The organism is Haloarcula sp. CBA1115 (genome assembly GCF_000827835.1).
GTDB classification, from domain to species: domain Archaea; phylum Halobacteriota; class Halobacteria; order Halobacteriales; family Haloarculaceae; genus Haloarcula; species Haloarcula hispanica.
The window spans coordinates 286,195-343,865 of sequence record NZ_CP010530.1 but is presented as its reverse complement, the minus strand read 5'-3'; the positions used below and the strand labels follow the sequence as shown (position 1 = coordinate 343,865).

At 62.8% G+C, this 57,671-nt stretch carries 48 protein-coding genes and 2 pseudogenes (2 of these 50 only partly in view); 23 read left to right on the top strand and 27 right to left on the bottom strand.

Features of this window, described 5'->3' with window-relative positions; genetic code table 11:
• The 3 genes from SG26_RS18500 to SG26_RS18490 all read right to left on the bottom strand — a co-directional run.
• Positions 1 to 201: the start of a DMT family transporter gene (locus SG26_RS18500; protein ID WP_050006949.1), read on the bottom strand. Its footprint begins 798 nt before the window's first position; the window shows 201 of its 999 coding nt (coding positions 1-201); its start codon is at positions 199 to 201; its stop codon lies off the left edge, out of view.
• A gap of 146 nt (positions 202 to 347) precedes the next feature.
• Positions 348 to 1,139 carry an aldo/keto reductase gene (locus SG26_RS18495; protein ID WP_050038429.1) on the bottom strand — a complete coding sequence of 264 codons (792 nt, stop codon included), beginning with the start codon at positions 1,137 to 1,139 and terminating at the stop codon, positions 348 to 350.
• A 156-nt stretch (positions 1,140 to 1,295) separates the two neighbouring features.
• Positions 1,296 to 1,916: a hypothetical protein gene (locus SG26_RS18490; protein ID WP_228841601.1), complete on the bottom strand. Its 621-nt coding sequence runs from the start codon at positions 1,914 to 1,916 to the stop codon at positions 1,296 to 1,298.
• A gap of 433 nt (positions 1,917 to 2,349) precedes the next feature.
• On the opposite strand from SG26_RS18490, the gene SG26_RS18485 reads away from it, so the two are divergent.
• The 6 genes from SG26_RS18485 to SG26_RS18460 all read left to right on the top strand — a co-directional run bounded on the left by SG26_RS18485 (position 2,350) and on the right by SG26_RS18460 (position 8,880).
• Positions 2,350 to 3,174 (top strand): M48 family metallopeptidase, encoded by an 825-nt coding sequence (locus tag SG26_RS18485; protein WP_050038428.1) that lies wholly within the window; start codon positions 2,350 to 2,352, stop codon positions 3,172 to 3,174.
• A 260-nt stretch (positions 3,175 to 3,434) separates the two neighbouring features.
• Positions 3,435 to 4,439, top strand: coding sequence for an alcohol dehydrogenase catalytic domain-containing protein (locus SG26_RS18480; protein WP_050038465.1), 1,005 nt, complete (start codon positions 3,435 to 3,437; stop codon positions 4,437 to 4,439).
• A gap of 124 nt (positions 4,440 to 4,563) precedes the next feature.
• The gene (locus SG26_RS18475; protein ID WP_050038427.1) at positions 4,564 to 5,898 is read left to right on the top strand and encodes a metallophosphoesterase; all 1,335 of its coding nucleotides are present in this window, start codon (positions 4,564 to 4,566) and stop codon (positions 5,896 to 5,898) included.
• Positions 5,899 to 6,113: 215 nt separating this feature from the next.
• Positions 6,114 to 6,683: a helix-turn-helix transcriptional regulator gene (locus tag SG26_RS18470; RefSeq protein ID WP_014031253.1), complete on the top strand. Its 570-nt coding sequence runs from the start codon at positions 6,114 to 6,116 to the stop codon at positions 6,681 to 6,683.
• Between the two features lie 8 nt (positions 6,684 to 6,691).
• Complete coding sequence (locus tag SG26_RS18465) at positions 6,692 to 8,446, top strand: Nramp family divalent metal transporter (protein WP_050038426.1); 1,755 nt, start codon at positions 6,692 to 6,694, stop codon at positions 8,444 to 8,446.
• A complete protein-coding gene (locus tag SG26_RS18460) occupies positions 8,434 to 8,880 on the top strand; it encodes a hypothetical protein (RefSeq protein ID WP_050038425.1) in 447 nt (148 codons plus the stop codon). The genes SG26_RS18465 and SG26_RS18460 overlap by 13 nt, the downstream gene beginning before the upstream one ends.
• Before the next feature lie 35 nt (positions 8,881 to 8,915).
• Here SG26_RS18460 and SG26_RS18455 read toward each other — a convergent pair whose 3' ends face one another.
• Both SG26_RS18455 and SG26_RS18450 read right to left on the bottom strand, forming a co-directional pair.
• Entirely contained in the window at positions 8,916 to 11,960 is a 3,045-nt protein-coding gene (locus SG26_RS18455) for an FAD-binding and (Fe-S)-binding domain-containing protein (protein WP_050038424.1), read from the bottom strand.
• A gap of 27 nt (positions 11,961 to 11,987) precedes the next feature.
• Complete coding sequence (locus tag SG26_RS18450) at positions 11,988 to 13,766, bottom strand: L-lactate permease (protein WP_050038423.1); 1,779 nt, start codon at positions 13,764 to 13,766, stop codon at positions 11,988 to 11,990.
• Between the two features lie 677 nt (positions 13,767 to 14,443).
• On the opposite strand from SG26_RS18450, the gene SG26_RS18445 reads away from it, so the two are divergent.
• On the top strand, positions 14,444 to 15,184 hold the full coding sequence (locus SG26_RS18445) for a ThuA domain-containing protein (protein WP_044952836.1): 741 nt from the start codon (positions 14,444 to 14,446) through the stop codon (positions 15,182 to 15,184).
• A 90-nt stretch (positions 15,185 to 15,274) separates the two neighbouring features.
• Here the strand turns inward: SG26_RS18445 and SG26_RS18440 are convergent, their stop codons facing one another.
• Together SG26_RS18440 and SG26_RS18435 are read right to left on the bottom strand one after the other, a co-directional pair.
• Positions 15,275 to 15,844, bottom strand: coding sequence for a hypothetical protein (locus SG26_RS18440; protein ID WP_050038422.1), 570 nt, complete (start codon positions 15,842 to 15,844; stop codon positions 15,275 to 15,277).
• A gap of 219 nt (positions 15,845 to 16,063) precedes the next feature.
• Positions 16,064 to 16,642 carry an FAD-dependent oxidoreductase gene (locus tag SG26_RS18435; protein WP_044952838.1) on the bottom strand — a complete coding sequence of 193 codons (579 nt, stop codon included), beginning with the start codon at positions 16,640 to 16,642 and terminating at the stop codon, positions 16,064 to 16,066.
• 113 nt (positions 16,643 to 16,755) lie between these two features.
• Between SG26_RS18435 and SG26_RS18430 the strand changes: the two genes are divergently transcribed.
• The gene (locus tag SG26_RS18430) at positions 16,756 to 17,796 is read left to right on the top strand and encodes a zinc-dependent alcohol dehydrogenase family protein (protein ID WP_014031261.1); all 1,041 of its coding nucleotides are present in this window, start codon (positions 16,756 to 16,758) and stop codon (positions 17,794 to 17,796) included.
• Positions 17,797 to 18,274: 478 nt separating this feature from the next.
• Here SG26_RS18430 and SG26_RS18425 read toward each other — a convergent pair whose 3' ends face one another.
• From SG26_RS18425 to SG26_RS18380, 10 genes are all read right to left on the bottom strand, one after another.
• Positions 18,275 to 19,486, bottom strand: a complete 1,212-nt coding sequence (locus SG26_RS18425) for an ABC transporter substrate-binding protein (protein WP_050038421.1) — start codon at positions 19,484 to 19,486, stop codon at positions 18,275 to 18,277.
• Positions 19,487 to 19,648: 162 nt separating this feature from the next.
• Positions 19,649 to 20,581 (bottom strand): ABC transporter ATP-binding protein, encoded by a 933-nt coding sequence (locus tag SG26_RS18420; RefSeq protein ID WP_050038420.1) that lies wholly within the window; start codon positions 20,579 to 20,581, stop codon positions 19,649 to 19,651.
• Complete coding sequence (locus SG26_RS18415; protein ID WP_050038419.1) at positions 20,581 to 21,696, bottom strand: iron ABC transporter permease; 1,116 nt, start codon at positions 21,694 to 21,696, stop codon at positions 20,581 to 20,583. The genes SG26_RS18420 and SG26_RS18415 overlap by 1 nt, the downstream gene beginning before the upstream one ends.
• Positions 21,696 to 22,676 carry an NAD(P)/FAD-dependent oxidoreductase gene (locus SG26_RS18410; RefSeq protein ID WP_050038418.1) on the bottom strand — a complete coding sequence of 327 codons (981 nt, stop codon included), beginning with the start codon at positions 22,674 to 22,676 and terminating at the stop codon, positions 21,696 to 21,698. Before SG26_RS18410 ends, SG26_RS18415 begins: the two co-directional genes overlap by 1 nt.
• A 267-nt stretch (positions 22,677 to 22,943) precedes the next feature.
• On the bottom strand, positions 22,944 to 24,404 hold the full coding sequence (locus SG26_RS18405; RefSeq protein ID WP_050038417.1) for a carotenoid oxygenase family protein: 1,461 nt from the start codon (positions 24,402 to 24,404) through the stop codon (positions 22,944 to 22,946).
• Positions 24,405 to 24,537: 133 nt separating this feature from the next.
• Positions 24,538 to 25,527 carry a DMT family transporter gene (locus tag SG26_RS18400; protein ID WP_050038416.1) on the bottom strand — a complete coding sequence of 330 codons (990 nt, stop codon included), beginning with the start codon at positions 25,525 to 25,527 and terminating at the stop codon, positions 24,538 to 24,540.
• 306 nt (positions 25,528 to 25,833) lie between these two features.
• The gene (locus SG26_RS18395; protein ID WP_004965433.1) at positions 25,834 to 26,103 is read right to left on the bottom strand and encodes a hypothetical protein; all 270 of its coding nucleotides are present in this window, start codon (positions 26,101 to 26,103) and stop codon (positions 25,834 to 25,836) included.
• A 125-nt stretch (positions 26,104 to 26,228) separates the two neighbouring features.
• Positions 26,229 to 26,846 (bottom strand): class I SAM-dependent methyltransferase, encoded by a 618-nt coding sequence (locus tag SG26_RS18390; protein ID WP_004965434.1) that lies wholly within the window; start codon positions 26,844 to 26,846, stop codon positions 26,229 to 26,231.
• Between the two features lie 146 nt (positions 26,847 to 26,992).
• Positions 26,993 to 27,205: an SHOCT domain-containing protein gene (locus SG26_RS18385; protein WP_050038464.1), complete on the bottom strand. Its 213-nt coding sequence runs from the start codon at positions 27,203 to 27,205 to the stop codon at positions 26,993 to 26,995.
• A gap of 220 nt (positions 27,206 to 27,425) precedes the next feature.
• A complete protein-coding gene (locus SG26_RS18380; RefSeq protein WP_050038415.1) occupies positions 27,426 to 27,860 on the bottom strand; it encodes a pyridoxamine 5'-phosphate oxidase family protein in 435 nt (144 codons plus the stop codon).
• 102 nt (positions 27,861 to 27,962) lie between these two features.
• Here SG26_RS18380 and SG26_RS18375 point away from each other — a divergent pair, with 102 nt between their 5' ends.
• Positions 27,963 to 29,798 (top strand): bacteriohemerythrin, encoded by a 1,836-nt coding sequence (locus SG26_RS18375; protein ID WP_050038414.1) that lies wholly within the window; start codon positions 27,963 to 27,965, stop codon positions 29,796 to 29,798.
• Between the two features lie 68 nt (positions 29,799 to 29,866).
• Here SG26_RS18375 and SG26_RS18370 read toward each other — a convergent pair whose 3' ends face one another.
• Positions 29,867 to 30,097: a hypothetical protein gene (locus SG26_RS18370; protein ID WP_079980859.1), complete on the bottom strand. Its 231-nt coding sequence runs from the start codon at positions 30,095 to 30,097 to the stop codon at positions 29,867 to 29,869.
• A gap of 92 nt (positions 30,098 to 30,189) precedes the next feature.
• On the opposite strand from SG26_RS18370, the gene SG26_RS18365 reads away from it, so the two are divergent.
• Positions 30,190 to 30,960 (top strand): hypothetical protein, encoded by a 771-nt coding sequence (locus SG26_RS18365; protein ID WP_050038413.1) that lies wholly within the window; start codon positions 30,190 to 30,192, stop codon positions 30,958 to 30,960.
• Between the two features lie 214 nt (positions 30,961 to 31,174).
• On the opposite strand, the gene SG26_RS18360 is transcribed toward SG26_RS18365, so the two are convergent.
• The 3 genes from SG26_RS18360 to SG26_RS18350 all read right to left on the bottom strand — a co-directional run bounded on the left by SG26_RS18360 (position 31,175) and on the right by SG26_RS18350 (position 34,629).
• Complete coding sequence (locus SG26_RS18360) at positions 31,175 to 32,023, bottom strand: hypothetical protein (protein ID WP_014031274.1); 849 nt, start codon at positions 32,021 to 32,023, stop codon at positions 31,175 to 31,177.
• Between the two features lie 87 nt (positions 32,024 to 32,110).
• Positions 32,111 to 33,037 (bottom strand): hypothetical protein, encoded by a 927-nt coding sequence (locus SG26_RS18355; RefSeq protein ID WP_014031275.1) that lies wholly within the window; start codon positions 33,035 to 33,037, stop codon positions 32,111 to 32,113.
• 293 nt (positions 33,038 to 33,330) lie between these two features.
• Positions 33,331 to 34,629, bottom strand: coding sequence for an amidohydrolase family protein (locus SG26_RS18350; RefSeq protein ID WP_014031276.1), 1,299 nt, complete (start codon positions 34,627 to 34,629; stop codon positions 33,331 to 33,333).
• A gap of 142 nt (positions 34,630 to 34,771) precedes the next feature.
• On the opposite strand from SG26_RS18350, the gene SG26_RS18345 reads away from it, so the two are divergent.
• Entirely contained in the window at positions 34,772 to 36,115 is a 1,344-nt protein-coding gene (locus SG26_RS18345) for a dihydroorotase family protein (protein ID WP_014031277.1), read from the top strand.
• Positions 36,116 to 36,275: 160 nt separating this feature from the next.
• Positions 36,276 to 37,534 (top strand): annotated as a pseudogene (gene thrC / locus SG26_RS18340) (threonine synthase).
• 48 nt (positions 37,535 to 37,582) lie between these two features.
• Here thrC and SG26_RS18335 read toward each other — a convergent pair.
• The 4 genes from SG26_RS18335 to SG26_RS18320 all read right to left on the bottom strand — a co-directional run bounded on the left by SG26_RS18335 (position 37,583) and on the right by SG26_RS18320 (position 42,474).
• Positions 37,583 to 38,617 carry an LLM class flavin-dependent oxidoreductase gene (locus tag SG26_RS18335; protein WP_050038412.1) on the bottom strand — a complete coding sequence of 345 codons (1,035 nt, stop codon included), beginning with the start codon at positions 38,615 to 38,617 and terminating at the stop codon, positions 37,583 to 37,585.
• Between the two features lie 100 nt (positions 38,618 to 38,717).
• Complete coding sequence (locus SG26_RS18330; RefSeq protein WP_050038411.1) at positions 38,718 to 39,710, bottom strand: ABC transporter permease; 993 nt, start codon at positions 39,708 to 39,710, stop codon at positions 38,718 to 38,720.
• Positions 39,710 to 40,810, bottom strand: a complete 1,101-nt coding sequence (locus tag SG26_RS18325; protein ID WP_050038410.1) for an ABC transporter permease — start codon at positions 40,808 to 40,810, stop codon at positions 39,710 to 39,712. Before SG26_RS18325 ends, SG26_RS18330 begins: the two co-directional genes overlap by 1 nt.
• Entirely contained in the window at positions 40,810 to 42,474 is a 1,665-nt protein-coding gene (locus SG26_RS18320; protein WP_050038409.1) for an ABC transporter ATP-binding protein, read from the bottom strand. The genes SG26_RS18325 and SG26_RS18320 overlap by 1 nt, the downstream gene beginning before the upstream one ends.
• 307 nt (positions 42,475 to 42,781) lie before the next feature.
• Here SG26_RS18320 and SG26_RS18315 point away from each other — a divergent pair, with 307 nt between their 5' ends.
• A complete protein-coding gene (locus SG26_RS18315) occupies positions 42,782 to 43,933 on the top strand; it encodes a BMP family ABC transporter substrate-binding protein (protein WP_050038408.1) in 1,152 nt (383 codons plus the stop codon).
• 195 nt (positions 43,934 to 44,128) lie between these two features.
• A complete protein-coding gene (locus SG26_RS18310) occupies positions 44,129 to 45,256 on the top strand; it encodes a BMP family ABC transporter substrate-binding protein (RefSeq protein WP_014031284.1) in 1,128 nt (375 codons plus the stop codon).
• Positions 45,257 to 45,351: 95 nt separating this feature from the next.
• Here the strand turns inward: SG26_RS18310 and SG26_RS18305 are convergent, their stop codons facing one another.
• On the bottom strand, positions 45,352 to 47,067 hold the full coding sequence (locus tag SG26_RS18305) for an amidohydrolase family protein (protein WP_050038407.1): 1,716 nt from the start codon (positions 47,065 to 47,067) through the stop codon (positions 45,352 to 45,354).
• Positions 47,068 to 47,216: 149 nt separating this feature from the next.
• Here SG26_RS18305 and SG26_RS18300 point away from each other — a divergent pair, with 149 nt between their 5' ends.
• The 9 genes from SG26_RS18300 (at position 47,217) to yqeB (ending at position 57,494) form a co-directional block, all read left to right on the top strand.
• Positions 47,217 to 48,449, top strand: a complete 1,233-nt coding sequence (locus tag SG26_RS18300; RefSeq protein WP_050038406.1) for a Zn-dependent hydrolase — start codon at positions 47,217 to 47,219, stop codon at positions 48,447 to 48,449.
• A 203-nt stretch (positions 48,450 to 48,652) separates the two neighbouring features.
• A complete protein-coding gene (locus SG26_RS18295; protein ID WP_175055174.1) occupies positions 48,653 to 49,231 on the top strand; it encodes a (2Fe-2S)-binding protein in 579 nt (192 codons plus the stop codon).
• On the top strand, positions 49,224 to 51,674 hold the full coding sequence (locus SG26_RS18290; RefSeq protein WP_050038405.1) for a xanthine dehydrogenase family protein molybdopterin-binding subunit: 2,451 nt from the start codon (positions 49,224 to 49,226) through the stop codon (positions 51,672 to 51,674). The genes SG26_RS18295 and SG26_RS18290 overlap by 8 nt, the downstream gene beginning before the upstream one ends.
• A gap of 126 nt (positions 51,675 to 51,800) precedes the next feature.
• Complete coding sequence (locus SG26_RS18285) at positions 51,801 to 52,370, top strand: (2Fe-2S)-binding protein (protein WP_050038404.1); 570 nt, start codon at positions 51,801 to 51,803, stop codon at positions 52,368 to 52,370.
• Positions 52,367 to 54,847: a xanthine dehydrogenase family protein molybdopterin-binding subunit gene (locus tag SG26_RS18280; protein ID WP_050038403.1), complete on the top strand. Its 2,481-nt coding sequence runs from the start codon at positions 52,367 to 52,369 to the stop codon at positions 54,845 to 54,847. The genes SG26_RS18285 and SG26_RS18280 overlap by 4 nt, the downstream gene beginning before the upstream one ends.
• 100 nt (positions 54,848 to 54,947) lie before the next feature.
• Positions 54,948 to 55,319 (top strand): DsrE/DsrF/TusD sulfur relay family protein, encoded by a 372-nt coding sequence (locus tag SG26_RS18275; RefSeq protein WP_014031293.1) that lies wholly within the window; start codon positions 54,948 to 54,950, stop codon positions 55,317 to 55,319.
• Positions 55,316 to 55,669 carry a DsrE family protein gene (locus SG26_RS18270; RefSeq protein ID WP_014031294.1) on the top strand — a complete coding sequence of 118 codons (354 nt, stop codon included), beginning with the start codon at positions 55,316 to 55,318 and terminating at the stop codon, positions 55,667 to 55,669. The genes SG26_RS18275 and SG26_RS18270 overlap by 4 nt, the downstream gene beginning before the upstream one ends.
• A gap of 2 nt (positions 55,670 to 55,671) precedes the next feature.
• On the top strand, positions 55,672 to 55,917 hold the full coding sequence (locus SG26_RS18265; protein WP_023843018.1) for a hypothetical protein: 246 nt from the start codon (positions 55,672 to 55,674) through the stop codon (positions 55,915 to 55,917).
• Positions 55,914 to 57,494, top strand: a complete 1,581-nt coding sequence (yqeB, locus tag SG26_RS18260; protein WP_050038402.1) for a selenium-dependent molybdenum cofactor biosynthesis protein YqeB — start codon at positions 55,914 to 55,916, stop codon at positions 57,492 to 57,494. The genes SG26_RS18265 and yqeB overlap by 4 nt, the downstream gene beginning before the upstream one ends.
• 17 nt (positions 57,495 to 57,511) lie before the next feature.
• Here yqeB and selD read toward each other — a convergent pair.
• Positions 57,512 to 57,671: pseudogene (gene selD / locus SG26_RS18255) on the bottom strand (selenide, water dikinase SelD); it runs 880 nt beyond the window's last position.

The window sequence follows — 57,671 nt, the reverse complement described above, 5'->3', positions numbered from 1 at the left end:
GGTAAGGACGATGTAGCCAAGCAGCGTCACCGCTGCCAGGTCGAACCGGAGACCGGCAAACAGCACCGGTGGCAGCTCACGGAGCCCGGTTTTGATCGCGACGAACGAGCCACCGAACAATACCGCGAGTAGGACGAAAAGCGCGGTGTCACGGTAACGGGCCGGGAGTGAGGGACGATCAGAAAACGTGGACCGCAGCATCGGCCAGGTCAGTTGGACCACCCGTTAGAGCGAAGATATCTCATTACCTGTGTAACGGGTCGAAATGTGAAGAGGGCTGTGGGAGACGTGGTGTCACGGACCGACAGTCGTATCGGCAACTCCCACCGGGAAAGCTCGAAATCGATTCAGTCCCAGGCGGCGGGCGACCAGTCCGGATCGACGCGTCGGTCGACCGTGTCAATGCTGTCGATACGGTCGATTTCGGCGTCGGAGAGCGACAGGTCGAGGCTCGCCAGGTTATCGGTGATGTGGGCTTCGCTCGTGGCTTTCGGGATCGCCGTCACGCCCTTCTCGCGGAGCCACGCGAGGCTGACCTGCGCTTCGCTCGCGTCGTGGTCGTCGGCGATGGCTTCGATGACGTCGTGACCGAACACTTCACCGCGTGCCAGCGGGGAGTATGCCACCAGTTCGTAGTCCTGTTCCGCCGCGTGCTCGCGGAGTTCCGACTGCTGGAGGAACGGGTGCGTCTCGACCTGGTTTGCAAACACCGGAGCATCGAGCACGTCCATCGCCGTTTCGACGTGGTGCGGTTCGAAGTTCGAGACGCCGACGTTGTCGATGAGGCCGCGGTCGACGAGTTCGTCGAACGCCGGGAGCGTCTCTTCGGGCTCGTACTCACCCGCCGCCCAGTGGACGTACAGCAGGTCTACCGAATCGACGCCGAGTTTATCGAGACTCTCTTCGGTCGTCTCGATGACATCGTCGTACGAGAGATTGGATATCCACACCTTCGTCGCCAGGAAGATATCGTCGCGGTCAACGTCAGCCGCGGCGATACCGTCACCGACGGCGCTTTCGTTGTCGTATATTTGAGCGGTGTCGATATGTCGGTAGCCGGCCTCTAAAGCCGTCCGGACGCTCTCGGCACACTGTTCCGCGTCTTCGTTCTGCCAGGTACCGAGACCGAGCACCGGCATGCCGCTCGTTCGTGGACCGCCAACTGTTGCGGACTGTTGCTGAGTCATTATCGGAAACTGATGCTTGCGCCTTTAAGCCGTTTGGAAGGCGGCGGGTAGCGCCGACTATCGGACTGCTTGGAGATGAGCAGGCTATCGCAGGTAGCATGGTGACAGTCAGAAGCCGTAGGTCCCAAAGAGCCAGAGCGCAACCAGAGGCGATGCGGCGAGGAACGCTCCAAGGATAGCCGTCCCGAGAACCGTGTTCCGTCCCAAACCCCGCATCGTTCTCTCGTACCGCCACAGTTGAGCCGTGACGTAGACACCGGCGACGACGACGCCGCCGAGCAACAAAAACGGCGGAAACCCGAGTGACGGAAACGACAGGAAGCCGACCGCTGGAAACGGAGCCGAACCACTCGAAGCTGCGAAATCGAGGCCGATGCCGACAGCGCCGACGGCGGTGGCCGCGACGACATATGAGATGCCGGCGACAACGTGCCGGAGTGCGCCGACCAGCGCGAACGGTTCTGCCTCGGTCGGTAGCACCGCTGGGGACGCATAGCTACCGATTCCAGTGTAGAGGAACGGCACAGTTAGAACACCGACTGCGACAGCATACGGAAGGATTGACGAAATCGCGACGATGAGAACCGCTATCGTCAGGGCGTATGTGCGTCCGGTTGCTTCCCCGAGAACCAGAGGCGGTACGAACAGCACGGCGAGGACCACCACGGCAAACAGACAGACCGGGACGGAGTACGGTCGGAACCATCCGACTAAGCGGGAGAAGGGCATGCCAGTGCCGTTTCGGACCCAAGCTCATAGGTGTTCGGCTCTCCAGCAAACAAGGAGTCGCGGTGCTTTCACTTTCTGCTGCGGATTCGTTACAGTATACTACCAGTATCGCGGACGAGACTCCCCAACCTGTCAAACGGTGCTTCAGCGAACAGCAGCAGATGACGGCTATATCACTGGCGGTGACTACGAAATCGTCAACGGCGTCACCCACGACGTGCGCCAGTTCTGTTCGGAGACCGACTGACGCCTAGCGTCTCTCACGCTCGAAACGAAGTCGGAGCTCCGCGCTCCGCAACGCGTCGGGACCGCCTGCTGTGTGCACCGAATCGCCGAATTTCTTCCGAGTGTCATCACACCTGCGACGAAACCCAGTGACACGAGTGGAATCGTCGGCCAGACGGTTTATACGGCCGGACGGATTTGACCCTGTATGACAGACTTCGGATTACAGGTGCGGATGCTGGTCGTCGGGGCGATTCTGTTCGCGTTCTACGTTTTCGCCGGCACGGCACTGTCGGTGCTGTTAGGCCTGCCGCTCGTCCCGGTGCTTCTCGTCGGACTCCTCGTCGTTCCGGCGGTCCAGTACAAACTCGGGAAGTGGCTCGCACTCCGTGGCGCGGCGGATATGCCGGATGACCAGCGGTTCGGCTACGTCCACCAGATGGTCCGGCGGCTCTGCAGAGATATGAATGTCGAGGAGCCACGGCTGATGGTGATGGACATGGGTGTGCCCAACGCCTTCGCGGTCGGACGGAAAGGTGCGGGTGTCGTCGTCGTGTCGAGCGAGCTGATGCAACTCCTAGACGATGACGAACTGGAGGGCGTTATCGCACACGAACTGGCCCACATCAAGAACCGGGACGTCATCACGATGGTCGTCGGGCAGTCCATCGGGATGCTCGTCGGCTACGTCGCCTACTTCGCGGTGCTGTTCGGCGGCGAGCGAAACGTCGGCTCGTGGATTATGGCGATGATTGCCTCCTCACTCGCAAACGCGCTGGTCATGGTGTTCGTGCTGGCCATCTCGCGGTATCGGGAGTACGTCGCCGACGCGGACGCCCGCCGCGCCATCGGCACTGGCGAGCCGCTTGCCCGTGCGCTCGAGAAAATCTCTCGCGGGGCCGACGGACGCGAATCGACAGTCGACGACAGCATGAACGCCCTCTGTATTTTCAACGCCGACAAGGGACTGTTCGAGAAGCTGTTCTCGACCCACCCGCCGACGGAGAAGCGAATCCAGCGGCTCCGGTCCTGATGCTGTCGGCTGTACGGGTGTGAGAGGATTCGCCACCCGGAGGTGCCGAACAGCTCCCAACAGGGACAGCCCACAGTATGAGTTCTGACGGCGCCCGTCCAATCGCCCCGTTCCGGGGTTTCGATCGAGTACGGCGGTATGCATCGCCCATCGAGGCACCGGTTGGTCGTCCCCGCGGATTGACACACACCGTCCGTACAGCTCTCTGGTAACTGGCCGCTTATCCGCGTCGAGCCGGAAGTATCGCTATGTCAGACACAATGCGAGCGGCGGTCGTGCCTGAGGCAGGGGCAGACTTCGAGGTCGTCGAACGGGACGTGCCCGAACCCGACTCCGGCGAGGTACGGGTCTCGGTCGACGCCTGTGGCATCTGTCACAGCGACGTGTTCACGAAAGAGGGGACCAACCCGGTCGTCTCCTATCCGCGGGTTCCCGGCCACGAGGTGGCTGGACACGTCGATGCCGTCGGCGACGCTGTCGATGCCTGGGACGTGGGCGACAGGGTCGGCGTCGGCTGGCACGGCGGCCACTGTTCGACGTGTGAGCAGTGTCGACAGGGGAACTTCCTCCAGTGTGAGAACGGCGAAATCACTGGGCTGAGCTACGACGGCGGCTACGCCGAGTACATGACTGCACCGTCGGAAGCGCTCGCCAAGATTCCGGAGGCGCTGGACGCGGCGGCCGCAGCGCCGTTACTCTGTGCGGGCGTGACGACGTTCAACGCGCTGCGGAACAGCGATGCGAACGTCGGAGATCTGGTCGCGGTGCAGGGCGTCGGCGGACTCGGTCACCTCGGGGTCCAGTATGCTCACGCGGCCGGCTTCGAGACGGCCGCCATTTCCCGAACGCCGGAGAAGGAATCGCTGGCGAAAGAGCTGGGAGCCGACCACTTCATCAACGCGGCGGACGTGGATGCCGGCCAGCGGCTACAGGAACTCGGTGGGGCCGACGTCGTGCTGGCGACGGCACCGTCGAGTGACGCCATCAGTTCTATCGTCAGCGGAATCGGCGTCGATGGCTCAGTCGTAGTCGTCGGCGTTCCCGGCGAGCCAGTGGAAGTGAGCGCACAGCAGCTCGTCCAGAGCCGGGGCGGTGTCGAAGGCTGGGCCTCCGGACACGCGCGCGACTCACAGGACACGCTGGAGTTCAGTTCGCTCCGTGACATCGCGCCGGAGATAGAGACCTACCCGCTCGAAGACGTCAACGAAGCATACGGGCGGATGATCGACAACGAAGCGCGGTTCCGGGCCGTGCTGGAACTGTAATCGAGCAGGTCTCGATATCGGTTGAAGCGCGTCTATACGCCACAGTCCCGGCTGAGACCACAATTTCCCGTCGTGATTTCCCGGAGAGCAACGCCTTTGTCTGTGGATCAAGAACCCGTATTCAATGGACGGCACCGCCGACGACCGCGTCTACTACGTCATCAGCGACCTCCACATCGGCGGCGACGAGCAGCTAGAGGACGTGGAATTTCTCGACGAACTACTCGATTTTCTGGGGCGGTTAGAGACCACCGACGAGCACGCCGAACTACTCATCAACGGCGACGCGTTCGGGCTGTGGGAGTTCACCGGCATGTCGGGACTGGAGAAGTTCGACGCCCTCGAAGAGACCTATCCGTCGCTGTTCGAGCAGTTGCGAAAGACCGGCGAGAACATCCAGATCACGCTGATACCGGGCAACCACGACCACGAACTCGCGGCCTACGACGAGTACGTGGAGCGGTTCGCGGCGTACAACGTAGACCTTGTCCAGTCGAAGTCGATTACCCGTCCGGTGGGGGACCAGGCCATCCACCTCGAACACGGCAATCAGCAGGACCCCAACAACCGCATCGAAGACTGGGGGGACACCAACGTGACGCCGCTTGGCTACTACTACAACACGCTCGTGACAAGTCGGGCCGGCCAGCTGTCGGACCGGGGTCGGTACAACTGGCTCAAGGACGTCCAGGCCGTAACGCCGACCGAGCGGGTCCCGGTGTGGATGCTCTCGAAGTACTTCTATCGGGAGATGAACCCGCTGTTGCGGTACGCGCTGGTCCCGTTCCTGTTGCTGTTCAACATCAGCGCCATCCTGGCGATTCTGGCGGCGCTGAACCTGCTGGGCGTCTGGTCCGCGCCGGTCGAAACGACGACGTCGTTTCTTGGCCAGTTCGGCACGGTCGGCACCGCCATCTGGATGCTGCTTGTCGTGAACGCGTCGCTGGCCGGGCTGCTGTTGCTCGTGGGCATCCCGTTGTACCTTCTGCGACAGGACATCAAGAAGACCATCAACCGGTTCGGAGTCTTCGAGACCGACCTCACGGTCGATACCCAGACACCGTACAAGGAAGCCGCCCGAGAAGTGTTCGACGAAAAGGAAGACGTGGTCGTCTTCTGTTACGGTCACACGCACCGGCCGAGCGTGCAGTCGGTAGACGGCGGGCTGGTCGTCAACAGCGGGACCTGGCTCAAACGCCTCCACCGTCGGGACGGCATCATCGGGCTCCTCCCCCCGGTTTTTTACCCCTCCTACCAGCTCTGTGCAGTCCGTATCACGGCCGAAGACGGACAAGTGGTCGTCGACTACGAGGAAGTCCAGAAACCGAGCCCAAGTCCGGAGGAGTTGACACTCACCGAACGCTTGCTGACGGTCGGTCGGACACCCAACCCCGAACTCCCCGACCGTGCGGTCGTGGAAACCGAGCAGTCGGTGCCGCCGCGGGAACCGGCCGAGTAAGGGGTGGACCGGTCCGACGGCAACGTGGTTGCTGTCGGAAGTGGACCGGATTTGGGATATCTGCAACAGCCGTTGTCGGTGCGTCGACCGGGAAGTGATTTCCTACCTTCGTGTGAAATTGAGACCCATCGAGCGTCAGACGGAAGGAGGTCGTTTGCTCCCGGATCGGAGTTCTCTGCAGAAAAGTCTATTACATACGACTGTAATGGCTACGTATGAGCAATACCGCGGACGATGGTCGGGCTGACGGGTCGCCACCGTCCACGGCAGAGTTCACACCGGAGCGAGTGCTCTCGGTGTTTCGAGACCGAACGGACCAGGCGAAGCCGTTGACGGCAACCGATGTGATGGACGCACTCGGTTGTTCCCGGAAAACGGCACACAACAAGCTCGAAGTACTCGTCGAGCGGGGTGAGCTGGAAACGCGGAAGGTCGGCGCACGGAGCCGGGTCTGGTGGATCCCGTTCTCCCAGCTCGTCGGCTCGGACGCGCAACAGCAGCAACGAGAGCCGCCGGTCGAACACAGTATCGCCGACGCGGACCTGCCGGGGACGGGGGACGTACTCGACGACCGGCGTGCAGCGCTGAGGGCCGCGTACGACTACCTCCGTGAAAACCCCAACACGGATGCCGGGAAGCTCATTACCGAGGTGTTTCAGGAGCATCCGGCGGGCTACAAGACCGCTGACGAGTGGTGGGACGCTATCGGACCCGCGCTCGAAGACCTCCCACAGGTCGACCTGGCCGCCGACCACGAGCACGTCTGGCACTACGTCGGTGGGTGAGTTCACCGATGCCAGAGGAAAAGCCGACGGAACAGTCGGACGTAACGGAAGACGCGGAGTCAGAGACATCGGAAGTGTACGCCTCTCGCAAAGAGCAGCGGTATCCCATCTCATCGTACACGCCGGTCGCGTACGACAACCTCGAGGCGGCACCGGAGAGCGATGCCCATCCGGACACGGGGACGGGCGGGCGGTTCAGAGAACTCTCCTTGCCGAAAGTGCCGAAGCTCCGCCACGTCGTCGGTCCCAGCGCAATCATGCTGGGGGCGTCGCTCGGCAGCGGTGAGACGCTGTTCTGGCCGCATCTGGTCGCCAGTTACGGCTGGGGACTGTACTGGCTGTTCCTCGTGGCGGTCTGTCTCCACTTTGTCATCAATACGGAGATACAGCGGTGGACACTGGCGACCGGTGAGAGCGTGTTTCGGGCGTTCGAACGGGTCCATCCGGTTCTCCCGCTGGCCATGCTGGTCGGCGGGTTCATCAGTCTCGGCTGGCCGGGGTGGGCCGCGAGCGCCGCGCAGATCGGCGCACAGGGCCTTGGACTCGGCACGTACGACGTCGCCGGCGTCGACATCGTCGGCTGGCGACTGTTCGGCATCGCGCTCATGGTGTTCATCTGGATTACCTATCAGGTGACGCCGCTGATGTACAACGTCGTCGAGAGCCTCCAGCTTGTTCTGGTGGCGCTGTCTATTGCGTTCACCCTGCTGCTGTTCGTTCTCATCGGGTCAGTGGACGTGCTGGTCGGCGTTCCGGGGAGCCTGACGGAGGTCGGCGACTACTCGCCGGTCGGGACCATCGCCGTGCTGGTCGGGGCGCTGGCCTACGCTGGCGCGGGCGGCTACCTCAACCTCTCACAGAGCCTCTGGATACGCGAGAAGGGCTACGGGATGGGGCGGTATCAGGGCCGGATCAAGAACCCCTTCGCCGGCGACGACCCCGAGACGGTCCACGAGGACGGGTTCACGTTCACCCCGGACACGCAAAACCTCAAACGGTGGCGCGGCTGGTGGCGCGTGACACAGCTCGAACACCTGTTGACCTTCCTGCTGGGCCTCCTCCTCGTCACGACGATGCTGGTCGTCATCGCGGTGTCACAGGCACCGGGAGCGACGAGCGACGCGGTCGATATGTGGCTCATCGAGATCGCGCCGTCGGTCGGCGGGTTCACGACGAGCGTCATCTACGTCACGCTGTTTCTCGCCCTGTTCACGACCGAATACGCGATCATCGAGTCGTTCGTCCGGAACAGCTCCGACATCATCTACGAGCTGTACGGTCGGGACGCGGGCTGGAGCCTGCCCCGGCTGTTCTGGGGACTGCTGACCGTCTTCTGTGGCTGGGGCATCTTCATCCTCACCCTCCCGATATCGATATCTGATCCCTTCGGGCTCCTGGTCGTCGGCGCGGCGATGTCCGGGCTGTTGATGTGGCCGTACATCGTCATCGTCCAGCTCGTCAACACGGTCCGGCTGCCGGAGCACACGATGCCGGGCTGGGGTCGCATTGTCGCAATGTGGGTCGCCGCGGCGTTTTTCGGCTACTTCAGCGTCCTCCTGATCGGGACCGGGCTAGCGACACAGCTGGGGTTGCAGGCGTTTGCCGTCCAGACGACGGTGCTCGGCAGCGCACTGGGAGGGTACGCCCTCTGGGCGATCTGCCTGCTCGTCCAGGCGTATACGATGTATCGAGTGGGACGCGCGAAAGTCACGGCAAACGGGACAGTCACTGACGCCGCCACCGCGCAAGGGTGGTTCTCGTGACCGACGAACTCCGCGTCCACTTGCATTACACGATGCGGGGGTCGTACCCGCTCCGGATGGTCGACGTGTTGTTCTGTACGGAGCGGGCCTACTTCGTCGAGTACGACTATTTGACACCCGTCGACCTGCTGTTCGGGTCGCCGGACCAGCGGGCCGCGGCGTTCGCATCACGGGTGGTCGAAGAGGGCGTCCACGCGGCTCTCGAAACCGCCGAAACGGTCGAGACACAGTCGTACGACACACTCAACAAAATCGAGGTCCACTCTGGCGGCCGTGTTGGTCGGCCGAAAATCACAGCCCACTCCCACGCTGGCTCCGCCACAACAGTCAGAGTCCACGGTCAGTTCGACGCTGAGCCCTTCACGCAGGCGCTTCGGTCGACAGTCGACGGACACGACGTGACAGTCCGACAGCGAGACGGTATCGGGTTCTGACCTCGTAGCTCGTGGAGCCAGCGATGCGGGCCGTGCTACTGGAGCGCGGCCGCGACCATCTCGATGGGATGTGGCGGCTCCGCGTCACCGTCGCCGAAGTCGTCGATCTGGGACCGGCAGGACGCGCCGGGCGCGACGACTCGCTCGGCAGGCGAATCGTCAATCTGGCCCAGGAGGAGGTCCGCGATGCCCTCGCTCATCGAGTAGTGTTCGGCCTCGTAGCCGAAGCTCCCTGCCATCCCGCAACAGCCCGAATCAAGCGGGTCGACAGCATATCCGGCCCGGCGCAGAACGCCGACGGCGTGGTGGTCTTTCTTCGTCGCCTTCTGGTGGCAGTGGCCGTGGTACGCCAGCGAGCCGCCCGGTTCGTCGAAGGAGATAGCCTCTCCCAGCCGGTACGTGTCGAGATACTCGCAGACGCCGTACGTGTTCGCCGCGACGGTGTCGACGTCGTCGCCCGAGAGGAGGTCCCGGTAGTCGACCTGATACATCACCGCGTCGGACGGTTCGATGGTGACCACGTCCCAGCCGTCGCGGATTCGCGGTGCGAGCACGTCGACGTTCGCTCGTGCCGTCTCGCGAGCGTGGTCCAGCATGCTCTTGGAATACGCCGGACGACCGCTATCGGTCACACCGTCAGGCACAACTACGTGGACGCCCGCCGCCTCCAACACTTCTACGGCCGCTTTCCCGACATCGGGATGGCTGTAGTTCGTGTACGGGTCGGCGATCACGAGCGCCTTCCGATCGGCTTTGTTCGCAGCAATCAGTGCCCCGCCGCGGTCAGCCCACCAGTCCCGGAACGTAGTCCGGTGGAAGGCGGGCAGCGTCCGTTCCTCGGTGATACCGACCGTTTTCTCCATGAGGAGTCCCGAGCCCGGCAAATCCAGCAGCCAGTTCGACATCGGGGCGAACGCGCTCCCAAGCGAGAGCACCGTCTCGACGTTGGCGAACAGCCGGTCCCGCAGCGAGATACCTTCACGCTGGTGGTGTTCGTGGACCACCTCGGCTTTGAGCTTCGCCATGTCGACGCCGCTCGGGCAGTCCTTTTTGCAGCCTTTACAGCCGATACAGAGGTCGAGGACTTCCGTGACGAACTCCTCGTCGGTGGGGTCCTCGGGGAGGTCACCGTCCATCGCCGACCGGAGCATGTTGGCCCGACCACGAGTGCTGGTGATTTCCTCCTCGGCGGCGCGGTAGGTCGGACACATGACGCCGCCGGTGGTTTCCTGATGGCCGGTACAGCCCGCACAGCCGTGACAGAGTTCGACCATCCCCTGAAACCCGTTCTCGTTGTCCCAGTCGAGCGTGGGTTCGAAGCCCGCGTCGAACTCGTAGTCCGGGTCGTACCGGAGGTTCTCGGCCGGGTCGTGGTCGCCGCAGATGTTGCCCGGATTCAGCCGCCAGTCCGGGTCGAAGGCCGTCTTCAGGTCCCGAAACGTCTCCCAGAGGTCGTCGCCGTACAGTTTGCGGTTCCACTGGGTCCGGGCGCGGCCGTCGCCGTGTTCACCCGACACCGACCCGTCGTACTGGACGACGAGGTCCGTGATAGCGTCGGAGATGGCCTCCATCGTCTCGATGCCGTCCCCGGATTTCAGGTTCAACAGCGGCCGGATGTGCAACACGCCGGGGCCGGCGTGGGCGTAGTAGGAGGCGAACGTGTCGTGTTCGTCGAACAGCTCCCGGATATCGGCGACGTACTCCGGGAGGTTCTCGGCCGGGACCGCCGTGTCCTCGACGAACGGCCAGTGTTTGTCGTCGCCCGTCCGCGACAGGAGGATCGGCAGCCCGGCCTTGCGCATCTTCCAGAACTTCGCCTGCCGGTCCGCGTCGTAGGCCTCCAGCGCGTCGACGGCGTTGACGGGGGCGTCGGTGACCGAACCCGCCCCGTCACTCGGCGACTCTCTGGCCTCGTAGTCCGGAAGCCGGTCGGCGAGCAGGTCGGCGACTTTCTGCGCGCCGGCATCCGCGGAGTCGGCGTAGAACTCGACGAGCAGCGTCGAGTCCGTCTCCTCGGGGAGCATGCCGACGACGTCAGCGAACTCCGGGGTCTCCGCAGCGAGGTCGAGGAGCACGTCGTCCATCACCTCGACGGCCGAGGGGTCGTGATCGAGAATCGGGGCGACGTCCCGCATCGCCGACAGGATATCGTCGTAGGTCAGCATGGCGATGGCCGTAGCGTCGGGAACGGGTTCGAGCGAGACTGTCGCCTCAGTGACAACAGCCAGTGTCCCTTCGCTCCCGGCGAGCAAGCGGGCAAGGTTGACTTCGCCGCGTTCCCTGGCGCTGTCGACCAGTTCATCCAGATTATATCCCGAGACGTTGCGCTTGAGCTCCGGATATCTGGCGTCTATCTCCGCCGCGTCCTTCGAGAGGATCTTCGCGACTTCGGCGTAGATCCGGGTTTCGAGGTCGGCGTTCGGGCCGGCCTCGGCCGCTCGCGATTCGAGGTCGTCGACATCGACCCAGCCAAACGTTGTCTGAGTGCCGTCAGCGAGAACGACCTCGCACTCCTCGATGTAGGCGTCTGTCTTGCCGTATTTCAGCGAGTGTGCACCGGTCGTGTTGTTCCCGATTGCACCGCCGAGGACGCTCTTGTCGCCCCAGGCGGGGTCCGGCGCGAACTTCAGGCCGTGGGGTTCGAGCCGGTCGTTGAGACGGGCGATGGTGATGCCCGCCTGTGCGCGGGCCTGCTTGGCCTCGGGATCGACCGACAGCGTCTCGTCCATGTGCCGCTTGAAATCGAGGACGACGGCCTCGTTGACGGCCTGCCCGGCGAGACTGGTCCCGCCACCCCGTGGGAGCACCGGAATATCCTGCTTGTCGGAGTACTCCATCACCGCGACCACATCGTCGGTCGAAACCGGTGAGACAACGCCGATTGGGCGCTGTTCGTACGCGCTCGCATCAGTCGCAAATAGCTCACGGGTGTACGTATCGAAGCGTACGTCGCCATCCACGCGGCGCTTCAGGGCCGCCACGAGGTCCGGTCGGTGGACGCTGTCGCCCTGGTAATCGTAGTTCGCGCTCGGGTCTGTCGCCGGGTCACGCTTCTCGGGGGGTCGGGAGTCGTATGCCATAAGTAGGAAGTGAGAGAGTGGGAGGAGTTAGAACGCGGCCGGTGCCACGACGTATGCCAGGATGAGCGTCAATATGCCCGTGAACACGCCGTAGTACAGCACCGGTATCAGTTCGAGACGGATGACGCGTCCCTCCTCACCGATGAGACCGACCACCGTTAGGGCGGCGACCACGTTGTGGATTGCGATGAGGTTGCCGATTGCGCCGCCGACCGCCTGTGCGGCGACCACGATCTGGGTCGGCGCACCGATCTGCTGTGCGGCCTGGAACTGGAACAGTCCGAACAGGATGTCGCTGACCGTGTTCGAACCGGCGATGAACGCGCCGAACGCACCGATGAAGCCCGAGAAGAACGGGAACATCTGGCCGGTCCCGTTTGCCGTGATTTCCGACAGCAGGCCGAGCATTCCGGAGTTGATCGGCGCGGCCTCCAGCACGACGGCGCTGCCGGTCCGCTGCATGATCATGACCGTGGCGACCGCGAACCACAGTGCGACGACGGCCGGAGCGATGTTCCGAAGCGCCTCGCTCCACGAGGCCTTGATTCCATCAGTGTCCATTCCGTGGAGCGCGTACGTGATCACGGCGACGAGGACGAAGAGGCTCCCGGGGAGGTAGAACAGCTCGACGCCCTCCGAGAACGGCGTACCGAGGATGTTACTCCACAGGAGAACGCCGTTCGTCGACAATAACTCCTGAATCGGACTGACGACGCGGGTCACGACCAGCAGTGCGGCGACGAGGAGGTACGGCAGCCAGGCCATACCCAGCGACATGTCCTGCGAGTGGGATTCTTCAAACGTTGCCGTGCCGCCGTCGGCCGCGACGGTTCCCTCTCGGCTGTCACCCGTCGTGGTGCCGACGCCCTCGCCGGGCTCGATACTGCCGATCCAGTGGTCCGGCCACTGCTCCTGCGGGCCGAAGTCCCATTCGTCGTCTGGGAGGAAGTAGCCGGCCCGTAGCGTGGTCGTGACCACGAGCAGGCCAACCATCGCACCGAGCAGGGCCGGGAACGTCGGACCGAGGAAGTACGCGGTCGCGACGTAGGGTATTGCAAAGGAAGCCCACGCGAAGAGGCACAGCGGCAGGACTTCGAGCGCCGGTTTGATCGACCGCTCTTCTCCGAAGAAACGCGTCATCATCGCTACGCCGATGAACGGGATGGCGATGCCGACGATAGCGTGGATGAGCGCCGCCCACACACCGATCTGAGCGACGTACGCGCCGACGCTCTCGAAGCCGCCCTGCTGGAGCACCTGCTGTGATGCGCCCGTACCCTCTGCGAACACCACGTCACGCAGTCCGATTATCAGCGGCGTTCCGACCGCGCCGAACGTGATTGCGAGGATATTCCCCGTAAGCGCGACGACCACCGCGGCCAGTGGCGGGAAGCCCAGGCCGACCAGCAGCGGGCCGACGATGGCCGCGGGCGTCCCGAAGCCGGCCGCGCCCTCGATGAACGAGCCCATGAGGAAAACGAGCAGGATGACCTGCACGCGCCGGTCGTCGCTGATCGAGGAGAACCCCGCGTTGATGACTTCGAACGCGCCGGACTGTTTCAGCGTGTACAGCAGGAGTATGGCCCCGAAGACAATGACCAAGATTCTGGTCGCTGTCAGCGCGCCGCGTATCGACGCGGCAGCGATCAGCGTGGCCGACATCTGCCAGCCGACAAAGGCAGCGATAGCCGCAACCGCCCATGCGATGGGCATTGTCCGTGTCGCAGGCTGGTACAGCCCGACCATCAACACCGCAATCGTCGCCAGCGGCAGCAGTGCCAGGAGCACCAGCGTGTGCTCAGACATGGGTTCTCACCACCGGAATCCGTTCGTCCGGAGACGTGCCGCCACTGTCACCAGCTACGTGCCCTGGGAAACAGTATCGCGCTCTCATTTCTGAACCACCTCGGTACGGGCCTCTATCGCTCGAAACCTTCCGATACAGCGGTTTCTGGTAGGGTGCATCAGTCACGTCGTCTGGCAGGGAGTATTTATACCTATCTACTGTTTACATTATCGTCTACCCAGAATAGCGCCGGAACAGAAGCGAGAAGCGCTGATAGCCGAAAAAACAGGCCGTATTCTGTACGAACGTCCGGAGTGCAGTACAGTCGTGTGTATCCGGTATAACAGTGCTTTACGCCCCGATTTCACTCGACTGTACTCTCACGCGAGCCCCTTACAGTCGTCTGTATCTGGTGGTTTCAGGGCGTTATTCACAGTCCTGTGGACGCAGTTGGAAAACGGGCCGTACCGGGGTTCAAGATCGAGGCTGTCGTCCCCTCGCTGGAACGGCGCTGGCGCGCGATAGAACGTGAACCGGACACTCGGCGCTGAGCGACACAAGACGGTCTCTGAGGCAGATGGATGTGTTGGAGGGTCTCCCGGCGAATACCCAGCGGAGACGAAAACGTATCGCGTCCGCCTGTCGTACGGATTGCCGCTTGGCCAACGCCGTTACGGCGGAGGTGGAAACCACGAGTATGACACGCGTTACAGTCTGGAACGAATACGTCCACGAGCAGGAACACGAAGCGGTCGCGGACCTGTACCCCGACGGGATTCACGGCACTATCGCCTCGGCACTGGAAGAGCGCGGATTCGACACGGAGACCGCGACGCTGCAGGAGCCCGAACACGGGCTTACCGAGGACGTACTGGCAGAAACGGACGTTCTGACCTGGTGGGGCCACGCCGCGCACGACCAGGTCGACGACGAGGTGGTTTCCCGAGTGAAAGAGCGGGTCCTCGACGGCATGGGGCTCATCGTCCTCCACTCGGGCCATTACTCGAAGATCTTCCGCGAACTGATGGGGACGACCTGCAGTCTGAAATGGCGCGAAGCCGCCGAAACCGAGCGATTGTGGGTCGTCGAGCCGGGCCATCCCATCGCCGACGGCGTCGACGAGTACATCGAACTCCCGGAGACCGAGATGTACGGGGAACGGTTCGACATTCCGGCACCGGATACGCTCGTGTTCAACTCCTGGTTCGAGGGCGGTGAGGTGTTCCGTTCAGGGTGTTGCTACCGCCGCGGGGCGGGCCGAATCTTCTATTTCCGGCCGGGCCACGAGACCTATCCGATTTACCACAACGAAGCGATCCAACAAGTCCTCGCCAATGCTTGCGAGTGGGCCGCGGCCGGGGACGGTCCGGAGCCATCGTTTGGCAACGCCGATCCGATTGAAGCCATCGACGAAAGCGACGAGCGGTCGGTCCACTGATTTCGGCGTCAGGTTTAGTGGCGTCGTATTCAATCGAGTCGTGTTTACACCCTATTACAACGAATACGCACAGCCGTGGACCTTGTACAGTCACTGTGGGAACACGGGCTGTGTCTTGTCTCGCCATGGTTCAGCGCCTCCTAGGTGGTCGACATCGAGCTGTACCCCAGTTCGGAGTGTTGATTCGAGATGATCAAACAGCGGATCGAGCGACGTCTCGACCGGCGACAACACCCGCCACCGATACGTACTGCCAGTGCGTTCCGATTCGAAGACGACACCATCCCCGATGTGGTCGGTGACGATAGTGGGTACTGCACGACACCGGTCAGTGTCTGTGTGGTACGTATATACCGTTCTGGCAGTCGGTCGGCGGTCGAGAACCTGGTACTCCCGCGTCCCGGAACAGCGGTGCTCGTCGAGACACTCGTTACAGCCGTCGTCGTCGAGAAACACCTCATCGAACGTGGAGATGGCGTCAGCGGGACCGTCTACGTGGTCGATACGCCACATGGCGTTTTCGGTCACGGTACATGTGGCGTTCCGGAGTCGTAGCGTCGGGTACTCGTGAAACAGGTCCATTACCGGGTCGGCACCGGCAGTGAACCTGATGTTGAACTCGAACTCCTTCACAGAGAACACATGGCTCTGTGATGCCATAGTGAATCAGTCGATAATGCTGTCGGTCGGTTTCAGAACCCCAAACCGACTGCAGTGACGTAGTAAAGGCGGCAGTGCCACAAATTACGCACTTGCTTAGCCTCATCCGGTCCGAGTTTGCTTACCGCCGAATGCAGTCCGTACTCGCCGGCCAGTGACCAGTAACACGGTATTCAGCGGTTAGCAATGAGATAGACACGTCCGGAGCCGTTTCGGAATCTACTCCTCGGGACCAAACAGCGCGTCCGCGTCGGCGGGCGTATCGAAGTCGTGGAAGTGTTCCCCTTTCTCCTTCGTGAGAATATTCAGGGCCGCCGCCGCGCCGTCGCCGGCGGAGATGACTGCCTGCCACTCCTCGACTCGGACCATACCACCTGTCGCGTAGGCGTCGTCGACACTCGTCTCCATCGTCACGTCCACGTCGACGACGTCTTCAGCAGTCATGTCACAGCCCAGCGTCTCAGCGAGGTCGCGGTTAGCCCCGGTCGCGAGGATGAGATAGGATGCTTCGTACGTGTCATCCTCGGTTGCGACCTCGAATCCGGCGTCGGTTTGGCCCACATCGGTCACCTCTGTTCCCTGCTTTCGGTCGACGCCGAAGCTGTCGACTTGTGTACGAGCAGTCTCCATGAACGCGGACCCGTCCTGAGAGCCTACTCCGAGATAGTTGAACAGGTGTGCTTTGTGCATCCAGGTCCCGTCAGTGTCGAAGACTGTCGTTTCTAGGCCGTTTTTCTGTGTGAACAGTGCCGCACTCAGGCCGGCGGGGCCGCCGCCGACGACGAGAACGTCCGTCATGCCGCCTAGTTCTGTCTCACCACTGGTAATTGTTGTCATCCAATACGAGCAGCGAAGGTGACGTACCGAAGTGGCATGAGAACGGTTTTCCACAGCCACCCCGAAGCGATCACATGCGCGCAGCCATCTACCGTGGCCCCGGTGAGATTGCCGTCGAAGAGGTCCCGCGGCCGGAGATCGAATCGCCCACCGACGCGATTGTCCGTGTGACCCACACCGCTGTCTGTGGTTCCGACCTGTGGTTCTATCGCGGTCAGAGCGACCGAGAGGAAGGGTCTCGCGTCGGCCACGAACCGATGGGTATCGTCGAGGAAGTCGGCGACGACGTGCGCTCAGTCGAGCCCGGCGACCGGGTGTTCGCCCCGTTCGTCATCAGCTGTGGGCGGTGTGAGTTCTGCCGGAAGGGACTGCACACGTCCTGTGTCAACGGCGACTCCTGGGGCGGCGACAACGGCGGCGGCCAGGGCGAGTACGTCAGAGCGACGGAAGCCGACGGGACGCTCGTCCGCGTTCCCGACCGCCACGCCGACGACGAGGACACGCTGGAAGCGATTCTCCCGCTGACAGACGTGATGGGGACCGGTCACCACGCGGCAGTCAGCGCCGGCGTCAGCGAGGGAGACTCCTGTATCGTGGTCGGCGACGGCGCTGTCGGACTGTGTGGCGTACTCGCGGCCCGCCGTCTCGGAGCGGAGCGGATTATCGCGATGGGCCACCACGAGGACCGGCTCGAACTCGCGGAGTCGTTCGGCGCGACCGAGACCATCGCCGCCCGTGGTCAGGACGCCGTGGACGCGGCAGACGATCTGACCAACGGCGGTGCGAACCACGTCCTGGAATGTGTCGGTGCGGCCTCAGCGATGGAGACCGCCATCGACGTCTGTCGGCCGGGCGGGACCGTCGGCTACGTCGGTGTCCCGCATGGGGTCGACGACTCCGGACTGGACGTGTTCTCACTGTTCGGCGACAACATCGCGCTCAACGGCGGCGTGGCACCGGTTCGTGCCTACGCCGACGAACTGCTGGCCGATGTGCTGCAGGGCACACTCGACCCGTCACCGATCTTCACGAAAACCGTCGACCTCGACGGCGTTCCCGAGGGGTATCGGGCGATGGACGAGCGCGAAGCGATCAAAGTTCTCGTCAAGCTGTAGTCGGTCTGCACTGGCAGTCAGCCAGGCAACCCACCCGGTAGCTCGTTACGCGTTCCGCGACTAGTTTCGGAGAATTCCCACGGACCAGGCTTCGGATCGGCCGATACTGGCGGTCAGCGGCGGTTCAGCTAAAGGCTAGAGACGCTGCTACACTAGCTTTCCGCACGACCGACAGCGAGGGCGGTCAGCCGACGGGTCGTAGGCTAACGCAACGTCGTTGCAGTGACGGCAGTATCGGTCGGAGCCGGTGGTGTAAGAGTGCGTGTTTCCTTCGTGAACTAACATATGTGAGGGGATGACAGGGAGGTATAAATTCTTTCTGGACAAACAGGCCACTATACCCTTATATTCAATATATACTGCCAATAGTTACTACGATAGTAGACGATTCATCCATATCTGGGGTGTCTCTGTCACAATGGGCCTATTCGATAGTATGCTCCGAGTGTCCGTGCGTCGGCTGCCGTATCGTTGTCGCTCAGGCCTCGAACCCACCGTTGATGATATCCGCGACCCGCTTGCGGTCGAATAACTGTTCCTCGGCCGGGATTTCGGGATACGGCCCCTCAGTGTACGTCGGCCATTCGCCGAACTGCTCGGGATACAGTTGCTTTGCGGTCATCTCCAGTTGGAAGAGATGCAGTATCGGACCCTGATATCTCGCTCCCTGGGGGTAGATCCGGTCGATCTGTACGGCCGTGATTTCCGATCCGACCGGGTCGGATTTAAACGCCTCCCGTCGCTCCGGAAGGCTCGTGTTCGGCTCGAACCCGCCGAGGTGCAGGATGACGTCCGGGTCCGCCGCAAGCAGCGTCTCGAAGTCGACCACGGAGTTCGTCTCGACCGAGCCCTCGAAGGCGTCCCGCGCTCCGAACGGGCGGGTGTGTGCGGTCAGGAATCCGGGGTTGTCAAGGGTATAGGCGTAGATCTCGTCGAGATCAGCCGCAGCGAGCAGTACCGCCGACGGGCGCTCCGACTCGGGCGGCAGGTTCGCGTCGATGGTCGAGCGCATCTCGTCGTGAACCGCCGCAAGCGCCTCGTATCGGGCCTGTTCTTGGAACGCCTCAGCCACGAGCTTGAACTGCTCCCAGAGAGTGTAGTACTCGTAGTCCCCCCATCCGGACGGGGGTTCGGCGTGTCGGTCACTCAGCGAGTTGCCGAACCACGGCGAGACGTTGGTGGCGATCTCTTCGAAGTCCTCACGGTCCCAGTTGTCCTGTTTGGCGATCCAGGCCGGGTCTGCCAGGTGGATATCGCTGTCCAGTTCGTACAGTTTCTCCTTGCTCGGTTCCCACGAGGAGTACAGCCCAGTCCAGTCCAGCGACACGCCCGGCAATCGTTCGACGAACTGGTTCCACAGCCCACTGTAATAGTCCGGCGCGTGCATTGCCGTGACAGTGTCCCCGCGACCCAGGGCGAGCGCCATGTCTGCGTGGTGCGTGAGCCGCGTGAAGACGGTCTCCGGTGGCGAGTCGAAGGTCACCGCTCCCATCGGGGACATCGACACGGAGTACGACCCGTCTGCAGTTGTCGTGTCCGTCTCCGTCACGGCCTCCGTCGGCGCGGAGCCGGTTCCCCGCTCGGCATCACCGGTGCATCCCGCAAGCAGCCCGGCACTGAGAACCGTGCCCCCATACTTGACGTACTCTCTTCGCGTCGGTGACTCGATGTCAGTGGTGTCGTCAGCCATTGTTTTAGGCTAGCCTAAAAAATATATAGATGTTCCGGTTCACCAACCCGGAACAATCCAGTATCAAGCGTAGAGCCCGGCGTCCGTGGGAAGAGTCCAGTATCAAGCGCAGAGCCCGGCATCCGTGGGCCAGAGTGCGATTTCGCGGTGGTCTTACTGGCCCTATTCGGCCACGAGCTCCTCGGCGCGGTCCGGTTCGGCACTATCGTCACCAGCAGTGTGTTCGTCGCCGTCGTGGCGGGCACGGATTGGATTCACGCGCGGCCCGTGTGGCGTGGCTGAGACCTCTGCCTCGATTTCGAAAACGTCCGCGAGGAGTTGCTCCGTGACGACAGCTTCGGGTCGTCCCCGGGCCTGTATCTTGCCGTCTTTGAGTGCGACCATCCGGTCGGCGAGACGGGCCGCCTGCTCGATGTCGTGCAGGACGACCACGATGGTAATGTCGCTCTCGTCCCGGAGTGTTTCGATGATCTCCATCACCTCAAGCTGGTGGTGGAGATCGAGGAAGGTCGTCGGTTCATCGAGCAACAGCACGTCGGTGTCCTGTGCGAGGACCATCGCGATCCAGGCGAGCTGTTTCTGGCCACCACTGAGGCTACCGACTTCACGTTCACGGAGATGGCCGCAGCCGGCCAGGTCAATCGCCCGCTCGACGGCGGCCTCGTCTTCCTCGGTGACACTGTCGAAGAACCCCCGGTGTGGGTACCGACCGTGGTACACCAGATCCTCGACCGAGATGCTGTTTGGCGACGTACTCTCCTGAGAGAGCAGGCCGAGCTTCCGAGCGATCGCTTTGGTCTCCAGTGTCTGAATGTCTTGCCCGTCCAGCAGTACCGATCCGGCTTCCGGTTCGAGCTGATTTGCGAGGCCTTTCAGCAGCGTGCTCTTGCCCGACCCGTTCGGACCGACGAGCGCCGTCACGGCCCCGGGTTCGGCGGTGATCGATTCACCGTCGATGACCGGTTCATCCGTCCCGGAGTACGAAAGCACCACATCGTCGCCGACCAGCGGCCGGTCCCGGTGACTGGACTGGGACCCAGCAGCGGTGTCATTGACCGTAGCGATACCGTCCGAGTTGGAGTTGTCCTGTGACATTAGATCTCACCCATCTGTTCCTGTCGCCGCATCAGGTAGAGGAAGTACGGCCCGCCGACGACGCCAGTGACGACGCCGACTGGAACCTGTGCGGGGCTCAGGGCCAGCCGTGCACCGACGTCCGCGACGACCATCAGCGCCGGACCGACGAACACGCAGCCGATGAGGAGCCGGCGGTAGTCGCTCCCGACGATGAGTCTGACGATGTGGGGGACCACGAGGCCGAAGAAACCGATGATGCCCGCGACGGAGATGGCCGTACTGGCCGCCAGAATGGCGACCGCGGACAGCATGAACCGGACCCGCTCGACACTCATCCCGAGCGAACTCGCGGTCTCTTCTCCGAGCAGGAGGAGGTTCAGCTGTCGTGCGCCCGCCAGCGCGAGGAGCGTCGCGGCCAGCGTCGGGATGACAGCGATGCGAAACTCCTCCCAGCCGACGCCCGTTAGCGACCCGGTAATCCAGGCCAGCGCCGACTGGACAACGCCCAGGTCGTCGGCGAAGAAGAACAGCCCCCGCTGGAGGGAGGTAAACACCATGTTGACGATGACACCAGCAAGGACCAGTCTGACCGGGCTCGTTCCGCCCTGCCACGCGATCATGTACACGAGCAGGAACGCGATGGAGCCACCGACCGCGGCAAACAGCGGGAGGAACGGAGCGAGACTGCTGAACAGAACGAGGGTCAGCAGTACGGTGAGCCCCGCCCCGGAACTCACGCCCAGTATGAACGGGCTCGCCAGTTCGTTTCTCGTGACGGCCTGGAATATCGCCCCGGAAACGGCGAGACACATCCCCGCAAGCACGGCGACGATTACCCGCGGCATCCGAATGTTCCACACGATGAGCGTCCGTTTCGGCAGTTCGGGAAGCTCGGCCCCGAAGAAAAACGACTGCCACGCCTGAACACTGAACCACACCTTCGGGTCGAACACGGCCTGCCACGCCTCGAGGATGGTCATCGAATACGCCCCGAAGCTCACCTGCAGGAGCCCGGCCACAAAGGCGACGGCTACGCTCGCGACACACAGTCCTATCAGGGACCCGTCGAAAGTTCCGAGCCAGGTCCTGGCCCGTGACAACACGTCGGTGGCCCCCCGTGTCTCGCTGACCATTACTCGCCCACCTCCGCGAGTCCGTCGCTCGCGCCGAGGTAGTCCCGGATCGTTTCGTCATCTATTGCATCGAGAACAGCGGTCTGGTCGAGCCCCGAAACGACCGCCGTGGGGTCCAGATAGCCTGCCAGTGCTTCTTGCCCTGTTTCCGTTCGATCAGCTATCTCGTCGGATGTTATATACGACGAGCGCCGTTCATCAAGAGCCGCCTTACGGACCCGCTGGAAGCGGTCCGACCCCGGTTCGACGGGGGCGTCCTCGGCGTACCGGTCGTCGAAATATTCGACCCAGGTCGATCGTTCGGTCCATTCGTCGTCGAGTTCAGCCCTCCGTCGGACCCAGTCCACTCCATCAGCGACAGACTCCCACCAGCCGTCGTCGATTCTCGTATCCGCGATCACCCGACGTGCGACCCGTGCGCCCCGGCCGGCCGCAATGATCGCCTGCATGTCCGCCGCCTCGGACGGTGAGGCAACGTAGAGACCCGGAACCGGTGTCGTGCCGTCGGCGTCGGCGTACGTGTTGTCGAAGGCTTCGTGTTCCTCGCCGTCATGTTCGTACGTCTCGAACATCGCCGCGTCGTCGTCAAGACCGCGCATATACTCGCCGTCGTAGCGAGTCGCCGCGATGACACGGCGAGTCGTGGCCGTTTCCCCGTCCTGCGTTTCGACGACGAAGCCCTCCCCGTCGTCAGTTCTGTCGAGCGATTCGACTAGCTGGGAGACGACGGTACAACCGGCAGTTTCGGCATGGTCCTGAATGCGGTCGTACAGCGTCTCGACGTCGATACCGGCCGGGAAACCGAGGTAGTTTTCGAGGTAGGCACAGCGCTTGAGCGACGAGCGGCCGCGGTCGTAGACGGCCGTATCGAGGTCCGCTCTGGCCGTGAACACGCCCGCCGAACAGCCGGCTGGACCGCCCCCGACGATGATGACATCGCGGTCGAACGTCGTCCCCGTCCGGTTCCCCACTGCCACCATGTTCACGACGCTCCGTCCAGTGTCCGTGACACCGACAGCCGGTGTGACGGTTCGGAGGTGTCAATCGATTCGTTCAACATACTATTTAGGCCAGCCTAAATGGATAAAGCGTTTTCGAATTTTAGGCAAGCCGAACATCATGTCAACAGTTCGTATTCGTTGCCGGGACAAGATGGATGCAGCCTGACACGGATTGGTGGAGCGATGTACCGGTGCGTTCCTACCCAGTGGTCGAAGCTATCCGGACATAATCTCCAACCGTCCGTATCAGTCGTCGGCCGCCACCCTGAGCTCGGGGAAGTATCGGCCGTGGAAATCAAACGGGGCTGCGTGGGGGAGCGTTGCCCGGGCGCGCTCCGTAAACGTCTGACCGTCGAGGACGAGTAGCCGGGACCGGTCGGCGTCCCCATCGAGCGCAACGACTACCACCACACCGTCATCCTCGGCGTCGCCGTTCGGTGCAGGGACGAACACCGGCTCACCGAAGTAGTCCCCGCCATCGTCGAACGTCTCGACAGCGCCCGTGTCCGTGTCGAGTTTCAGGACGCGACGGGCCCACTCGGTGACGGGCGTATCCATCCCCATCGCGTACACGTAGCGATGCGGGCGACACCACCGAGCCGGTGAGACGGTCGGCAGCGCGCTGCCGTCGGGGTACACCATCTCGCGCGACACCGTCGCGTCGACGTCGCCGTATCGGGTCACGTCGCTTCCGGTACCGAGGTCCACAGTGAACCGCTCGATGCGGCCGACGATAGCGCCCATCTCGCCCGCACGGAGGGTGTCCAGATACAGCGAGTCGATAGTCGTCGCGTCGGGTACTGTTTCGAGGTCGAACACGAGTTCTCTCCCGCCGGATCGTTCGAACGCGTTGACGTGGTGGAAGCCGAACACGGCATCGATGACCGGCTCCGCGACGACCGTCCCGGTAGTCCTGTCCATGACAACAATTCGGGTCCCGCGGTCGGGGTCCCACTCGAACTGCTCGATGAAGGGTGCCTGTCGGCCGGGCTTGAGAAACCGTCGGGGGTCGAGCCGAAGCGGAAATTCCGTCAATACGACGTACCGGGGCGTGAGCGCGAAGCTGTGCATGTACGACGGCTGGTCGGTGTCGACGCTCCCGACGTGTCGCCGGGTCCCGTCCGGCGTCATGGCAGTGACGTGGTACTGGCTGGTCCATCCGAACGCCGTGTCGACGTTGACGAGGACACCACTTGTCGGGTCGCGTTTGACGTGGGCACAGGAGAGCTGGCCGGTCGGGACGCCGTCGTCGTGTTCGATGTGACCCGTCGTTTCGAGCGTGTTCGGGTCGAAACGCACCTTCCGGGGCGATTCAGTCAGTGCGACGTACTCGCGGCCGAACCGCTCAGCGATGATGTTCGTGTTGTCGTAGGGGTCTGTCAGAAACGTCGCCAGCCGCGAGCGAAGCGTCGTCTCGCCGGTCGCGAAGCCGCCCTCGAACTCGCCACTCGTCGCCGCTTCGTACGCATCCGTTCGGAGGAAGCGGTTCCGATAGTGAACGGCGTCACCATCCGGGTCGAAGGTGAACCGGTACAGCATCGCGAACCCGTCGAACCAGTGGTCGACACTGCTTCCATTTGGGAAGGAAAACGCGCCGGGGCCGTTCCGGATGAGACTGCCACGGAGCCAGTCCGGGAGGCCACCGGTCACGGGGATCGATGCCGTTGTTTCGTCGTGTAGCGAGTGGAACCCGGGATGGGGAGCCATACCGTTGCAACGGGTGGCAGCGGCTAAGTCCTGATGCCCCTGACTGGAGTACATACGGATTGTTGTAGATTATGTCCGGGTAGCGCTGATCTCGGGGCCGGCGCATACCGGAACATCGCCCCAACAATCCGTATCAGTCCTGCGTCGAGTACGCGTTTCCGCTGACGACGACGCAGTCGTCCCGTGGAGCCTGTGTTCGATGGGGCGGCGAACCAGTGTGACGGCGGCGTAACGACCGAAGCACGTCGGCTTTCACCCACGCGAAGCCGACCACGATGACGGCGAAGCCGGTGACGGTAACCGGGCCGAGTGTTTCACCGAGCAGGAGCCAGCCGCTGATAGCCGTCACTGCTGGCACCACGTACGAAACTAGACTGGTTTCAGCGGCACCAACTGTGCTTATCAGGCGGAAGTAGAGGAGGAACCCGATTGCGCTGGCGACGATACCGAGATACGCGATCGCAGCTAGCTGTTCAAGCCCAACGGTGACGGTTCCGAGTTGCTCCGAGGGCAGCCCTACGCTGACGGCGTGCAGGATGGCAGCACCGAGCAGCGTCATCCAGGCCTGCAGGCTCACGAGCGGGAGCGAACTGGTGTAGCGTTCGGTCAGGACTGCACCGACAGCGAAGGCGACAGCGGAACTGATGAGGAGGGCGACGCCGAGCAGGCGGCCGCCGACCGCTCCCGGTGTGGGGTTCGCAATAATAACCACGCCGATAAACCCACAGACGGTGCCGATGAGTTCGTGCGGTCGAGCCCTGTAGCTCGGAATCAGTGTCGATGCGAACGCCGGCGTCACAACCGGCGTGAGACTGAGCAGGATTGCGCCGAAGGAACTCGGGACGTACTGCTGTCCAAGGAACAGAAGCGCGAAGTGTGCGCCGATGAGGACAGTCCCGCCGATGAGAATCAGCGACCAGTCATCGCGGGTCTGTGGGCGCAGTGACCGGCCTCGCCAGAGGGCATAGCCAAGCAGGACGACTGCAGCGATGTCGTGTCGGACAGCTGCCAGCAGCACCGGCGGGACGCTTTCGAGACCAGTCTTGATCGCCACAAAAGAGAGTCCCCAGATGAGTGCAAGCGCAGCAAACAGCAAGCCGATATATCGTGTCGAGTGTGTCATTCCAGTAGAGACCAATCGTATGTGCTGGAGGAGTATGAAGCTTCTATCGCCACTGTGACGCACACACACGGCCTCTACGGCCCGGCCTGCTGTTCAGAAATTCTCGAAAACAGTGCGTATCCGCAGTGCTTTCGAAGCCAGTTGTACCGAGACGTATTGTTCTACTCTGGTCCGTAACACGGAGTTCTCATTCGGCCACCGAACAGTCTCTCGGTCCACTGTTAGTAATGTCAAAAACGAGGGTGATGCCCACGTCGGCAGTTCCGAGCGGATGCTCCGAGTCAGCATCCAGATGTATGGCCCGAGTCAGGTCGACACCGTGTCGAAATGCCAGCCCGGGTCGGTCCCGGTTTCGTCAATGTGCTCCGACCGGCACGCCGGACAGCAGTCAGGGACAGCAGTTTCAGACCGGGGAACGTACACCGCGCCGTCACATTCCACACAGGCGTCCGCGACGACTGTCACGCAGTCTGCACAGAGATTGAAGTCGTCGACTGTGAGGTCTCGCAGGGGTTCGAGTTGTTTGTCCAAGAGGTACTCGTCGATAGCCGCCTGACAGTTTTGGCACAGTTGCATAGCGATCCAATTTGATGCATGATACCGTGACACAAATAGTTGCTGCCCGGTTATCGATTGTGAATGTCCCGACGGGTAGCTGTTCGATTATGGAGTCGCCCAGAAGTGACAGATACCAATGCGGGCTACGGCGCACGGAACACGCGAATAGTGTCCCGAGAGGTGGGTTCTCGAATTAGTTGTGCGAACCCGAGCTCTGAGAACACCTGCTTCCAGTTGCGGTGATACAGCGGGAAATCGTCATCGACGTAGCTCACGTCAGTGTCTGCGCGTCCACGTTCGGGGCTGTTGCCTTCGTTTTCGGCGATTACGAGGAGGTCGCCGGCAATACGGGCGATTTCTTCGAACACCCATGCGTCGTCCGGGTGGATGTGCTGGAGCGTCTCAACCGAATAGACGACATCGAAGGCATCGTCCTCGAACTCAGTAACAATGTCTTCGAGGGCACCGGTGTGGAACGTCCCCGAATCCGCGAGCCGCGGGTAGTGCTCAGCCATCACGTCAAAGGATTCGTCGTTGATGTCGATACCAGTGAGATTCCCGTATCCGCTGGTCTGCAGGTGTGCCAGATGGCGGCCCGAGCCACAGCCCAGTTCGATGATTCGGGCGTCGTCGTGGACGTAGTGGTCGAGCACGTTGACCAGTGTCTCACTCACCTCATTCGGTCCGAGTTCGGCGTAGTACGCCGGCGAGAACTTCCCGGAACGGGAGGCCCAGTCGTCTCGAACGTCGTCCGGGTCCATACCCACCGTACACCGTTGTAGAATAAATGTACCACGAAGTGCGTGTCAGGCAGTCGTGGGCGCAAGCAGGGTGACACAGTTTACGCTGCTACGGGTGACGCTCCTTCCGCCAACTAACAGCGGCTGAAAACTGCCAGTGTCGTGGCCTATGACTCGTGCTGGAGCAAGCGGTCAGCCCGCGTTTCAAGTTCGCTCTCGTCAATCTCACCGGATGCGTACTGCTGTTTAAGCGTTTCCAGTGAATCCGGCTCAACCGTCGCCTCGCGCTGTAGCTGCACGTACAGCAGGCCCCCTATCGCCACAACAGCGATGATGAACGCTGCGAGCACCAGCCACCAACCGACCGGAGTCGTGCCCATACCCATTCCCCCACCGTGGGGCCCCATCGGTCCGTGCTGGAGTAGCGCAGTTGTTGGCGGTAGCATCTGGAACACCTCTGTTTGTAGATACGGGCCTCACAACATAATTACGTGCGCTGGTTCCCGAGAAGTGAGAACACAAGCCGCGACGCGGAGCAGCGAATACAGCGCTCCAGAGGAGTTCGATACCCGCTGCTGTTAGTGGATTGCAACACCGGTTTCACCCGACTCGGAATTCTCGTCCGTACCAGTCGTCGATTCGGAGTTCGTACGGCGTCGTCGTCGATGTGTCGTCCCAGCTGACTGGATTCGGGGCGAACTGTGTGTTGCTGGCCAGCGAGGCGAGGGCTGGCTCTACCTCGTCATATGTCGCCTCTACCAGCTCACCCGTAACCACGACGCTTCGCCACACGGATTTGGGTTCTGTCTCTTCGTACACGGTGAACCCGACGGTGGCGTCAGCCGTCAGATAGCGGTGTTTCTGGCTCTCGTCGCTCTCTGAAAGGTGAAACGCCAGGCTATCGGTCGCCGGGTCGTACCCGAAGGCGACCGGGACCGGATACGGAGCCGCCTCCGTCGGGCTGGACAGTGCCAGCACGCCGATTCCGTTGTCAGTGAGGACGTCGACAACCGTTTCGTCACGTAATTCTCGCATCCCGACTGCGATGTTAACTGGAAACTACTTGGGATGCAGACCGCATTTTCACTCGATGGGAACGTGAGAGTTACTTTTCAAATAATGGGTAACAGAACAGGTATGGGCACAGACTCGACGGGGGAGTTTGCCGAGTGGGACGAAGAACGGTACAGCACAAATATCGAACGGTTCGATGAGCAGCACAAGCGCCTGTTCGGGCTGCTGAACGACCTCCATACGGCGATGAACGAGGGCCACTCCGAGGAGGAAGTCGGTGACATCCTCCGGGAACTCGAACGCTACACGGAGTACCATTTCGGTGACGAAGAGGAGTTCATGCAGAACTGTGGCTACGCCATGGACTGCAGCGACTGTTTCTACAATCACCGCGAAATGCACGAGGAGTTCGCTGGAAAAGTACAAGAGCTCCGCGAGAAACACGAGAACGGGGAGTACGTCACGATGGAGGTCCTGACAGTCGCCCGGGACTGGCTCGATGCGCATATCGCCGCCGGCGACGAGGACCAGAACTACGCTGACTACTTCCAGAGCGAAGTCAGCGACGACTACGAGTACGAACCCGGACAGTTGTATCAGGACCGAACAGCGTCGGAGGACCCCGTGCCAGTTGACCGGCAGCCCGAAGACGCCGGCGTGCGCCTCGACAGCGACGTCTACGACGGTGGCTCGCTTTCGGTTCCGGAGGGGTCGGTCGCGGCCTGGTTCGAAGACATCGTTTCGGACCACGGGGACCGGACCGCGGCGCTCGTCCGGAATGACGGCGAGTTCGTCGAGCGGAGTTTCGAGGAGATGGCCGAGCGGGCGAAGGCGGTCGCGGGCGGGCTCCTCTCGACGGAACTGCGTCCCGGGGATCGACTGGCCATCAGAGCCCAGTCCCAGTACGAGTGGTCCGTGCTCGACCTGGCCTGTCATTTCGCCGGACTCGTCCCGGTCGCACTCTACCCGTCTGCGAGCAACGACCGAGCAGCCCAGATCATCGAGCGGACCGGCGCGACCGGACTCGTGGCAGCGGGAGACGAGGCCGGGGATCTCTCGATGGCCGTCGAAACCGTGCTCGACTTCGAGGCGCTACCGACTGCTGAGGCGAGAGTGCTCCCCGGCCTGCAGACTGACGGTGACGAGGTTGCGACAGTCGCGTTCGACGTGGCAGCCCCTGCGGAGAAGGCCGGCTGCGCGCTGACACACCGGAATCTACTGGCGGCAGCAGAGAGTCTCCGGGAGGGGCTTCCCACCGGCCCCGGCGCGACCGGGACGTGTTCGCTCCCGCTGGCACACATCTATCAACGTGTCGCGACGTACTACCTCTGGGCGACCGGGAGCGCCGTCGCCTACCTTGAGGCCGAGGAGTTCGTGGAACAGCTCGCGGCCGTCAAGCCCGACGTGCTCGTCGGGGTCCCGAAGATGTACCAGCAGCTCTACGGGACGATACAGGACCGTCTCGGCGACATGGGCTGGATGAAGCGGAAGGTCGGCGGTCGAGTGGCATCCTACGGGCAGGGTATCGTCGAGGGGCGGGGAACACCGCTGAAGTACAGGGCCGCCAAGCGACTCGTCTACAAGCCGTTGCGACGAGAGACAGGGTTATCAAACCTCACCTACGCCCTCTCCGGGACAGGCCGGCTGGACGATCATCTGCTGTACTTCTTCCGGGGGCTGGGCGTTCCGATATGCGAACTATACGGCTCCGTCGGAACAACCGGTGTCGGCGCGCTGAATCCGGCTGCGTCCTTCGTTGAGGAGTCAATCGGCGACCCAATGCCGGGCGTGGAAATCGCTGTCTCGGAAAGCAGGGAGATACTGGTCCGTGGCCCGACTGTCCTCGGTGGGTTCCTCGACGGCGACCAGACTGGCGCACAGACGCTCCGGGACGACTGGTATCACACCGGCGAAGTCGGTGAGGTGGGGCCAAACGGGGAACTGTCGCTCGCCGAGTGAGCATATCGGGTGAGCGGTGAACAGCCCTGTTTACCGTACAGTCGAGCAAGGTCGTGGTTCGAGTCGGGTCAGACGAGCCGAGACCCGAGTGCGACGAGTGGCAGGAGAACGAGTAGGTACGCAGCCGCCGAAATCGCCCAGTCGCGTCGGATAGCCGCTATTCGAGCCGACGGCAGTCGGGACCGCGGGAGCACGACGAAAACGAAGAAGCCGACCATCAGGATATAGAGGACAGCAGCGGCGACCACTGTTGCCAGTATCGACTGCCCGCCCACGAGCCCTTCGCTGGTGAGAAGCATCCAGACGAACAGCGGACCAGTCAGCCAGCCAGCGATGTGATACCGATTTGTTGGGTGCGAAAGCCTGTGAGGCCGTACGCCGTAGTGACGCTATGCGCACACAGGACGCGGGACACCGAGCGGCAGCAGTCGCCGCCATCGCTGACCGGGATTACCGTCGCGCTGGTGACGAGTACACGCGGGCCGGGTGGCGTGTTCTTTCGGACCCGCGGGAAGGCATCGAGCCGTTCAGTGCCGACGAGAAGGGATGGGTCGGTGACGGTCTCCAGTACCTCGCGACGAGCGCGGTCTGCTACCGCGTCGCCGGAACGGACACGCGCGCCACCCGCCGCGGCGTTGAGGGAGTCGCCGTGGCCAAGGAATTGACCAACGGGCTCGAACACCCCGTTCAGCACGCCTGCCTCAAGGAGTTCGTCGGAGACTTCCGAACAGTCGCAGGACTCGACGATGTCGAGGCGGCGTACCGCGAAGCTGAATCGGCCTACAAGGACGCTGGCAGTGCTGTCGACAACCCGCAAGCGTGGGGGACGACGCCGCTGTTCGAGGCCGCTGCGACCCTCATCCAGCAAGTCGCTCGTGGCCCTGCCAACGGCGAAATCGCTCTTCCCTGGGAAGACCTCCACGGCACGGACCCGGACGAGCCCGGCAGGTTCCTCGCACAGCGGGCCGTCGTCAAACGGCAACGGTTCCCCAGCCTCGTCCAGCAAGTGATTACCGACGGATTCCTTGCCGCCCCTCGCGGGACGACGGAGTACGACACCGACCACCACCGCTGCCCGCACTGTGGCTCGACAGATGTGAACTGGGTCGCAGAGAGTGTCGTCTGTCTACGGTGTTCCCGTCCGACGGCCGAGACAAACTAATACACAGCATCTGTTTCCAGAATAGGTCAAAATGTCGGTATTGTGTATCCGTATTTCGACTTTTCAATATTAAAAGTGTCCTATAAAAAGCCATCTGAAGTCTGCGTTATCCGATTTGACAGCAGTACCTCTATTACAGGCAGATCCGGAGTTACTCAGTCTAGTAAGAATAGAGGATTAGAGAGAAGAGGTCCAGACAGGCTGAGCCCACTGGTCACGTTGTCGGTTCGGTCGACTCGGGCAGTGACGCCGAGTCGGTGCGTGCTTCGAGCAGTAGTCGCCGATTAACGATGTGATCGACGACAGCAGTGCTGTCGAGAATTTCCGTCTCACCGTCGTGGGTATCCGGGTCGCCGGCGTACCGCCGTATCTTGAACGAGTCCATCGCGTTCCGGTTCTCCGAGACTGGTTCGATAACTTCGAGGTACTCGTCGGTGGTGGTGTTACGATAGGTCTCTCCCGTGGCAAAACCGACAACAGGGACATCCACAGGCCACTCCCACGAGAACTGCCGGAGATACTGGTCGAACTGCCAGACGAGGTGCGCCGGGTCGAGATCGTCGTCGAGCGCTCCCACGGCGGCCGAGTCGAGTGTCCGGTCCCAGTAGTCGACGACGCAGTCCTTGAGATCGTCTTGCAGACAGTCCTCGACCAGCTTCTGCTCGATGGGATAGCCGATTTCGATGGCAACGATGGCGTGTCGGTCGAGATGGGTGAGACAGCGCTGGCATTCGATCTCGAACACGGACAGGCCGAGTGGGTTATCCGCAGTCAAGTGCGCCAGTTCGTTCCCGCAACTGGGACACCAGAGAAACAACACCCCGTTGTCTGCACCGGACAACTCGCCGAGCACAGTCAGGTCATCAAACGCGGTGTCGGGATCGTTCGTCAGGGAGTCGGACTCCGACTCCGGAACGGCCTCTGCGGCATCGTCCGCGTATTTGGCCAGCTTTCGGTCTTTCAGCAGCGACTTGATAACCGAATCGTGCGAGGAGTGAGACTCCGTATCACGTATCTTCTCTATCTGTTCTTTCGTCCAATCTCGTACGCGTATAGTTGCCATTTATCACACATTCAAACCGGGCTACAAAAACATTTTCCTTTTATAATGAAGGTTAATCTTCGCGCACAACCACCACGTAGAGATCAGTTACCGACTGGCAGCAGTGATACGCCGCTTGATTTCGGCGTTCGAGACACGTATCTGGGTAGCTGCCAGCCGATGGGTGACGAGGTCGAGGAGGTCCAGTTCCGACAGTAATCTCCGGGCGTGTGTCTGGCTCAAATCGAGACGCTGGGTCACCTCGTCCAGTGAGGTGGACTGGGTAACAGTCTGTGCGAGGTCGGCCACAGTCACGTCCTGAGAGATACCGATTCCATCCGCGACGAGATTGTCGTCGCTGTCCTGTGAGTCCGCCTCAGCGAGCAGGTCGGCGACAGATCTGGCCCCCAGTCCGTCCGGTTCTTCGGGTTGGCTGTTGTCGGCCACCCTGTCCTCAGAAGGGTCCGACTCGACCGGGGAGCTGGCGTCGGTGTCGGTATCCGAATCTGTCTGCATGTCCGCAAGGCTGAGTCCGCCTGCCTGTGGCGTCGTGTCGGTCGGGTCGTGGATATCATACTCCACCATATATCGGCGCACAGTTTCGGAAGTCACGTCGGCGTCAAGCGCTTCGGTCATCTCCGGGAACGTATCGCAGGCCTCGTAAGCCGCCTGAAGTGCCTCGGGGTCCTTGTATGCTGGCACGGAATCCGACTGCGAGAGGGTCTCTGCCAGTTCATTGGACGTGCCCCCTTGATCGTCTGATGGTACTGGTATGTCAGTTCCGACAGGGACGGTAACCGTCACGTCAATCTCAACCCGCTTATCGGTCAAATCGAAGCCCTCAGCCTCGACAGATACGTCGTCGTGTATCGAAACACCACCGAATACCGGCGTCGCGAGTGTCAGGTCAGCACTGATTTCGTCGTTATCCGCTGTCGTCTGGCCCCTGACTGAGACCGATTTGACCTCAGTATCAGACGAATCTAGGCATTCGAGTACCTGCGTGAAAGTCTCAAAGGCGTCACTAACTACCATGTGACATTCACGCTCACAGACCCACTATTACATACGGGAACCGGAAAAAATTGCGATGGCACACGAAATAGACAGATTCGGCCCATCAACGATGCTACAGTCAAAATACCGTGTGTACAGAATGTGCACATCTACGGTGAAATCGAGATATCGTCCGTTTTTACACCCTAAGAGTGTTATTCTTTCGTGCCCGAAAAGGTGGCTCTCCGCAATTCGCAGAAGAAGTGGATATACACCCTTAGAGTGTATATATTTGCGGCAGTCGAACAGGTGTCATTCACAGCCGGTAACTCCTACAACCGTTCCCAGAGTTCTGCACTCGCATCGCCGACGGCGGTCATGTCCGAATCATCGACTCCAGTGACGCCGGATTGCTGGTCGTACACAGTCTCCCCATCGATAATCGTCCGGGTAACGTCCGCACGGCTTGCAGCGCTGACGACGTAGTAGGGTGCACTCCCGTCTAACACCGGGTTCGGCCCCAGGTCAAGTGTCACGAAATCACCACGCTTGCCGACCTCGATACTACCGACAGCGTCGTCCATCCCCAGCACTGCCGCGCTGCCGATTGTCGCCCATTCGAGGGCAGTCGCCATGTCGAAGCCGCTCGGGTTGCGCTGCTTGAGTTTGTGGATACCGACGGCCGAACGCATGGTCTCGAACATATCCGGGTCCCACCCGTCGTCACCGAGTCCGATTGTCATCTCGTTGGCTTGCATCGTTTCGACGTCAGCGATACCGACGGCGTTGTTGATGTTGGAATATGGGTTGTGTGCGACGTTGACGTCGTTTTCGGCGAGGATTTCGATTTCGGACTCGGTGGAATGGACGCAGTGGGCGGCGATGACTTCGGCGTCGAAAAAGCCCATGTCTTCGAGCGCTGGCACCGGTCGTTTCCCGTAGTCGGCGATGGATTCGTGAACGTCGACCAGCCCCTCTTCGAGGTGTATCTGGATCGGGCGGTCGTGGTCGGTAGCCCGGTCGACACACTCCTCGACGATGTCCTCGGTGTTGGTAAACAGCGTGTGGAGGCAGTAGTGACCGGAGACGGTGTCGTACCGCTCCTCGGTTTCGTCGATGAATCGCTGATTCTCCGCGATGCCGTCTCTGGCCTGGGACTCGGAGTTTCGGGCCGTCGTCTCGAAGGCGATCATCCCGCGGATCGGCGTCTGTGCGACGCCCGCTGCGACGGCGTCGAGGCCGCCCGGCAGTGTGTTCGGCCCGGAGTAGTTGTCACAGAAGGTTGTGACGCCGCTCTGAAGCATCTCGGCACAGGACCCCAGTGCGGACAGGCGAGCGTCACGCTCGGTAAACGCCTCGTCGACGTTCCACCAGATATCGACGAGCGCTTCGTAGAAACTCTCTGGTGAGGCAGCGAGCGGCGCACCGCGAATCGGGAGCGCGTACATGTGAGTGTGGCAGTTCACCAGTCCCGGGATGACGACCTCGTCAGTGGCGTCGATCACGTCAGCACCGGACGCGTAGCCGTCCTCGATAGCGACGATCTCACCGTCCTCGACAACGACGTGTACCTCCGACCGGACCGTGCGCCCACCGTCCATCGTGATGAGCGTCCCTGCGTTCAGTATCACAGGTTGGGCGATACCGGCAACCGACTAAAAGCTACTCCGCCCCAGAACGGCCTTAGCGGCCATTCTCTCACAAGCCGTGTGTGGGCCGGATGTGGCGTCTCACACACTAACTGTTTTCGTCGTTCGCCCTGCCCGTACTGGCATGACAGATATTCACATCAAAGACGCACAGGTGGTGACGGCGTCGGGCATCCAGCACGGTGAGATTGCGATTTCCGACGGAACGATAGACGCCGCTGGTCCGGCGTCGTCGGTCCCGACTCCCAGTGACCCGGATACCGTCATCGACGCGGACGGCATGGTCGCGCTCCCGGGCGCTATCGACGTGCACACCCACATGCACGACGACGAACTGTTTCCGGATGGAATCGACTTCGCGTCTCAGACTGCGAGTGCGGTCGCCGGCGGAGTGACGACGGTCATCGAGTTGCCGACGCAGACACCCGTCACGACTCCCGAAGCAATGCAGGAGAAAGCAGCGGCGTGCTCGGCGCTCGCACACGTCGATTTCGGCCTTGTCGCGGGCAATGTTCAGGACCCCGATATCGACGTGGCCGGCATCGTGGACGCCGGAACGGCGGATTTCAAGACGTTCACCGCCGACCCGTATCTGGCGAGCGACGCGTCCATCGCCCGGCTCATGCGGCGCGTCGGCGATGCCGGGGGAACAGTTCGCGTCCACTGTGAGACGCAGGGACTGCTCGACGACGCGCGGTCGGCTATCGACGGCGACGAGCCCGAGGTGTACATGGACTCACGGCCGCTCGAAGCCGAGCTAGACGCGATTTCTCGGGCGGGCTACTTCGCGGAGTACGCCGATTGTCCACTGCACGTCGTCCACATCTCCAGCGGGAGCGGCGCGCGGGAGGGCGACCGCTTCAAATCGCGAGCGAACGTTCCGGTCACGCTCGAAACCTGTCCGCAGTATCTCGCCTTCTCGAAGGGAGACGTTGCTGAACACGGGCCGTTCCTGAAAGTCAACCCTAGCCTCAAATCCGACGCCGAGCGGGAGCGGCTCTGGGATGCGGTTCAGGACGGGACGATCGACCTCATCGGCACGGACCACTTCCCGACGTACCGCGAAACTCGGGATGTCGGCTGGGATGACATCTGGGAGCCATACGCCGGCCTCCCGGGCGTCGAGACGATGGTCGAGTTCCTCGTCAGCGAGGGCGTCCACGAGGATCGGATTTCGTGGCCGCGACTACGTGAACTCGTGTGTGCGGCACCGGCCCAGAACGCTGGCATCTATCCCAAGAAAGGCTCACTGCAAGTCGGAACGGACGCGGACGTGATGCTCGTCCGGACCGAGGAGTACGAGGTCACCGCCGACGGCCTCACGTTCGTCGGTGGCTGGACGCCGTACGAGGGACAGCAGTGGAGCGCGCGCGTAGATACGGTCGTCGCCGGCGGTGAGGTCGTCGCGAAGGACCACGAAGTCCAGTCAACGGCGGGCCGTGGCCAGTTCTTGGACCGCCCGCTGTAGCGGTTTTGGTCTCCATTGACCTGATAGATGGTTCACAAATGGATGTGTGGCGTGTGCTGGCCGTGTGTGAACATGTGTCAGCCACGACAGAGGAGGTTCACCTCACAATCGAGCTAAAGCCGCAGTACGGTTTTATACCCAGTTGTACTCAGGGAGTAGTATGGGCATGACGCAAGTCACAACCCTCGAGTGTACACTCTGCGGGGTGGAGTACGACCCGAACCAGATCATCTACACCTGTCCCGAACACGAGGGCGTAAAGGGAATTCTCGAAGTGACATACGACTACGATGCTATCGACGACGCGTTCGATGGCGACCTCGGCGGGCCGATATCGAGCCAGTGGAAGTACGAGGCGTTTCTGCCAGTCGCAGCGGACGCCGATGTCGTGACGCTCAACGAGGGCGGGACCGACCTCTTCGACGCACCGAACCTCAGCGATGCCCTGGGGGTCGAAACGCTTGTCAAAGACGACGGACGGAACCCGACGGGGTGTTTCAAGGACCGCGCCAGCGCTATCGCTGTCACGAAGGCCAAACACGCCGGTCGAGACATCATCACCTGCGCCTCGACCGGGAACGCCGCCGCGTCGCTGTCGGGCTATGCCGCCCGCGGGGGATGGACTGTCGAATCTTCGTCCCCGGTGACGCTCCGACAGGCAAGCTCGCACAGCCGCTCGTCTACGGTGCGGACGTCCTCGCTGTCAACGGCAGCTACGACGAAGCCTACGACCTCAGCGTCGAAGTCACCGAGAAGTACGGCTGGTACAACCGCAACGCGGCCATCAATCCGTTCCAGGTCGAGGGCAAGCGGACGGTTGGTCACGAACTCGCCGACCAGTCGATTGCTCGCGGACACGTCCCGGACTGGGTCGTGTTCTCGATGGGCGACGGCTGTACGATCGCCGGGGCCTGGAAGGGGTTCAAGGAGTTCTACGACCTCGGCTACGTCGACGACCACCCCCAGATGCTGGGCGTCCAGGCCGACGGTGCGTCGGCCATCCACGACGCCTTCCACGACCACGACGATATCGACGATATCGCCGAAACGCTGGCCGACTCAATCGCGGTCGGGCGGCCGCGGAACACGCTCAAGGCCTGCCGCGCGCTGGAACAGAGCGGCGGAACGAGCGTGCTGGTCTCCGACGACGAGATTCTGGCGGCAGAGACACTGCTGGGCAGTACCGAGGGCATCTACTCCGAGCCAGCGGGCGCGGCACCTATCGCCGGCGTCCAGACCGCGCTCGACCGTGGGATCATCAAGCAGGACGAAACCGTCGTCGTGGTATCTACCGGCTTCGGCCTGAAGGACACGAAAAGCGCCGAGAAGGCAACCGGCGGGGTCGACCGAATCGACCCCGGCATCGCGGAAGTCGAAGGCCTGTACGGCACGGCCGAGGAAGCCGCGGCCGACGATTGAGCAGGCCGAAAAGGGATATCGTCACCTATCGAGTCGGCGGCCAGCGACCTACAGGTAGCCGTCCGCGAACTCGTCGATCATCAACCGCCGGTCGTCGCCAAGCGGATAGAGGATCGGGCACTGGCAGCCAGTTTCCGCGTACTCCCGGACTTTTTCTCGGCACTGTTCGGGCGTGCCGCTGGCGGTGAGTTTGTGCACCACGTCGTCCGGAATGAGGTGCATCCCCTCTTTGATGTCGTCCTTGTCGGCCGGCCACCCGCCGATAGTTTCGCCCACCTCGTCGATGAGGTCCTGGCTGACACCGCTGGCTTTCATAATGTGGGGCTGTTGTCCGAGATACTGCGTGATGAGTTCGCGGGCGTTGTCCAGGGCCTTCTCCTGGTCATGGTCCATCGAACAGACGACTAACTGGGGCCGGTCGATGTCGTCGAGCGAACGGTCGCCACGTTCCGCCCCGGTCTTCAGTGCGTCGAGGGCCTTCTCGTTGTACTCCGGGCTGACGAGGTAGTTCAGCAGCGCGCCGTCGGCGAAGTGGCCGGTGAGTTCCAGCATTTTGAACCCGGTTCCGCCGACGTAGACCGGGACGGTCCGCGGCCCGTCGTCGCCGTGGACCACGTCCAGTTCCACGTCACGCATCTGGACGAACTCTCCGTCGTAGGTGACGTTCTCCATGTCCAGCAGGTCCTGTGTCACCTCGACGCACTCGCGCATCGCCCGCAGTGCGCCGCTACGGTCGATGCCGACTTTTTCGGCCAGCGGGTCCCACCAGGCCCCGATGCCGCACATGATGCGGTCCGGACCGGCGAATTCCTCGAGCGTGCTCATCGACTGCGCGATCAGCGCCGCGTTGCGCGTCCAGTTGTTGATAACGCCGGTCCCGAGTTTGATGTCGTCGGTGACCGCGGCGTACGCGCCGAGCGGGGAGACGGCGTCGCGTGCGAGCCGCGATTCGGCTTGCCAGATCTCGTCGATACCCTGTTCCTCCGCGTACTGCACGAGTTCCACGTTCGCTTCCAGCGAGTGTTTGTCCTGCAAGTAGATCCCGACACGGTCGCCTCTCTCGAAGACCTGATTGGCGCTCATGAGACATCCTGAATTCTTCGAATGCCGATAAATAGATTTGGCAACACACACGGTCTGTGGCAGGTGTGGCCGCTCGTTTCGGCCCGTACCCGACTATCCGTTAATCCGTCTCGCGGCTGTAGGACTGCAACAGCGCCGAGGGAACCGCGAGCTGGTCGCTCTTGGTCCGGATGACGGCGTAAGCCAGTACGAGAATCGTCGCCAGATACGGGTACGTCCCCATGATCTGTGGGTTCATGAGGAACTCGACGACGGGGTTGATGACCCCGGCGAGCGGCGCGTCAGGACCCACCGTCAGCGAGATGGACTGCGAGCGAATGCGGAGCGCGTCGAGCAGGCCGAACAGATACGCTCCCACGAGCATCCGGCGGGGCCGCCACTGTGCGAAGATAACCAGCGCGACGGCGATCCAGCCCCGGCCCGCGGTCATGCCGGGCACCCAAAGCTGTGAGAACGCCAGCGAGAGGTGTGCCCCAGCCGCGCCGGCGAACCCGCCGCCGATGAGTACCGCGAGATACCGCAGTCTGAACACGGACACGCCCATCGTGTCCGCCATCTCGGGGTCTTCGCCGACGGCTATCATTTCCAGCCCGAGATTCGAATGGTGCAGGAAGTACCAAACCACGACCAGCAGGCCGAGTGCGAGGTAGTCCGTCGCCGTGCTCCGGAAAAAGGCCTCACCGATGACCGGGATATCGACGAGGTACTGTCCGACGAGCGGGAGCGTCATCTGCGGGAAGCCGTCAATGGACTCTTCGACCCAGCCGGAGCCGAAGAACGTCGTCAGACCGGCCCCCAGCAGCGTCAGCATGACGCCGCTGATGACCTGGTTCGACTTCAGCGTGATACAGAGGAACGCGTGGACCAGCGCAAGCACCATCCCGAGGAGGATGCCGACGCCGAATCCGAGCCAGTGGCTCCCCGTCACGACGGTAGTGATGAACCCGCCGAGCGCGCCGACGAGCATCATGCCCTCGACGCCGAGGTTGAGGACGCCCGCCCGCTCGCTGAGGAGTTCCCCCATCCCGGCCAGCAGGAGCACGGTCGCCGCCTGAACGGTGGCATCGAGCAGCCCGGCGATGAAGCTCACCATCAGTCGTCACCCCGCTGTGGCCGGGCTGGCGTTTCCGTTGGCCCGCGTTTTAGCTCGATACCGACCCGGTAGCTCTTGAAGAACTCCGCGGTGATCAGGAAGAGGATGACAAGCGCCTGGATGATCTCGACCAGGGCCGCGGGCACGCCGAACGCCACTTCCATGCTCGACCCGCCGACGAACAGCACGGCGAAGAAGAGCCCCGCGAGCAGCACTTTGAGCGCGCTGTTGCGGCCGAGCAGCGCGATCGGAATGGCGGTGAAGCCGTATCCGGGTTCGAACCCGGCGCGGTAGCGACCCTGTGCGCCGGCGATTTCACTGATGCCGCCCATGGCCGCGAACGCACCGCCAACGACGAACACCAGGAGGTAGACGTAGAACTTGCTCATCCCCGCCTGCTGTGCGGCCGCATCGTTCGAGCCGACGAACGTGATTTCGAACCCGAGTCGCGTTCGCGTCATCAGGACGTAGGTCACCACGACCATACAGACGGCGACCAGTAAGCCGGCGTGGACCCCGCTGACCAGTTCCGGAATCGTCGCGGCCTCGGAGAACCGCTCGGACTGCGGGAAGTTCCCGGTCCCGCCCTGCATCGGTCCCCGGAGCAAGTAGCTCTGGATTTCGAGGGCGACGAACGTCAGCAGTAGCGAGGTGATGATCTCGTTGACGTCCCACTTCGCACGCAGGTACGCCGGGATGCCCGCCCAGATACCGCCGGCCACGGCTGCGGCGACGAACATCAGCGGGACCAGCGCCAGGCCCGGGAGAGAGACGTTCAGCCCGATCCAGGTCCCGGCGAGTGCACCGGCGACGAGCTGTCCCTCGGCACCGATGTTGAACAGCCCCGCTTTCAACGGGAGGTACACCGCCAACCCTGTGAGAATCAGCGGCACCGCTTTCGTCAGCGTCTCGGTGAGGCCGAACTCGGTAAAGAGCGTGTCGACGAACATCGTCGCGTACGCCGCGACGGGATTTACATCGAGGACGACCAGCGCGACGGCGCTCACCGCCAGCGCGGCCAGTACGGTGAACACGGGCGTCCCGTAGGCAAGCCAGGCGGGGATCTCCTCGCGTGCGTCGACGTTGACTGCGACATTCATCAGCTCTCACTCTCCTGTGTGGCCACGGACTGAGGCGGCGACGAAGCCGTCTCACCGGCGTCGTCCCCACCTCCGCCGGTCATCTCCAGACCGATCCGTTCCCGGTCGGCCTCGGCCGGTGTCGTTTCGTAGACGAACTCGCCCTCGTACACGACGAGAATCCTGTCGCTCAGATCGAAAATCTCGTCCAGGTCCTCGGAAAGGAGGATAATACCCGTGCCCGCCTTGCGCTGTTCGAGCAGTGTCTCCCTGATGAACTCGATTGCCCCGACGTCGACGCCACGGGTCGGTTGGTTCGCGATGAGCAGATCGGGGTCGCGGTAGATTTCCCTGGCCAGGATGAGCTTCTGGAGGTTCCCACCGGAGAGGTCGCCGGCGTTGGTCTCGGTGACGTCGCTGACACCGCGGACATCGAACTCCTCGACCAGCGTCTCGGCGTACTTCCGGAGTTCCCCGTAGTCCAGAAACGGCCGGTCGCCGAACCGGCCGTCCCTGAAGTCTTTCATCGTGGCGTTGTGCATCACCGAGAGGTCCTCGGCACAGCCGTACTGGAGTCGGTCCTCGGGGACGAACGAGACGCCGCTGTCGACGAACGTCTTCGGTTTCGCGCCAGTGATGTCCTCGCCGTTGACCACTAACTCGCCGGCTGTCACGTCACGGATGCCGGCCAGGACCTCGGCCAGTTCCTTCTGGCCGTTACCGCTTACGCCCGCAATACCGACGATTTCGCCCTGCCGAACCGTCAGGTCGATACCGGAGAGAGCTTCGATATCTCGGTTATCGGTGGCCTCAACCCCGCGTGCGCGCAGAACCGGCTCACCGAGGTCGACAGCGTCCCTGTCGATTTCGAACAGCACTTCGCGGCCGACCATCATCTCCGCGAGGTCTGCCCGGGAGACTGACGACACCTCGGCGGTGCCGACGTTTTCTCCCTCCCGGAGAACCGTCACCCGGTCGACGATGGCGTCGACCTCGGTGAGCTTGTGCGTAATGAAGATTATCGAGAGTCCCTCGTCAGTCAGCCGTTCGAGCGAGTCGAAGAGCCGCTCGGCCTCGGTCGGCGTAAGGACTGCTGTGGGTTCATCGAGAATCAGGAGGTCGACATCCCGGTACAGCGCCTTGAGTATCTCGACGCGCTGTTGCTGGCCGACATCGAGTTCCCAGATCTTTGCGCTCACGTCGATGTCGAACCCGTACTGATCCGCTAGATCCTGAATCCGCTGCTCGGGGACGTCGAGGCCGAGCGAGAACTGGCCGGCGAGCGACTGGACGAGACTGTTGTTCCGGACCGCCGCCGGGAGCCAACTGTCCTCGGCATCGCTGCGGAACGCCGTAGCCGGTTCACGCTCGCCGAGCACGACGTTCTCGGCGACTGTCAAGCGTGGTATCAGCATGAAGTGCTGGTGGACCATCCCGATCCCGGCGTCGATAGCGTCCTGTGGCGACTCCAGGTCGAGCCGCTCGCCGTCGAGATAGATATCGCCGTCGTCCTGAGAGTAGAGCCCGTACAGAATCTTCATCAGCGTGCTTTTTCCCGCGCCGTTTTCACCGAGGAGGCCGTGGATTTCCCCGCGCTCGACGGAGAGGTTGACGTGGTCGTTGGCGACGACCCCAGGGAACTCCTTCAGAATCCCCTCCATCCTGAGCGTGGTGTGTTCGGACATGCTCTCTGATCTTGGCCGGGTATCAACAATGTAGTGGCATAATTGTTTCCAAAGGTAGCCATATTCGCCGTCCAGAACGGGAAATGCCGGACATTTGCCAAGTATCAGTTGTTATGTGTTAGCGTCCGTTGTCGACGTCCATCCAGTCTGTCGTGACAGCCAGTAGGATAGACATATGCTGCAGATAATCACCATATACGTATGATAGATTTGGTTTTGTGGCACATATATTGATAATAGGGTAGAAAAAGCTGCACGAACGGGACAATTTAAGTGATTGTTTCTGCAATGGGAATCCGGATAGTGAATGGTTGACAAGAAACACGCCAAATCGAGACGGGAGCTACTGACAGCACTTGGGGCAGCAGGAATTACCGGACTCGCCGGTTGTAGCGGTGGTGATGACGGAGGCGATGGCGAAGCAGCCACCGACACCGCCGATGGCGGGGCTGCTGACGGGACCACAACCGGTAGTGACGGCGGGTCCGGAACGGATTCGGTCACGGCCGCCTGGGTGTACAACTCGGAGGTCGGGGACCTCGGCTGGTCCTGGGCCCACAACGAGGGACGGGAGGCGGTTGCAGAAGAGTACGACTGGCTGGAGACGGAGTACACCGAGGCTGTCGCCCCCGCTGATTCCGAGCGGGTGTTCGAACAGTACGCACAGGGTGACGCCGACATCATCTTCGGCTGTACGTTCGAGTACCAGGACCCGATGGCGGCCGTGGCGGAGCAGTACCCCGACACGTACTTCGAACACAACACCGGCTACCTGACGATGGAGAACATGGGCCGGTACATGGGCCGGATCTATCAGCCTCGATATCTCGCCGGACAGGCCGCCGGTACCGTCACGGAGACAGATACGCTGGGATACGTGGCGGCATTCCCGATTCCCGAGGTCATCCGTGGCATCAACGCCTACGCGCTCGGGGCTGCGTCAGTCAACGACAGCGCGACGCTGAAGGTCAGATGGACGAACTCCTGGTTCGACCCGCCAACCGAAAGCGAGGCGGCGAACGCCCTGCTGGACGAAGACGTCGACGTGATGGCCCAGCATCAGGACTCCCCCGCTGCACTCCGTGCGGCCTCCGATGCGGGTATCTGGGCGACTGGCTACGACGCCCCGATGGGCGACATCGCCGGCGAGAACTATCTCACGTCCCCGATCTGGCACTGGGAAGAGTTCTACGGCCCGACTATCGAGTCTGTCAGGAACGGCACCTGGGAGTCCGACGCGTACTGGGAGGGTATCGACTCGGGCATCTGTAGCCTGGACGACTGGGGACCGGATGTGCCCCAAGAAGCGAAAGACACCGTCTCGGAGTCGCGGTCGGCGATACTCAACGGCGAGCGAGACGTCTGGGCCGACTCGGCGTTCGAAGGCGAGAGCGACGAGTTCCTCTTCCAGCAGATGAGCAGTTACGTCGACGCTGTCGAGGGGGAGGTCCCGAACTGATTCTGCCACCGGCACACAGCTGACGTACTCATCTGCAGTTGCTGGGGCCTTTCAGACGGCTGTGACCACGGTCGTAGTAGTATCGAGCCACGAAGACGATTTTCGGTCACGTTCACGCAAATATATTTGTTCGCTGTAAGATCAAAGATGGTATCTCTTAAGTAGGAGTTTTCGCTACGTCTACTCAGTTCAGTAATGGTGAATACCAACCGAACGATATCGCGGCGGGAGATGCTGGGTGCCATCGGGGCGTCAGGGGTAACCGCGCTAGCCGGCTGTAGTGGTGGCGACAGCGGGAGCGACGACGGTGATTCGACTGATGGCACTACGACCGGTAGCGACGAAGGCTCCGGGTCAGACTCGGTGACTGCTGCCTGGGTGTACATCTCGGAGGTCGGCGACCTCGGCTGGTCCCATGCACACGACGAGGGGCGGAAGGCGGTCGACGAGAAATACGACTGGCTGGAAACCGAGTACACGGAGGCTGTCGCGCCTGAAGACTCGGAGCGCGTTTTCGAGCAGTACGCGCAGGGTGACGCCGACATCGTCTTCGGGACGACGTTTGGCTACCAGGACCCGATGTTCAACATTGCGGAACAGTACCCCGACACGTACTTCGAACACGCGACCGGCTATCGCACCCGGGAGAACATGGGACGGTACATGGGCCGGATTTACCAGCCCCGGTATCTGGCCGGTCAGGCAGCCGGAATGGTGACCGAGAACAACACTATCGGCTACGTCGCCGCCTTCCCGATCCCCGAAGTCATTCGCTCCATCAACGCGATGGCGCTCGGCGCGCGATCGGTGAACCCGGACGCGACATTCAAAATCCGGTGGGTCAACGCGTGGTTCGACCCCCAGACCTCAAAGCAGGCGGCCAACTCGCTTATCGATGAAGGGTGTGACGTCATCTCGCAAGAGCAGGACTCCCCTGCTCCGGTCAGGGCCGCAAACGAGGCGGACGTGTGGGCCTCCGGCTACAACGCGCCGATGGGCGAGTTCGGCGGCGACAACTACCTCGTCTCCCCGGTGTGGAACTGGGAAGAGGTGTACGACCCGACCATCTCCGCAGTCCGGGACGGAACCTGGGAAGCCGATGCCTTCTGGGGCGGCATGGAGACGAACCTCCCTGCACTCGACGAGTGGGGACCGGAGGTCCCACAGGAAGTCAAAGACACCGTCGCCGAGACGGAAGAGCAAATCGTCAACGGCGAACTCGACGTCTGGGCCGGCTCCGAGTTCGAGGGTGAGAGCGACGAATTCCTGTTCCAGGAGATGAACAGTTTCGTCGACGCCGTCGACGCCGACGTGCCGGAGTAAGACAGTCCGACCTCAGCGGTCGTATTTCAGCCACGGATTGCCACAGCGGTGGCTAACAGGCAAGCCAATCAATCGGGTGCCGACAGGGCGGCCATCTAGTCATCAGCAGCACGGTCGAGTGCCGGACGGGTCGCACCACCCCATTCCTCATAGGAGCGAAGCACGTCGCCGTTTCGCTCCCCGGTCAGTTCGCCGTCCCGGACCGCAACCTGGCCGCCGACGAGGACGTACGCCATTCCATCGGAGAACTGAAACGGGTCCTCGTAGGTCGCGTTCGCCGACACCGAGTCGAGGTCGAAGGCCACGAGGTCCGCGACGTACCCCTCGCGGACGTACCCGCGGTCCCTGAGACCGAGGATATCGGCCGGATGTCCCGCGGCCTTGTATGCCATCAGTTCCGGCGAGAGCACGTCCCGCTCACGAACGTACCGTTCGAGAATGCGACTGAACGCCCCGATAGCCCGCGGGTGGGGTTTCCCGCCAAAGATACCGTCCGTACAGAACGTGCCGCGGTCGTCCGCGAGGAACCGCTCGATGTCTTCCTCGGCCATCACGAAGTCGGCCATCGTCACGTCCAGTTCTTCGGCGACGAGCAGGTCACACATCGCGTCGACCGGGTCGCGCCCGGTTTCGGCGGCGATATCCCCGATAGTATCACCCTGATAGCGGCCGCTCCCAGTCCGCGTCACGAGGATATTGTCCCACGATCCAGCGGCGTACGCGAGATTCTCCCAGTCACCCGGCTGGGAGATGTCAGCGGCGATACGGTCCCGGACTGCCGCGGAGTTGAGACGGTGACGGATGGCCTCCGAATCGCCCTGCCGTGCCCACGGCGGCAACAGCGCGGTGAGCATCGTCGACCCGGCCGTGTAGGGGTACTGGTCGAAGGTGACCCGCTGGCCCCGGGCGGCGGCATCGTCGAACAGGTCGAGCACGGCCTCGGAATCCCCCCAGTTCTGCTGGCCGCCGACCTTGAGATGTGAGACGTGGGCGTGACAGCCGCCGCGCCGACAGATGTCGAGATATCGGTCGATAGATTCGACCACGCGGTCCGTCTCGTTCCAGACGTGGGAGATCATGAACGAGTCGCGCTTGGCGAGGGTATCCGCAAGCGCCACCAGTTCGTCGTCGCGAGCGTACGAACTCGGCGGGTAGATCATCCCTTTGGACATGCCGAACGCGCCTTCTTCCAGCGCTACCTCGAGTTCCTGTCGAATCGCATCGAGTTCACCGGGCGCTGTGTCGTGGTCGGACGTTGGTCTGTCCAGCCGTCGACTGGTGACTGGCCCGGCGGCGACGACGTGTTCACCGCCGAGCGGGCGGTCCTCGAACCCGGCCAACATCGACCTGATGTTGCCATGGGGGGCGTAGTACGCGCAGTTGACAGCGGGCTCGACGGATTCGAGCGCCGCGAGGTAGCCGTCAACGGTGTGCCAGGGCCACGTTTCGCCGAGCGTGCCGTCGAGTGATTTGACCCGTTGTGCCCATTCGTCGGTGAGGTTCGGTGGCACCGGGGCGACGCTGACCCCGTCCTGCCCGAGAACTTCCGTCGTAATTCCCTGCGTCAGTTTCTCCTCGGCCCCGGGATGGTCGAACAGCCGCAGTTCCGAATGCGCATGCATGTCGATGAACCCCGGCGCGAGAAACGACCCGTCGAGGTCGACGACGCGGTCTGCGTCAAGCGGGGCATCGCTGATTGCATCGATTCGACCGTCGGCGACACGCACGCTCGCAGTGAACGGAGGGCGACCGCTCCCGTCCAGCACCCGCGCGTCTCTGAACGCGATGGACGCGGCACTCAGCTCGGTCATGTCTGCTGACTCGCGGAACGGTCGTTTGGCTCTTTCGGTGGTCTCAACCGTGTGTGACAGGGGGCGAGCGCGTGCCACACCGTGTCTGTCGATCTGTGTGGGGCCACCCCGACACAATCTTCAAGACGACACCGCGGAACAGCTACGCAATGCCATCCGTCAGTCTCGATAGCGAGCGGTTCAGACGGCGCTTCGATACGTTCAACAAGATCGGCGCGACAGAACGGGGCGGCGTGAACAGGCCGAGCCTGTCCGACGAGAACAAGGCGGCCCGTGATACGCTCGTCGAGTGGTTCCGCGAGGCCGGGCTGGGAGTCCGTATCGATACGATGGGCAACATCTTCGGTCGGCGGGCGGGAACTGACAGCGACGCCGCGCCGGTCCTGATCGGGTCACACATCGACAGCCAGTACAACGGCGGGCGGTACGACGGCGTTATCGGCGTCCTCGGTGGATTGGAAGTCATCGAGGCGTTCAACGACGCCGGCGTGACGACCGAACGTCCACTGGAGGTCGTTGCCTGGAGCAACGAGGAGGGCGTCCGTTTTCAGCCGGATATGCTCGGCAGCGGTGTCTACTGTGATATCTTCGACCTCGACTACGCCTACGCGCGCGAAGACAAGGACGGAAAGCGGTTCGGAGAGGAGCTCGAACGCATCGGCTACAAGGGCGAAACACCCTGTGAAGCCGATGATATCCACTGCTACTTTGAGATGCACGTCGAGCAGGGGCCGTTTCTCGAACAGCAGGACATCCCCGTCGCCGCTGTCGAGGGCGTGTTCGGCTTTGCCTGGCTGAACGTCACCTTCGAGGGGCAGGCCAACCACGCCGGACCGACGCCGATGGATATGCGCCACGATGCCTTCGTGGCGACGGCGGACGTAACCCGCGCGGTCCGACGGATCACGGCGACCGAGGGAACGGACCTCGTCGGCACGGTCGGCAGCGTCGACGTCTGGCCGAACGCCATCAACGTCATCCCCGAACGCGTAGAGTTCACGCTCGATTTCCGCTCGTACGACGATGCCGTGGTCGACGCGGCCGTCGAACAGATCAGGGAAGAGGTTGCCCACGCGGCCGAGCGCGAAGGCCTTGAATACGAGATAGAGGAAATAATGCGGGTCGACGCGGACCCGTTCGATCAGGGCTGCATTGACACAGTCGTTGAGGCCGCCGAGACGGTCGGCTGTGAGTACACGCGACTGGTCAGCGGCGCGGGCCACGATGCGAACTACCTCAACAAGATAGCTCCGACGAGCATGATTTTCGTTCCAAGCGTCGACGGAATCAGCCATCGCGAGAGCGAATTCACCGAATGGGATGACATCGTCACCGGGACTGAGGTACTGCTGAACGCTGTGCAGACGAAGGCCGCCGAGTGAGCCGTTCCGTTCCAAGCGTGTGAATATCACACATCTGGCACACGTCACACAGCGACTGTCTTGTCTGTCGCAGCTGTGTCAGCCTGTTGTCTGCTGGTGACCCGCGGCTTCGTCTGGCAACACTGCGATCAAACACCTGTGAACCATACATATATGAGATGGTGTTGCACACCTGTTCACTAACAGGCGTGTATCCGTAATGCATGCCGAAAACTGGAGGGTACTCTGTGGATATTGAACTCACAATCAACGGCGAGCGAACGAGAGTCGAAGCCGGGTCGGCGGAGGACCTGGCGACGGTTTTGAGACAACACGGCTACATCGGCGTGAAATGTGGCTGCGACGGCGGAGCCTGCGGCGCATCGAAGGTGTTCGTCGACGGCGAGGTGCGCATGGCCTGCGGAATGGCCGCGGCGGACGCCGACGGGAGTGAGATACAGACCGTCGCAGCGCTCGGAACACAGGACGACCTGCACCCGGTGCAGCAGGCGTTCGTCGACAACTTCGCCGTCCAGTGCGGGTTCTGTATCCCAGGGATGATAATTCAGGCGGTGGCACTGCTGGATTCGAACCCAGACCCAACCGAGCGGGAAGTCCGGGAGGCGCTGGACGACAACATCTGTCGCTGTACCGGCTATCAGAAGCCGGTCGAAGCCGTTCTGGACGCAGCAGAACGAATGCAGGGGGAGCAGTCGGTTGCCGCGGACGGCGGCCGGTCGGTCGATGGGCCCCCGCGCAGAGCCGAGTCGACCGGCTGCTGTGGAGGTGGCTGCGATGAGTGACGACGACGAGACAGCCAGGGCCGACGGCGGCACGGCCTCACAGTCAGAGACTGTCGAAGACGAACGGTTCGAGGAGCACCCTCTCGAATGGGACGAACCCGACAACAACGACAAGGCCCCCGACGAGCGCGACAGCGTCTCCCACCGGACGGAGAAGTACGACGATCGAAAGCTCGTCACCGGGCAGGCGAAGTACACCGCCGACTACGAGGCGCGGTATCCGGACCTGGCGTACGCAGCGGTCGTCCGGAGCGAAATCCCACACGGCCGCGTGACCGATATCGACACGAGCGCGGCCGAGGCGATGGACGGCGTCGACGCGGTCCTGACACCGGAATCCAACGCGGTGCCGGACGCAAAATACACCAGCGCCGGGCAGTCCTATCCCGAACCGAGCCCGTGGGACATGGACGTTCTGAACGAGCACGTCCGCTACATCGGCGACCCGATTGCCGCCGTCGCAGCCGACGACCGGACAACCGCGAGCGCCGCCGTCGAGGCTATCGAGGTGTCGTACGAGGAGTACGACTACGTCACCGACCCGGAGGACGCCTTCGGCGAGGACGCGCCGCAGTTGTTCGAGGACGGCGAGGTCGAGAACGAGATTGTCGGCCACGACTACGACCGCAACCGGATGGCCCACATCGAGGGCGAACTCGGAGACGTGGACGCGGCGCTCGACGGCGAGACCCACGTCCACGAGACCGAATGGGAGACGATCCGACAGTCTCACGCGAACGTCGAGAAACACACCTCCTTGGCCTACACGAACGAGGACGACCGCCACGTCCTCATCACCAGCACGCAGGTGCCGAACCACACCCGCAGACAGCTCGCCCACCTGTTCGACATCCCGATCCGTGATATCCGCGTGACGAAGCCGCGGGTCGGCGGCGGTTTCGGCGGCAAGCAGGCGATGGTCGTCGAGCCGATTCCGCTCGCGCTGTCGCTTGCCACCGACCGCCCGGTCCTGTACGAAGCCAGCCGTGAGGAGGAGTTCTACGCGATGCGCTCGCGGCACCCAATGAAGGTCAAAGCGAAGACGGCCGTCACCGACGACGGCGACATCGAAGCCATCGACATCTACGCGCTTTCGAACACCGGCGCGTACGGCAGCCACGGCATGACCGTCGCGGGCAACGTCGGGAGCAAGCCGCTGCCGCTGTACTCGAAGGTCCCGAACGTCCACTTCGAGGCCGATATCGTTCACACGAACACGCCCCAGACCGGGGCGATGCGGGGGTACGGCGCGCCACAGGGCACGCTTGCGCTGGAAGGCCATCTCGACGAGGTCGCCCGCGACCTCGGTCTCGATCCCGTCGAGTTCCGACGCCGACACCACATGGAAGTCGGCGACCTCGACGAGATCGCGGGGATGATGGGCGGCGAAGGCGCGGAGCGCCGTATCCGGTCGTGTGGCCTCGACGAGTGCATCGAACGCGGGAAGGACGCTATCGGCTACGACGACCTCGAACAGCCCGCCGCAGACCATCTGCACCGCGGCATCGGGATGGCGCTGTCCGCGCAGGGGACCGGCGTCGCCGGCGACGAACTCGGGGCCGCCCAGATAATGATGAACGAGGACGGGAGCTTCCACCTGCAGGTCGGCGGCGTCGACATCGGGACGGGCGCTGACACGGCGTTCCTCCAGATCGCCGCCGAAGTGCTGGGCTGTGATGAGGCCGACATAGTCGTCAAGTCCGCCGATACTGACGTGACGCCCTTCGACTACGGCGCGTACGCCTCCTCGACGACGTACATCAGTGGGATGGCCGTCAAGAAGGCCGCCGAGGACGCAAAAGAAAGGATTCTCGACTGGGGGGCGAAACTGCTTGAGGAGCCAGTCGATGTTCTGGAAACCGGCGACGGAACGGTGTACAGCGAGACCAGCGGTGATTCGGTCACACTCGAAGACATTGGCTACGAGGCCGCCTACGGCGACGACGAGCGGGAACACATCCTGGGGAAGGGGACCCATTGCACCGAGGAGAGTCCCCCGCCCTTCGCCGCCCAGTTCGCCGACGTGACCGTCGATGAGACAACCGGCGAGTTCGAGGTGCACAAACTGGTCGTCGCGGTCGATTGTGGCGTCGCGATCAACCCCGGCATGGCCGAGGGCCAGATCGAGGGCGCGAACCACATGAGCTACGAGATGGCCGTCAGCGAGGGTATCACGCTCGACGACGAGGGACGGGCGGAAGTGACTGACTTCGACGAGTACGGACTGCCGTCGGCGACCGAGACGCCGCCGATCGAATCGATTCTGGTCGAGACCCACGAGCCGACCGGTCCGTTTGGCGCGAAATCGGTTGCGGAGGTCCCGACAAACACAGTCCCGCCGGCGCTGTCCAACGCCGTCCGGGACGCCGTCGGCGTCCGTATCCGGGAAATGCCCATTTCCGCCGAGAAAATCAAGGCAAAACTGGACGAGCGCAAAGCCTAGCTCCGATCGCGGTGACAGTCACGCCAACAGACCCGGTGTGTCGGCGTGGCATATCGCAAATCCGCGATAGCTATTTACCGCTCTGTTCGTCACGTTGCTGACATAGCCAGCGAGCTGATGAGTCATATGGAAATCGAACTAGAAATTAACGGTGTGGAACGGACTGTCGAAGCATCGAAGTCCGATTCGCTTCTCGATGTCCTTCGGCGGAACGGGTACACCGGATCGAAACGGGGGTGTGACACCGGCGCGTGCGGCTTCTGTACGGTCCACGTCGACGGCGAACCGGTGAAATCCTGCGTCGAGCCGGTGACGAAAGTACGGGACACATCCGTCGAGACAATCGAAGGCCTGGGCGAACAGGACGACCTGCATCCGGTCCAGCAGGCCTTCGTCGTTAACACCGCGTTGCAATGTGGCTTTTGCATTCCGGGGATGATAATGCGCTCGACGGCGCTGCTAGAGGCGAACACGGACCCGACAGAGCAGGAGGTCCGGGAAGCGCTGTCGGACAATCTCTGTCGATGCACCGGCTACAAGAAAATCGTCGAAGCGGTGCTGGACGCCGCCGAGCGGATGGACGGCGGGACAGCCGTCGCCGCCGACGGTGGGAAGGCAGTCGAAGGCAACGAGAGGGTCGCAAATTCGACCGAGTGTACAGTCAACGACTGCGACTGCATGGAGGGCGGTCAGTGAGCGATTTCGACCGGGCTCGGGAGACGAGCGAGCAGCCCGACAGGACAGGGGTGGAAGACGCGGCCCCTGCCGGAGCTGAGAAGGAGTCAGAGGCGGACGTGGCACGGGAACCTGACCGGAAGCCCAAATCCGAACGCGACACCATCACGGCGGACGAGGAGAAAGACGACGCGCGGAAGATTGTGACCGGGGAGGCCCGTTACACGGCGGACTACCGCGACCGGTTTCCAGACCTCGCCCACGGGAAAGTGGTTCGCAGCGACATCGCCCACGGCTACGTCGAATCGGTCGACACGAGCGCCGCCGAGGCGATGGACGGCGTCGACGCCGTCATCACGCCGTTCGACGACGTAGTCCCGGACAAACTGTACTCCAGTTCGGGCCAGTCCTATCCCGAGCCGAGCCCGTGGGACCTGAAAGTGTTGCGCGAGCACGTCCGCTTCGTCGGCGACCCGGTCGCGGCTGTGGCGGCCGACGACCCGGAAGCGGCCGACCGCGCCGCACGGAAAATCGAAGTCGAATACCGGGAACTGGACGCCGTGTTCGACCCAGAGGAGGCCTTGGATGAAGACGCCCCGCAACTGTTCGAGACCGACGACGTGGAGAACAAGCAGTCGGGCGCGGACTACAGTAGAAACCTCGAATCACACTTCGAGGGGGAACTCGGTGACGTGGAGGCGGCGTTTGAGCGGGCCAGCAACGACGACGACCGGCACGTCATCAAGACGGAATGGGAAACGCCGTACCAGTCCCACTGCGTCCCGGAACCGCACACGACCATCGCCTACACGGACGAGGATGACCGGCACACGTTCATCACAGCGACGCAGGTCCCCTTTCACACCCGCCGCCAGATAGCGCACCTGTTCGACGTGCCCATCCGTGACGTACGGGTGACGAAGCCGCGCATCGGCGCGGGGTTCGGGTCGAAACAGGAGATGGCGATAGAACCCATCGCCTTCGCGCTCCACCTGGCGGCGGGCCGACCGGTCAAACTGGAGATGAGTCGTCAGGAGGAGTTCACCGCGCTCCGCTTTCGACACCCGATGCAGATGCAGATGCGGACTGCAGTCACTGACGAGGGCGATATCGAGGCGATGGACCTCTACACGCTGTCGAACTCGGGGGCTTACGGCACCCACGGCATGACCGTCGCGAACAACGTCGGGACGAAGCCACTCCCCCTCTATCCCCGGGTCCCGAACGTCCGCTTTGCAGGGGACGTGGTACACACGAACCTTCCGATGGGCGCGGCGATGCGGGGCTACGGCGCGCCACAGGGCCACTTCGCCGTCGAAGCGCACATGGACGAGGTGGCCCGCCGCCTCGACTTCGACCCCATCGAGTTCCGCCTGCGGAACGCGGTCCAAGAGGGCGATCTCGACCGGAGCGTCGCTATCCTGAAAGACGGTGACCGGTTCACTCGACGGATTCGCTCGTGTGGCATCCGCGAATGTGTCGACCGCGGACGGGAGGCTATCGGCTACGACGACCTCGAACAGCCCGACGAAGACCACCGCAAGCGCGGCGTCGGAATGGCGCTCATCGCACAAGGGAGCGGTGTCGCAGGCAAGGAACTCGGCGCGGCGCAGGTGCAGATGAACGAGGACGGGAGCTTCCACCTGCAGGTCGGCGGCGTCGACACCGGCACGGGCGCGGACACGATGTTCTCCCAGATTGCCGCCGAGGTGCTGGGCTGCACTCCCGAGGACGTCGTCGTCATCGCTGCCGACACCGACCTGACGCCGTTCGACTACGGCGCGTACGCCTCCTCGACGACATACATCAGCGGTCGCGCGGTCAAGAACGCCGCCGAGGACGCCAAAGAGCGGCTGCTAGAGTGGGGGTCGAAACTGCTCGACGAGCCGCCGGACGTGCTCGACACCGGCGACGGCGGCGTGTTCAGCGAACGGACCGGAAACCGCGTGTCGCTGGAGGAGATCGGCTACGAGGCCACTTACGGCGATGACGAGCGTGAACACATCCTCGGGGACGGGAACCACTCGACCGACGAGAGCCCGCCGCCCTACGGCGCGCAGTTCGTCGACGTGACCGTCGATACGGAGACCGGCGAGTACGAACTCAACAAGCTGGTGTTTGCAGCCGACTGCGGCGTCGCAATCAACCCCGCACTGGTCGAGGGCCAGATAGAGGGCGGCGAGCACATGAGTCTCGAATACGCCACCAGCGGCGACCTCACCTTCGACGAGGAGGGCAACCCCGAAGTGCTCGGGTTCCGCCAGTACGGGATGCCACGGACGACCGACCACCCCGAGACGGAGACCATCCTCGTCGAGACCCACGAACCCACGGGTCCGTTCGGCGCGAAATCTATCGCGGAACTCCCGACGAACGGCGTCCCGCCGGCGCTCTCGAACGCCATCTGCGACGCTGTCGGCGTTCGGCTGACCGAGCTACCGTTCACTGCGGAAGACGTGACGGCGGCACTCGATGAGCAGTCTGCTGACGATGGGTGAGTTGGTTTCGAACAGTTTTCTTCCGATTAATATCACACACGGAGTGTTTTTTGTTGTGTCGAGCAAACTATTAAGAGCAGGTCGGCGAAATCTCGACAGTATGGCGTACATCGGGTTTCTGCTGACAGGCGGTCCCTTCGACAGCGAGCGATGGCGTACCGCCTACGAGCTGGGCCGGGCGGCGCTGGACCAGGGCCACGAGGTGAGCTACTTCCACTACCTCGACGGCGCGCTTGTCCCCGTCGCCGACCAGACGTTGCCCGGCTGTTCGGACAGCGGACTGTACGACGAGATGCCGACAGAGAAGTTTCAGGAGCTTATCGCGGACGGCGCGGACGTCATCTGCTGCGGGCTCTGTGTCGACGCGCGGGGAATCGATGCGCCGGCCGACTACCCCGAGGGCGTCGAAGTCGGGCTGCTTCCGGACCTGGCGGACATCATCGGTGAGGCTGACCGGGTGGTCTCGCTATGAAACGAGATGTCGTCGTGTTGCTCACCCGCGCTCCGTGCGGCCGAGTCCACATCCCGGAGGGGCTGCGTGCCGCCCGCGGCGTCGCAGCTGGCTTCGATATGCACGACGTGACGGTGATATTCACCCAGGACGGCGTGTACGGCGCTCGGGACGCTGTCGGCCGCGAGGCGCTCAACATGAGCGGGCACGTCGCCGACTTAGCGGAACAGGGCGGACAGATGATCGCGGACCGCGCGGCGATGGCCGAACGCGGCGTCGACGAGGGTGAAATCGCCGACGACGTAACAGTCTGGTCGGACGACCGCGTCACCGCCCGCATCCGTGACGCCGACCACACACTGGATTTCTGATAATGTTGTATCTCATCGACAAGCCGATGGCCGAAATCGGACTGCGAACCGCCGCCGGGGACCCAGAGGCGCACGTCGTCCTCATTCAGGACGGCGTCTACCTCTCGCCGGATATCGACGCGCCAGTCTCGGCGGTCGCGAGGGACGTGGACGTACGGGGGGTCGACCTCACGCCGGACATCGACCCCATACCCTACGACGACGTAGTCGCTGCCATCGTCGAACAGGAGGTGAAGAGCTTCGTATGAGCCTGTTCGAACGTATCGACGAACTGGCCGAGCAGGGAGAGTCGGCGGCCTTGCTGACCATCGTCCGCAAGGACGGCAGTGCACCGCGGGACGTGGGGGACAAGATGGTCGTCACCGACGACGAGGAGTACGGGACCATCGGCGGCGGGACAGTCGAGCACCTCGCCGTCCAAGACGCTCGGTCAGTACTCTCGGGAACCGACGACCCCGGCGTCCGGACGTACGAACTTGAACGCGGCGGCAACACGGGAATGGTCTGTGGCGGCGAGATGGAGGTGTTCATCGACCGCGTTCGCGGGCAGGCACGGCTCTACATCGCCGGCGGCGGCCACATCAGCACGGAGCTGGCTCCGTTGGCGGAGCGACTTGGCTACGCCGTCACCGTGGTCGACGACCGCGAGGCCTACGCCGACCCGGGGCAGTTTCCCGACGCTACCGACGTGATTCACGGCGACTACGGCGAGGCGCTCGGCGACCTGTCGATGGGGACCGAGACAGCCGTGGCCGTTGCGACGCGGAGCGGGACGTTCGACCAGGACGCCGTCGCTACGGCGCTGGACGACGAAGCTGGCTACGTCGGCCTCGTCGCCAGCGAGGCGAAGGCCAACCACGTCCTCGACTCGCTCGCCGAGTCGGGGTACGCCCGACGGGACCTCAGCCGGGTCCGAACGCCGGTGGGGCTCGACCTCGGCGGGAGCGGGCCGGCCGCCGTCGCGCTCTCGATTCTCGCCGAGGTCACCATGGACCGCCACGACGCCGCCGGTGAGCGGGCGACGCGCCTGAACCTCGACGACCTCGTCGTTGTCCGCGGCGGTGGCGACCTCGGGAGCGGCGTGGTCTACCGGCTCCAGCAGGCCGGCTTCCCGGTCATCGTCACCGAAGTCGAACAGCCGACAGTCGTCCGGCGGGCGGTCGCCTTCGGTGCGGCGCTGTACGAGGACGAGGTGACTGTTGAGGGGGTCACCGGCCAGGCAGCTTCTGATGTCGACGAGGCGCTCGAACTGCTCGCCGGGGATGTCGTCCCGGTACTCGTCGACCCAGAGGCAACCGTCGCCGACGAACTCGATGCCGCGGTGCTCGTCGACGCTATCATGGCGAAAGGGAAGTTCGACACCGGCACGCGTCGAGGAGACGCCGACGTAGTTGTCGGGATGGGGCCGGGGTTCGAGGCCGGTGAGGACGTGGACGCGGTCGTCGAAACGGACCGCGGGCACGAACTCGGCCGCGTGTTCTACGAGGGGACTGCGAGCGAATACGACGGCGAGCCCGGCGAACGGCGCGGCTACACTCACGAGCGGGTGCTTCGTTCCCCGGTCGACGGTAATTGGACTCCGACGGTCGCCATCGGCGACAGTGTCACAGCCGGCGACGTGGTCGGCACCGTCGACGACCGGCCGGTCGAGACCGAGATAGACGGGCTGGTTCGCGGTCTGGTCCACGGCGGCCTCGGCGTCAGCGAGGGCACAAAGCTCGGCGACGTCGACCCCCGCGGCGAGTCCGTCGACCCAGCGAAGATCTCCGACAAGGCGCTGTGCCTCGGCGGTGGCGTGCTGGAGGCGACGCTTCGGTTGCGGTAGAAGGCTCCTACTAGACGTTAGGAACGGACTTCTTCGAGGGTCAGGTCATCCAGCGTAACGCCGCTGCCGCCCGTGACACGCCCGACAGCTCGGTAGAACACGCTGGCGTCGTCGAACGCTGCTTCGACGGCGTCGGTCGCGGCCGGCGGGACAGAGACGAACAGTCCGCCGCTGGTC

Bases quoted from the DNA above. Each gene is read 5' to 3' on its own strand.
- SG26_RS18300 (WP_050038406.1), top strand. From the start codon at position 47,217: ATGCCATCCGTCAGTCTCGATAGCGAGCGGTTCAGACGGCGCTTCGAT.
- SG26_RS18395 (WP_004965433.1), bottom strand. From the start codon at position 26,103: ATGCAACTGTGCCAAAACTGTCAGGCGGCTATCGACGAGTACCTCTTG.
- SG26_RS18290 (WP_050038405.1), top strand. From the start codon at position 49,224: ATGAGTGACGACGACGAGACAGCCAGGGCCGACGGCGGCACGGCCTCA.
- SG26_RS18485 (WP_050038428.1), top strand. From the start codon at position 2,350: ATGACAGACTTCGGATTACAGGTGCGGATGCTGGTCGTCGGGGCGATT.
- SG26_RS18430 (WP_014031261.1), top strand. From the start codon at position 16,756: ATGCGCGCAGCCATCTACCGTGGCCCCGGTGAGATTGCCGTCGAAGAG.
- SG26_RS18365 (WP_050038413.1), top strand. From the start codon at position 30,190: ATGCGCACACAGGACGCGGGACACCGAGCGGCAGCAGTCGCCGCCATC.
- SG26_RS18265 (WP_023843018.1), top strand. From the start codon at position 55,672: ATGTTGTATCTCATCGACAAGCCGATGGCCGAAATCGGACTGCGAACC.
- SG26_RS18490 (WP_228841601.1), bottom strand. From the start codon at position 1,916: ATGCCCTTCTCCCGCTTAGTCGGATGGTTCCGACCGTACTCCGTCCCG.
- SG26_RS18325 (WP_050038410.1), bottom strand. From the start codon at position 40,810: ATGAATGTCGCAGTCAACGTCGACGCACGCGAGGAGATCCCCGCCTGG.
- SG26_RS18495 (WP_050038429.1), bottom strand. From the start codon at position 1,139: ATGCCGGTGCTCGGTCTCGGTACCTGGCAGAACGAAGACGCGGAACAG.
- SG26_RS18410 (WP_050038418.1), bottom strand. From the start codon at position 22,676: ATGGTGGCAGTGGGGAACCGGACGGGGACGACGTTCGACCGCGATGTC.
- SG26_RS18315 (WP_050038408.1), top strand. From the start codon at position 42,782: ATGGTTGACAAGAAACACGCCAAATCGAGACGGGAGCTACTGACAGCA.
- SG26_RS18435 (WP_044952838.1), bottom strand. From the start codon at position 16,642: ATGACGGACGTTCTCGTCGTCGGCGGCGGCCCCGCCGGCCTGAGTGCG.
- SG26_RS18455 (WP_050038424.1), bottom strand. From the start codon at position 11,960: ATGGCATACGACTCCCGACCCCCCGAGAAGCGTGACCCGGCGACAGAC.
- SG26_RS18275 (WP_014031293.1), top strand. From the start codon at position 54,948: ATGGCGTACATCGGGTTTCTGCTGACAGGCGGTCCCTTCGACAGCGAG.
- SG26_RS18380 (WP_050038415.1), bottom strand. From the start codon at position 27,860: ATGCGAGAATTACGTGACGAAACGGTTGTCGACGTCCTCACTGACAAC.
- SG26_RS18320 (WP_050038409.1), bottom strand. From the start codon at position 42,474: ATGTCCGAACACACCACGCTCAGGATGGAGGGGATTCTGAAGGAGTTC.
- SG26_RS18415 (WP_050038419.1), bottom strand. From the start codon at position 21,696: ATGGTCAGCGAGACACGGGGGGCCACCGACGTGTTGTCACGGGCCAGG.
- SG26_RS18335 (WP_050038412.1), bottom strand. From the start codon at position 38,617: ATGAGCGCCAATCAGGTCTTCGAGAGAGGCGACCGTGTCGGGATCTAC.
- SG26_RS18360 (WP_014031274.1), bottom strand. From the start codon at position 32,023: ATGGCAACTATACGCGTACGAGATTGGACGAAAGAACAGATAGAGAAG.
- SG26_RS18345 (WP_014031277.1), top strand. From the start codon at position 34,772: ATGACAGATATTCACATCAAAGACGCACAGGTGGTGACGGCGTCGGGC.
- SG26_RS18465 (WP_050038426.1), top strand. From the start codon at position 6,692: ATGCCAGAGGAAAAGCCGACGGAACAGTCGGACGTAACGGAAGACGCG.
- SG26_RS18370 (WP_079980859.1), bottom strand. From the start codon at position 30,097: ATGCTTCTCACCAGCGAAGGGCTCGTGGGCGGGCAGTCGATACTGGCA.
- SG26_RS18375 (WP_050038414.1), top strand. From the start codon at position 27,963: ATGGGCACAGACTCGACGGGGGAGTTTGCCGAGTGGGACGAAGAACGG.
- SG26_RS18385 (WP_050038464.1), bottom strand. From the start codon at position 27,205: ATGGGCACGACTCCGGTCGGTTGGTGGCTGGTGCTCGCAGCGTTCATC.
- SG26_RS18470 (WP_014031253.1), top strand. From the start codon at position 6,114: ATGAGCAATACCGCGGACGATGGTCGGGCTGACGGGTCGCCACCGTCC.
- SG26_RS18425 (WP_050038421.1), bottom strand. From the start codon at position 19,486: ATGGCTGACGACACCACTGACATCGAGTCACCGACGCGAAGAGAGTAC.
- SG26_RS18355 (WP_014031275.1), bottom strand. From the start codon at position 33,037: ATGGTAGTTAGTGACGCCTTTGAGACTTTCACGCAGGTACTCGAATGC.
- SG26_RS18330 (WP_050038411.1), bottom strand. From the start codon at position 39,710: ATGGTGAGCTTCATCGCCGGGCTGCTCGATGCCACCGTTCAGGCGGCG.
- SG26_RS18270 (WP_014031294.1), top strand. From the start codon at position 55,316: ATGAAACGAGATGTCGTCGTGTTGCTCACCCGCGCTCCGTGCGGCCGA.
- SG26_RS18475 (WP_050038427.1), top strand. From the start codon at position 4,564: ATGGACGGCACCGCCGACGACCGCGTCTACTACGTCATCAGCGACCTC.
- SG26_RS18405 (WP_050038417.1), bottom strand. From the start codon at position 24,404: ATGGCTCCCCATCCCGGGTTCCACTCGCTACACGACGAAACAACGGCA.
- SG26_RS18305 (WP_050038407.1), bottom strand. From the start codon at position 47,067: ATGACCGAGCTGAGTGCCGCGTCCATCGCGTTCAGAGACGCGCGGGTG.
- SG26_RS18450 (WP_050038423.1), bottom strand. From the start codon at position 13,766: ATGTCTGAGCACACGCTGGTGCTCCTGGCACTGCTGCCGCTGGCGACG.
- SG26_RS18420 (WP_050038420.1), bottom strand. From the start codon at position 20,581: ATGTCACAGGACAACTCCAACTCGGACGGTATCGCTACGGTCAATGAC.
- SG26_RS18390 (WP_004965434.1), bottom strand. From the start codon at position 26,846: ATGGACCCGGACGACGTTCGAGACGACTGGGCCTCCCGTTCCGGGAAG.
- SG26_RS18440 (WP_050038422.1), bottom strand. From the start codon at position 15,844: ATGGCATCACAGAGCCATGTGTTCTCTGTGAAGGAGTTCGAGTTCAAC.
- SG26_RS18310 (WP_014031284.1), top strand. From the start codon at position 44,129: ATGGTGAATACCAACCGAACGATATCGCGGCGGGAGATGCTGGGTGCC.
- yqeB (WP_050038402.1), top strand. From the start codon at position 55,914: ATGAGCCTGTTCGAACGTATCGACGAACTGGCCGAGCAGGGAGAGTCG.
- SG26_RS18400 (WP_050038416.1), bottom strand. From the start codon at position 25,527: ATGACACACTCGACACGATATATCGGCTTGCTGTTTGCTGCGCTTGCA.
- SG26_RS18295 (WP_175055174.1), top strand. From the start codon at position 48,653: ATGCCGAAAACTGGAGGGTACTCTGTGGATATTGAACTCACAATCAAC.
- SG26_RS18445 (WP_044952836.1), top strand. From the start codon at position 14,444: ATGACACGCGTTACAGTCTGGAACGAATACGTCCACGAGCAGGAACAC.
- SG26_RS18480 (WP_050038465.1), top strand. From the start codon at position 3,435: ATGCGAGCGGCGGTCGTGCCTGAGGCAGGGGCAGACTTCGAGGTCGTC.
- SG26_RS18285 (WP_050038404.1), top strand. From the start codon at position 51,801: ATGGAAATCGAACTAGAAATTAACGGTGTGGAACGGACTGTCGAAGCA.